Genomic DNA, 55,823 nt, shown 5'->3' with positions numbered 1-55,823 from the left:
TATCCGTCAGTGAGCCAGCCGTTAAGTTAATGGCAATCATTGTGTCTGCATGGCGTCAATGTGATTTCTTCAGGTATCTTTAAATCCTGTCTTATCGTCTGATTTTTTTGGAGTGAGCGATGGATCCCCTCAGCCAGTTGATGGCGTTCAGCGCCCCGCAGGGCTCGATTGATAAAAATTGCCTGCTCAGCTCGGGCTGGAGCCTGCCCCATGCGGCGGGATCGCTGGCGACCATTCGCTGGCACACCGTTACGCAAGGTGCCGCATGGCTGGAGCTGCCTGCCGGCGAAAAGCTGACGCTACTGCCTGGGCAGGTGGTTGTGCTGACGCAAAACTCTGCGCACCGACTGCGGCAGAAGGGGCAGGAAGAGACCTGGATCGTTTGTGGGAGCCTGCATTTATCTTCGGCTTCCCGTCATTTTTTGACGGCGCTGCCGGAGGCCCTGCTGATGGCGCCCGAACAAGACAGCCCCGAACAGACATGGCTGCTGGCGGCCGTTGCGCTGCTGCAACAGGAAGCGGAAGTGCCACAGCCTGGTATGGCGGCGGTATGTAGCCAGCAATGTGCCACGATGATTGCCCTGGGCTTGCGGCAGTGGCTACGGGTGAATATTCAGGATAAAAGTCAGTTGAACCTGCTGCTGCATCCACGACTGGGTGTGGCAATCCAAAGCATGCTGAATGCACCGCATACGCCGTGGACCGTCGCCTCGCTGGCTGAACAAGTGCATATGTCTCGCGCCAGTTTTGCGTTGCTGTTCCGCGAGGTGAGCGGCACCACCCCGCTGGCAGTGCTGACCCGAATCAGGCTGCAAATTGCCGCACAGCAACTCTCGCGTGAAGCAAGTTCGATTATCACTATCGCTGATGCCGTGGGCTACGCCAGCGAATCGTCATTCCATAAGGCTTTTATGCGGGAGTTTGGCTGTTCGCCTGGGGAATACAGAAAGCGGGTGAAGGCGTTGGCCATGGAATAAAAAAGGCCCGCGCGATGGCGAGCCTTGGTGTGTGCTGAGTACTTAGAGCGTCAGCAGGCCAATAATGGTCACCACCGTCAGAATAGCGGCCAGGCCGTAGAACACCCATTTTCCGGCCGGCACGTGGATCTTCAGGTCATGCATCGCATGGTGGATACGGTGCAGGCCACACCACAGCGGCAGCACAATCATCAGCAGCAGGAACAGGCGGCCAATCCAGCTGTGGGCGAAGGCATAAACGCGGTCAAAGCTCAGCGCATCGCCGGGGAACAGGCCGAGCGGCAGCATAATACCAACCAGCAGCACGATAACCGGCGCGAAAATCGCCCCCCACATGCCACCTGCGCCAAACAGGCCCCAGAATACCGGCTCGTCGGAACGTTTTGGATTTTGGTTAATCACCTCAGCCTCCTTACCAGAACAGTGCTACAAGCAGCACAACGACAGTCACCAGTGCAGTGACAACCCACAATCCCTTGATGACCGGCTCCGGCCCCATTTTCTCGCCCTTAACGATGACGTTAGCGGCCTTTGGTGCCAGCTCAAACCAGGTTTTGGTGTGCAGCACGGCGGCGGCAAGCGTAATGAGATTGAGGATGACAACCACCGGGTTTTGCAGAAAACCGACAAAGCCCGCCCAGCCTTCTACGCCGTGTTTCAGCGAGAAAAGACCATAAATCAGCACGATGCTGAACCAGACTGTCGGAACCGAGGTGCCTTCACGCAGCATATAAAAACGGTAGAAGCCCAGCTGCCGCCACCAGGTTGGCGCCATGGGACGGACATAAGGCTTACGTTTCGTGGTCATGGTGCACTCCTTAGCGTGGTTTCAGGGTGGCAATCAAAAAGTCTTTCGAACTTTCGACTTTGCCCTGCTGGATGGCCGCGGCCGGATCGACGTGTTTGGGACAAACTTCGGAGCAGTAGCCAACAAAGGTGCAGCTCCACACGCCGTTTTGCCCGTTGAGCTGCGGCATACGCTGTTTCTTGCCGTGGTCACGGCTGTCCAGGTTGTAACGATGGGCGAGGGTAATCGCCGCCGGGCCGATAAACTCAGGGTTCAGGCCAAACTGCGGGCAGGCGGCATAGCACAGCCCACAGTTGATGCAGCCGGAGAACTGATGGTATTTCGCCATCTGCGCGGGCGTCTGCGTGTTTGGTCCCTGATCCGGCGTGCGCGGGTTGCCGATGATATAAGGCTTAATCGACTCCAGGCTTTCGATAAAGTGGGTCATGTCGACCACCAAATCGCGCTCAATCGGGAAGTTTGCCAGCGCTTCGACCTTGATGCCGTTGGTGTATTCGCGCAGGAACGTTTTACAGGCCAGCTTCGGCACTTTGTTGACCATCATGCCGCAGGAGCCGCAAATCGCCATGCGGCATGACCAGCGGTAGCTGAGGTCCGGTGCGAGGTTATCTTTGATATAACCCAGCCCGTCCAGCAGCGAGGTTTGCTCGTCAAACGGCACCTCATAGATTGCGCTATGCGGCTGGCTGTCCGTTTCCGGGTTGTAGCGCACAATCTCAATCTTCAGGGTTTGCATCTCAGCCATTTGCCTTCTCCTTTTTCTTCTCAGCATCTTCCGCTTCAGCGCCGTATACGCGTTTTGCTGGCGGCAGCGTGGTGATCTTCACATCGCTGTAGTCGAGGCGAGTTGTGCCGTCGGCGTCGCGGAAGGCCAGAGTGTGCTTCAGGAAGTTGACGTCATCGCGTTCGGTGCAGCCTTCATCCAGACGCTGGTGGGCGCCGCGGGATTCTTTACGTGCAAGGGCGGAGTGCGCCATACATTCGGCAACGTTCAGGCCGTGGCCCAGTTCAATGGTGTACAGCAGATCGGTATTGAAGACGCTGGAGGCATCGGTGATGCGCACGCGCTTGAAGCGCTCCTGCAGCTCTGCCAGCTTGTCGACGGTTTTCTGCATCAGTTCCGGGGTACGGTAAATCCCGCAGCCTTCCTCCATAGAAAGCCCCATTTCGTCGCGGATTTTTGACCAGTTTTCGTTGCCTTCCTGGTTGACTAGCTGCTTCAGGCGGCCTTCAACATCGTCGGCCTGGGCGTTCAGCGCGGCATCGTTAGCCGGTTGCGCTTGTGCGGCGCGCTCCATTGCCTGCTCGCCCGCCAGGCGGCCAAAGACCACCAGTTCTGCCAGCGAGTTAGAGCCCAGACGGTTGGCACCGTGCAGGCCAACGGAGGAGCATTCGCCCACTGCGAACAGCCCTTTGATGCGGGTTTCGCATTGGGTATCGGTCTCGATGCCGCCCATGGTGTAGTGCGCCGTTGGGCGAACCGGGATCGGCTCTTTGACCGGGTCAACGCCCACGTAGGCTTTGGCCAGTTCGCAGATGAACGGCAGGCGCTCGAGCAGTTTTTTCTCGCCGAGGTGGCGCAGGTCGAGGTACACCACGTCGCCGCGTGGGGTGGAGATCGTGTTGCCTTTGCGCCATTCGTGCCAGAAGGCCTGAGAGACTTTGTCGCGCGGGCCGAGTTCCATGTATTTGTTCTTCGGCTCGCCGAGCGGGGTTTCCGGCCCCATGCCGTAATCCTGCAGGTAGCGATAGCCGTTTTTGTTCACCAGAATGCCGCCTTCACCGCGGCAGCCTTCGGTCATCAGGATGCCGGAACCCGGCAGCCCGGTTGGATGGTATTGCACAAACTCCATGTCGCGCAGCGGCACGCCGTGGCTCAGCGCCATGCCCATGCCGTCCCCGGTGACGATGCCGCCGTTGGTATTGTAGCGATAGACTCGCCCTGCACCGCCGGTGGCCATCACCACCGCATTGGCGCGGATCTGCACCAGCTCGCCTTCCATCATATTCATAGCGACGACGCCGCGCGCCTGGCCGTCATCGACCAGAATATCGAGCACGAAATGCTCGTCGAAGCGTTGAATTTGCGGGAACTGAAGGGAGGTCTGGAAGAGTGTGTGGAGCATATGGAAGCCGGTTTTGTCGGCGGCGAACCAGGTCCGTTCGATCTTCATCCCGCCGAAGCGCCTGACGTTGACGCTGCCGTCCGGGCGGCGGCTCCACGGGCAGCCCCACTGCTCAAGCTGGGTCATTTCGGTAGGGCAATGGTGAACGAAGTAGTCAACCACATCCTGCTCACACAGCCAGTCGCCTCCGGCAACGGTGTCGTGAAAATGGTAGTCGAAGCTGTCGTGATCCTGCGCGACGGCTGCGGAACCCCCTTCGGCAGCAACCGTGTGGCTGCGCATCGGGTAGACTTTGGAAATCAGAGCGATTTTTGCCTGTGGATTAGCCTGGGCCGCCGCAATGGCTGCTCGTAGGCCTGCTCCGCCGGCGCCTATAATGGCGAGATCGGCTTGAAAGGTTTGCACGACATTCCTCCAGATTTTAGTAATTCGCAAAGCTATACGACCAAAGGGTATTCACTGCCTGAAAGGCGGTGGCTGCGAAAGGTGTATCCCTGCTCCTTTTTAGGTAGGGAAAGTATAACCGGAGGGATTTTAGGGAAATTTGATTTGTTCGATTTTTTTGCTGTTCTACAGGGCGATTAATTACCGCTCTTAATGAATTGCGTCACAAAAATGAATGTTTAAATGGTGTAATGCGAACAAAAAGCGGCGAAAAATAGTCGTCTGTTTTTCGGTTGTTGCCAGCCCCGGCTGGAGTTCAGAATCTTTTCCATTCTATAAAAGCAGGGGATAAAAATGAGCTTCAGTCAGATGCATTATCAGAGCACGCCATTGCTGCTGGCTAACGTTTGGGATGTCAGCAGCGCTCAGGCGGCACAGGACGCGGGTTATCAGGCGCTGGGCACCTCAAGCGCGGCAATCGCCGATATGTTGGGCTACAAGGATGGCGAAGCGCTGCCATTTTCTGTACTTCTTGCCCTGGTGGCCCGCATACGTGAGCGCGTCAGCTTGCCGCTTTCCGTCGATATGGAAGCCGGATATGGGGCAGAGACCGAAATGGTTGTGAGCCAGGCCATTCAACTGGCACAGCTGGGCGTTGTCGGCATTAACCTTGAAGACAGCAAAGTTGAACAGGGAACGCGTCGTTTACTGGATGCAACACACTTTGCTGTCCGCCTGAACGCGATCAAAGCAGGGCTGGATGCCGCGAAAACGCCGCTCTTTATCAATGCCAGAACCGATGGCTTCTTGCTTGGTGAGTTGGATGCGCTGAATCAAACGATCGCCCGCGGCAGGCTATATCAACAGGCGGGGGCTGACGGCTTCTTTGTGCCCTGCGTGACCTCACCTGAAGATATTCAGGCGATTGCCGGCGCAGTTGATCTGCCGCTGAATGTGATGTGCATGCCGGGTCTGCCCGATTTTGATCAACTGGCGGCGCTGGGGGTGAAACGTATTTCAATGGGGAATTTCGTGCACGCCGCGCTGAACCGTAAGTTACAGCATCTGTTGTTTAGCCTCCGCCAACGGGGCGCATTTGACGAGATCTTTGCCGATGAAAATCCTTGATATCGAGCAGTGCAATACCTGGTACGAGGCGCTGGTGGCGCGCTCTTCCGAGCATGTCGGCGTTTTTTTCGTGGGCGTGAAAACCACCGGCGTGTTCTGCATTTCCAACTGCCGCGCCCGTAAGCCTAAGCGGGGTAACGTTGAGTTTTATGACGACTTCAAATCCGCGCTTCACGCGGGCTTTCGTCCCTGCAAGATCTGCCGCCCCACTGAAAACGCCTTCTCTGCGCCGCCCATAGTCGAGCAGGCCATTGCCCTTTTCAGGGCGAGCAGTGAGAACCGGGTCAGCGATGGTGAGCTGCGTGAGCACAACATCAGCCCTGAACGTCTCCGGCGCTGGTTTGTGCAACACCACGGGATGACTTTTCAGGCATGGCAGAGAATGCTGCGTGTGAATGTGGCGTTGCAGGAGCTCAGGCGTGGGAAAAGTGCGACGGATGCGGCGTTTAGCAGCGGTTACGACTCGCTGAGTGGGTTTGGCTATACCTGCAAAAAGCTCACTGGCGATGCCCCCAGTCGGGCGGCAGATATCATCGTTATTCACCGTTTTACCACGCCCATCGGGCCGATGTTTGTGTGCGCCTCCGAGAAGGGCGTCTGCCTGCTGGAATTTGTTGACCGACGCGCGCTGGAGCGGGAATTTGACGATCTGCAGTCGCGGCTCAATGCCCGTATCATCGCCGGGGAAAATGATCATACGCGGCAGGCGGAAAAAGAGATCGGGGAATACTTTGCTGGAAAAAGGCAGCAGTTCACCCTTGCACTGCAGACGCCGGGCAGCGCGTTTCAGCAAAAAGTCTGGCAGCAGCTTGGGACCGTGCCTTATGGCGAAACGTCCCACTATCAGGCGCTGGCGATAAAAATGGAGAATCCAGATGCCGTGCGTGCGGTGGCCGGAGCCAACGGCGCGAACCGGGTTGCCATCGTCATTCCGTGCCACAGAATCATCGGTAAAAACGGGACTATGACGGGATACGGTGGCGGCATTGCACGAAAAAAATGGCTGCTTGAGCACGAGAAAAAGTTTGCGTAACGCGGGCCATAAAACGCTCAGAACAAAATTCTCTGCACAAAATTTGTCTCCTTTCTGTGATGCGGGTAGACTTCTCGGCCTTGCATAAATACGGAGACTTTCTCATGAGCGAAACGGCCACCTGGCAGCCGAGCGCATCCATCCCCAATTTGTTAAAACGCGCCGCCATTATGGCGGAGATTCGGCGCTTCTTCGCCGACCGAGGCGTTCTGGAGGTGGAAACACCCTGCATGAGCCAGGCGACGGTAACCGATATTCATCTGGTGCCGTTTGAAACCCGTTTCGTCGGCCCAGGTCACTCTCAGGGCATGAATTTGTACCTGATGACCAGCCCGGAATACCACATGAAACGCCTGCTGGCGGCGGGCTGTGGCCCGGTGTTCCAGCTGTGTCGCAGTTTCCGTAATGAAGAGATGGGGCGCCACCACAACCCGGAATTCACCATGCTGGAGTGGTATCGCCCGCATTACGACATGTACCGCCTGATGAATGAGGTGGACGATCTCCTGCAGCAGGTGCTGGAATGCGGCGCCGCAGAAAGTTTGTCTTACCAGCAGGCCTTCCAGCGCCATCTGGATATCGACCCACTGTCTGCAGACAAAGCGCAGCTGCGTGAAGCGGCGGCGAAGCTCGATCTGAGCAACATCGCCGACAAAGAAGAAGACCGGGACACGCTGTTGCAGCTGTTGTTTGCGATGGGCGTCGAGCCACAGATTGGTAAAGACAAGCCAACCTTCGTGTATCACTTCCCGGCAAGCCAGGCCTCTCTGGCGCAGATCAGCACCGAAGATCACCGCGTGGCGGAGCGCTTTGAGGTTTACTTCAAAGGTATCGAGCTGGCGAATGGCTTCCATGAGCTGACCGATGCCCGCGAACAGCAGCAGCGTTTCGAGCAGGATAACCGCAAACGCGCGGCGCTTGGCCTGCCGCAGCAGCCGGTGGACATGAACCTGCTGGCGGCGCTGGAAGCGGGCATGCCGGACAGCTCCGGCGTAGCGCTGGGCGTTGACCGCCTGATTATGCTGGCGCTGGGGGCGGAAAGCCTTGCCGAGGTCTTAGCCTTTACGGTGGACCGCGCTTAACGCCCGAAGAAAACTGGCCCCTCTGCGGGGCCATTTTTTTTATCTGCTGGCGAACGGTTAGCGGCTCGCTTTAGCCATCAGTTGGTGGAACAAGTTTAAAACGGTCTCGTTGCCTATCGGCAGCATGTTGTCGCCTACATACCATTCCGTTTTACACCAGCCCGGTACTTCGGCCTCTTCCAGCGCATTGAACAGCCAGTATCCCTCCTGCCTGGCTATTTCATCCCTGGCGCTGAGTAATGTTTCTTTATCCGCATCGAAATAAACATGCAGCATGTTGACCTGAGGTCTGCGGGGCAGGATACGAATGCCCGGCACGGCCTCCAGGCTGGCGGCGAGACTGAGGGTGCGCTGATAGCAGCTCTCAAGGATGGCCAGCCGTTTTTCTAAGCGCATTGCCGTGGAAACCACCGCGGGACTTTGCGTCACCACGTTACCGCCTAATCGTCTGAGCCAGACGCGAGCCTGGCGGATAAAGTCTTCATCGCCAGCGAGTAACGAACCTGAAATACCCCCGAGGCCCTTGTAGACGGAAACATAGACTGAAGAAAAACCCTCAGCAATTTCAGCCCAGGTGCGCTGGTAATACGCCCGGCTCTCCCAGAGGCGAGCCCCGTCCATATGCAGCGGCGTGCCAGCTTCTGCGGCTGCGGCTTTCAGGGCTTCCAGCTCGCCCCACTCCGGGAGTTGTCCGCCAATCTCACGCGCGGGAAGTTCAACCACAAGGCAGCTTAAAGGCTCCGCTATGGCGGTAAAATCACTGGCAAGGATAGGCCGTAGTTTATGGCCTACGACGACGCCATGCATCTTCACCAGGGCCTGAAAAGTTTGCTGTTCATGAATCAGCAGGTGCGATGTCGCGTGCGCGCCAAAGCGAGGCAGGCGGTTACGTTCGCTCCAGATAATGACCGCTATCAGCTGCGCCATCACTCCGGTAGGAATAAATATTGCCGCTGGTTTACCCAGTAGCTGAGCGATTTTGGTCTCAAAACCCGCGATAAAATCCCCCACGCCGTAGCTGTCATGGGCGACTTCATTTTCCCTGGCCCAGTCGGCCATCTCCCGGAATTGCTCCGCAGGTGTCATTTCTTTAAATCCTCTCAGCTCGGTTTTACAGGCAAGCTTAAGAGCGCGTCGTTGGGCATCGATATCTGGCATCAAAGCAGAGAACCTCTATCTGGACGGGTTAAGTCAAAGGGGAACGTAGGGCATTAGCGCAATGTGAATAAGCTACCCGAAATGGCGATCGTAAAGTGTATACATTTGGTAAACTGCGCTCATGCTAACGATAAAACGAATTACCGACCGCAGCTCCCCGTATTTTGAATGCGTGGACGAGCTGTATGAAAGCGCCTTTCCGCGCCATGAGAAACGCCAGCCCGCCGCAAAAATTAGCGCGCTTTCTCACCCGAATTACAGCCTGCAGGCCTGGTTCGACGGCGAGCAGTTTGTCGGCATGATCGGCGCGTGGGATTTTGGCGACTATGCCTATATTGAGCACCTCGCCGTGAACGGCCAGCTGCGTGCGCAGGGCTACGGCAAGCGAATGCTGAGCCAGTTTTTGCGGCTTTACCCGCAAACTATCCTCGAAATCGATCCGCTCACCACTGAGATCGCTCATAAGCGGCTGCGTTTTTACCAAAGCCTCGGCTTCTGCGAAAACGACTATGTGCATCACCATCCTACTTACCATGCGGATATCCCCGATCATCAGCTGATTGTGCTGAGTTATCCGCAGCCCATCGGTGACGCTCAGTATGGCCGCTTTTTTGACGATCTCTGCCACATCGTGATGGAACGCCCGCTTTAATCTAAACGTTTTTAAAGTACCCGGCAGGCAGTCGCCGCCGGGCGCTAATCTATTTTTTACCAGGACTTAATAGATGGATATCACCACGCTGTTTCTTTACGTCATCGCCGTTAGCGCGGTTATGGTGACGCCAGGCCCGTCGATGCTTTTAGCACTCAATAACGGAGCCACCTACGGAATGCGCATTGCGGGCTACGGCTTCCTCGGTGCGGTGCTGGCGGACCTGCTGCTGATTGGCGCGGTGGGCTGCGGCCTGGGCGCGTTGTTGCAGGCTTCTGAACAGCTGTTTGCAGTGGTGAAATGGGGCGGCGCGCTTTACCTGGTCTATCTGGCTTACGTGCTGTGGCGCGCACCTGCTAAGGCGCTAAGCGTGAGCGCTTCGGCGGCAGTGGCCACGGGCAAAACGGCGTTTCTGCGATCGCTGATGGTCGGCTTATCCAACCCCAAAGGGCTGCTGTTCTTCTCGGCATTTTTACCGCAGTTCATCCGCCCGCAGGAGCCGGTGGCGATGCAGTACATGATTCTGGCGCTGGTCAGCGCGATTATTGACTGCATCATGATGACGATTTACGCCTGGGGTGGCCGCCACGCGATGCGTAAATTCTCCGCCAACGTGATGCGCTGGGTGAACCGCAGCTGTGCGGGTATGCTCGCCGTGCTGGCGGTGGGCGTGGCGCTGTATCGACGCAGTAATTTGACCTGAGAAAGGTCAGAGGAAATTGAGCGCTGGCCGGGGAGAAAACAGGCCAGCGCTAACGTCTTAGCTTTCCTGCTCTTCGGCGAGTTCGCGAAGGTAAGAGAAGATCTGACGGTAGGACTTAGGCGGCTTATTGGCCGCTTTTTCTTTTTGCGCGTTACGGATCAACACGCGCAGCTGCTGGCGGTCCGCCTGCGGATAAAGTCTCAGGACTTCGCTCATCGCGTCATCGCCTTCTTCAACCAGGCGGTCGCGCAGGGCTTCCAGCTTGTGGAACAGCGAAACCTGCTGGTTGTGGCGGTTCTTCAGCTTGTCGAGCGCCTGACGGATTGGATCCATGTCGCGGGAACGCATCATCTTGCCGATCAGCTGCACCTGGCGGCGGCGGCCTTCTTTCTTGATGCGCTGCGCCAGCTCAATGGCGGCACGTAAATCATCGTCGAGCGGGATTTTTTCCAGGGCATTTTTGCCCAGTTCCATCAGCTCAACGCCCAGGCGTTTTAGCTCTTCGGCGTCGCGCTTAATCTCACTTTTACTGACCCAGATAATTTCATCATCTTCGTCTTCATTTTCATCATCGGGCACGTCGTCGAGCCAGTCTTCGGGCTGCTTGGTCATATTAGGCTCCTTAAAAAGTTGACGCGGATATTACCAGCAATGGGCCTGCACTGCGAAATTGTTCTGATCCTGTTAGACTTGAACGACTCACCTTACATTATGGCAGTAGCGATGAAAGTAAACACGCAAGTAGCACAACAACGTCAGGTTCTGGAGCAGGCGGTTTCACAGGCGCTGGAGCTGGCAAAGGGCAAGTCAGACGGCGCGGAAGTGGCGGTCAGTAAAACCACGGGTATCAGCGTCAGCACCCGCTACGGTGAGGTGGAGAACGTCGAATTCAACAGCGATGGTGCGTTGGGCATCACCGTTTATCACCAAAACCGCAAAGGCAGCGCTTCGTCCACGGATCTGAGCCCGGACGCCATTGCCCGTACCGTACAGGCCGCGCTGGACATCGCTCGCTATACCTCGCCGGACCCTTATGCTGGCGTGGCGGATAAAGAATTGCTGGCCTTTGATGCCCCCGATCTGGATCTCTTCCACCCAACGGAAATTGACCCGGAGCGCGCCATTGAGCTTGCCGCGCGAGCGGAAAACGCGTCCCTGAACGTGGACAAACGCATTACCAATACCGAAGGCGGCAGCTTTAACAGCCATTACGGCATCAAAGTTTTCGGCAACAGCCACGGTATGCTGCAGAGCTACTGCTCCACCCGCCATTCTCTTTCGAGCTGCGTCATTGCCGAAGAAAACGGTGATATGGAGCGGGATTACGCATACACCATCGGTCGCGCGATGGAAGACCTGAAATCACCTGAATGGGTCGGGGCCGACTGCGCGCGCCGCACGCTGTCTCGCCTGTCTCCGCGTAAACTGTCCACCATGAAAGCCCCGGTGATTTTCGCTAATGAAGTGGCGACCGGGCTGTTTGGTCACCTGGTCGGCGCGATTGCGGGCGGTGCGGTGTACCGCAAATCAACTTTCCTGCTGGATTCCCTCGGCAAGCAAATTCTGCCGGACTGGCTGACCATTGAAGAGCATCCGCACCTGCTGAAAGGCCTGGCTTCCACGCCGTTTGACAGCGAAGGCGTGCGTACCGAACGCCGCGATATCATCAAGGACGGTGTGCTGCAGCAGTGGCTGCTGACCAACTATTCCGCACGTAAGCTGGGGCTGAAAAGCACCGGCCACGCGGGCGGGATCCACAACTGGCGCATTGCTGGCCGGGGCCTGGGCTTTGAGGAAATGCTGAAACAGATGGGCACCGGGCTGGTGGTGACCGAGCTGATGGGGCAGGGCGTGAGCGGCATTACCGGCGACTATTCTCGCGGTGCGGCGGGCTTCTGGGTTGAAAATGGCGAGATCCAATATCCGGTGAGCGAAATCACCATCGCCGGCAACCTGAAAGACATGTGGCGCGAGATAGTTACTATTGGCAACGATATAGAAACACGTAGCAACATTCAGTGTGGTTCAGTCTTACTTCCGGAGATGAAGATAGCCGGTCAGTAAAGCAATGTGGCGCGTCCTGCCGCGCCCGTTTCTCATATAAAAAAGATAAGGTGAGTAAATGCGTAAGCAACTGATTGCAATGTTAGCCGTATCATCCGTGTTACTGTCCGGCGCTGCGTTTGCCAAAGATGTCGGTGACGACATGGACATTATCGCGAAAAACTACAAGACCGTGCTGAGCACCAAAGATGCCGCCGAGCTGAAAACCTCACTGGGCAACATGCGTGAAGCGGCTCTGGATGCGCAGAAAGGCACCCCGCCTAAGCTGGAAAATGAGGCTGCCGACAGCGCCAACATGAAAGAGTACCGCCACGGGTTTGATATTCTCGTGGGCCAGATTGACGGTGCGCTGAAGCTGGCCAACGAAGGCAAAGTGACAGAAGCTCAGGCTGCTGCCGTAGACTTCAAAACCACTCGCGATACCTACCACAAGAAGTTTCGCTAAGATTTAACAACGGGCGGGATATTCCCGCCCGCTTTCTTTACCGCAGTGCTCCCACCGCCTGCTCCAGCGCAGCAATATCGTTATTGCTCAACAGGGGCCGAATAGCCTGAAAGTGCTCGTCGCTTAGCTGGTAAATGTGCAGCTTCAGCAGCCGCTCAATCACCTCGGGTTCGAAACGCAGGGCGATTGGTTTGGCCGGGTTACCGCCGACGACGCTGTAAGGCGCGACGTCTTTCGTCACCACGCTGCCAGCGGCAATAATTGCGCCTTCACCGATGGTTACGCCGGGCATGATGATTGCCCTCATGCCTATCCAGCATCCGTCTCCGAGCGTCGTGTCGCCTTTGGCGCGGTAGGCGTCTTTGATGGTTTCGATAAAGGGGTAAAGAGAGAACCAATTGCCTCGGTGCGTGTGGTTGCCGCCCATCAGGATCACCGCCTCGGCGGCGATACAGACGTAATCCCCTATCCACAGCTGGTCAAGCTCGCCAATGGGTTCCCACTCCCGGCTCACCGCGTCACCCTGCAGGTAGCGCACCACGCTTCGCTCAAAACCGCTATCCCAGCAGTCGCTGTAATAGCTGTGCTGGCCTTTGATATGAATATTGGGGTTGGTCACCGTTTCGTGCAGGTACTCGACCTGAGACCAGTGTTTTTCAGTCGTTGACATGTTTTTTCTCACAACAATAGAGTACCCACGGAACAAGGTTCCGTTTCAAATTGCAGACGGGAATGTGTGAGCGCGCTAAGCGATGCGCGGCTGTTTTAGCAGAGGATTGTTGAGTATGGCGACGAGCAGCATGACGTTTAAACCTGCATTTGAGACTCGACAACCTTAACATCGGGGGCAGCGGAGTACACCTTTTTCCTCCTTCATCCGCGTAGCGCACCCTGGCCATCTTCGCCTTCTACTCCGATCACAAAACGATAAACCCATTATTACTCTAAGGCTAATGATTAACGCCTGAGCTTAATTGATAGCCAACCCCGCGTGGCGCACACTTTTAACCAGACTAAAGCCAATCAAAATGATGCGCTGAATCAGGAGGTTAATAATGAGTGCTAGCCAAACGCCTGCCCGCGTCTGGAACACGCGTCGCACCGAGAAGCAACGACGTATGGCGTCCAGTAACGTACAGGGCAAGGTGATCCCGACCGGGGACCTCGTCGAAGTGATGGAAAAGCTGATTGCACCGGGCGACCGGGTAGTGCTGGAAGGAAATAACCAAAAACAGGCTGATTTTCTCTCCCGCATGCTGGCAGAAGTCAGCCCGCAAAAAGTACACGATCTGCATATGATCATGCCGAGCGTCGGCCGGAGTGAACACCTTGATATTTTTGAAAAAGGTATCGCCCGCAAGCTTGACTTCTCTTTCTCCGGCACCCAAAGCCTGCGCATTTCTCAACTGCTTGAAGACGGGCTGTTAGAAATTGGCTCGATTCACACCTACATCGAGCTTTATGCGCGCTTGTACGTCGATCTTGCGCCTAACGTCGCGCTCATCGCCGGTTATAAAGCCGACCGCAAAGGAAACCTGTACACCGGGCCGAGCACTGAAGATACGCCTGCATTGGTTGAAGCTGCCGCCTTCCATGACGGGATTGTTATCGCCCAGGTTAATGAACTGGTGGACGATGACTGCGATTTGCCGCGCGTGGACATTCCCGGATCCTGGATTGACTACGTGGTGGTTGCCGACAAACCCTTCTTTATCGAACCGCTGTTTACCCGTGACCCGCGCCTGATCAAGCAGGAACACATCCTGATGGCGATGATGGCCATCAAAGGCATTTACGCCGAACACCAGGTTCAGTCGCTGAACCATGGGATCGGCTTTAACACCGCCGCCATTGAGCTGCTGCTGCCGACTTACGGCGAACAGCTCGGTCTGAAAGGTAAAATCTGCAAACACTGGACCCTGAACCCGCACCCGACGCTGATCCCGGCGATTGAAAGCGGCTGGGTCGAGAGCGTGCACTGCTTCGGCGGCGAGCTGGGCATGGAAGAGTACATTCGCGCCCGCCCGGATATCTTCTTTACCGGTGCCGACGGCTCTATGCGCTCCAACCGAGCGATGTGCCAACTGGCCGGGCAATACGCTGTGGATATGTTTATTGGTTCCACCCTGCAGGTTGATGGCCTGGCTAACTCTTCAACCGTGACGCGTGGCCGCTTATCGGGCTTCGGCGGCGCGCCAAATATGGGGCACGATCCGCACGGTCGTCGCCACGCCACGCCGGCTTGGCTGAATATGATCACCGAGCCCGATCCGATGCAGCGCGGTAAAAAGCTGGTGGTGCAGATGGTCGAAACCTTCCAGGCGGGCGTGAAGCCCACCTTTGTGGAAACCCTGGATGCCGTAGAGGTGGCCAAAACCTCCGGGATGCCGCTGGCCCCGGTAATGATTTACGGCGACGACGTCACCCACGTGCTCACCGAGGAAGGCATTGCGTATCTCTACCGTGCGGAGAGTCTGGAAGAACGCCGTGCGATGGTAGCGGCGGTCGCCGGCATCACCGACATCGGCCTGGGCGTGGACGCTAAACGTGTCGCCGCACTTCGCCAGAGCGGCAAAGTGGCTTACCCGGAAGATATGGGGATCCGCCGCAGCGAGGCGACCCGTTCTCTCCTGGCGGCAAGCAGCGTGGCCGATCTCGTCGAATGGTCCGGCGGTCTTTACAACCCGCCAGCGAAATTCCGGAGCTGGTAATGAAATTACATCCACAGAAAGGCGTCGAGGCCGAAGCGGGCTGGCTGGCAAGGGCTGCGACCCAAAGCCTGATCGAAGAAGCCCGCCTGAGCCCGAAACCCGGTCTGGTGGACAGCCGGGGGAATGGCGCCCATCACGACCTCAGCCTGGCGCTGATGGAGCGATCGGCCCTCAGCCTGACCCCGACATTTCATGCTCTGGCATTACAAAGCTGGGAACGTCCGGCAGACATCGCGCTGCGCCAGCTGATAGGGCGTCTGGGTCGCGAAGGTGAGCAACAGATGATGGCGGCGACCGGGGGAGTGAATACCCACCGGGGAGCCATCTGGGCGCTCGGCCTGCTGATTTCCGCCGCCGCTATGCACGGTATGAATGGCAGCAGCGTGGAGATCGCCGCTACGGCAGCGCGACTTGCCGCACTTCCTGATGAAGCCGCGCCAAAAAGCTTCAGCAAAGGGTTAAGAGCCACAAGACGCTATCGCGTGCCGGGTGCACGAGAAGAGGCCCAGCAGGGTTTCCCTCACGTGATGCGCCTTGCGCTGCCCCAGCTTCGCCGTAGCCGCCAGTCCGGGGCAACGGAAGGCGAGGCCAGGATTGACGCTTTGATGGCGATTATGACTTCACTTTCAGATACCTGTGTACTTTCTCGTGCCGGTTTACCTGGCCTGGAAACAATGCAGAACGGTGCCCGCAGCGTACTGATGAACGGGGGGATTTCGCGCAAAGAAGGCCGTGATGCACTGGATTTGCTCGACCGCAATATGCTGGCGCTGAATGCCTCTCCGGGCGGCGCGGCTGATTTGCTCGCCGCCACGCTCCTGCTGGACCGCATCGATAACGATGCCACTCCGCTTCACTCACTTAATTAACGAGGGCGTTATGGAACACATTACGTTGTCATTTCCGGCAACCCGCACGGCCACAGGCAAAGCTCTGGCTGGCGTGGTGGGCTCCGGCGATATGGAAGTCCTGTTTACTGCCGCACAGGGGCAGATTCTGACCATCGACATTACCACCTCCGTCGATAACAGTGAAAAACGCTGGAAAGCGCTTTTCGAGCGCCTGGCCGCGCTGAGTCAACTGCCTGCCGGGCAAATGCACATTCATGATTTTGGCGCGACGCCGGGCGTGGCGCGTATCCGCATTGAACAGGTTTTTGAGGAGGTGGCTCATGCGTGACGACAGCAGTTTTATTGAATTAAAAGCACGCGAGCGTGCCCGTCTGCTGCTTGATGAAGGCAGCTACCGCGAACTGCTCGATCCTTTTGAGGGCATTATTTCGCCATGGCTGGGGCCTCAGGGCATTGTGCCTCAGTCCGACGACGGTATGGTCGTGGCCAAAGGTACGATCAACGGTGGTCCGGCGGTAGTGATTGCCATCGAAGGCGCATTCCAGGGCGGCAGTATGGGTGAAGTCTCCGGGGCGAAAATGGCTGCCGCGCTTGAGCTGGCGGCGGAAGACAACCGCAACGGTATTCCGACGCAGGCGGTGCTTTGCCTGGAAACCGGCGGCGTGCGCCTGCAGGAGGCTAACCTCGGCCTGGCGGCGATTGCCGATATTCACGCGGCGATTGTCGATCTGCGTCGCTATACCCCGGTGATTGGCGTTGTCGCTGGAACCGTGGGTTGCTTTGGGGGGATGTCGATTGCCGCTGCACTTTGCAGCTATCTGATTGTAACTCGCGAAGCGCGCCTGGGCCTCAATGGTCCTCAGGTTATTGAGCAAGAAGCGGGCATTGAGGAATACGATTCCCGGGATCGGCCGTTTATCTGGAGCATGACCGGTGGCGAAGTTCGCTACCAGAGCGGGCTGGTGGACGCGCTGGTTGGGGACGGCGTTCACGCAGTCAAGCAGGCGGTCAACAAAGCCATCGCCAAAGGCGTTCCGGCACTGCATCGCACCGATAACTACGCGTGGTATCTGGATCGCCTGACCCATTTCGACACCAGTCAACAGGCTGATGCCGAACAAATCAAACAGCTTTTTGGGGAGAAACGCTAATGAGCCAGAAACTGAATCGTGCCGCTGTTTGGCTGGGCACTCTGGTCCCGGATGCACCACGTATGGCGGGACTGTGCGCCTCCGTACAGGTCGCCGACGGTAACGTTGACGGAAAACCTGCACGCTTTATCGCTGTGGTGCCCGATGCCAATAACCATTACCCCCGGGCTGCTGGCGGCGAAGTCGGGCTGTTAGAAGGCTGGACGCTGGCAAAAGTGGTCAGCGAAACCATCGCTGAAGATGCCGACAAAGCTGAAAAGCGAGCCATCATCGCCGTTATTGATGTCCCTAGTCAGGCCTATGGTCGCCGCGAAGAGGCATTCGGTATTCACCAGGCGCTGGCAGGTGCCGCAGGCGCTTACGCCAACGCTCGTCTGGCCGGGCACCCTGTTGTGGGCCTGATTGTCGGCAAGGCGATGTCCGGGGCATTTCTCGCTCACGGCTACCAGGCTAACCGACTGATCGCTTTTAACGACCAGGGCGTAATGATTCACGCGATGGGGAAAGAGTCCGCCGCGCGGATCACCTTACGCACCGTCGAGGCGCTGGAAAAACTGGCCGCGACCATTCCTCCAATGGCCTATGACATCAGCAATTACGAAACCCTGGGTCTGCTCTCGATGCTGCTGGATATCCATAATCCGGATGAGCCGAAGAGTGACGATGTGACAAAAGTACAGGCTGCCCTGAGTACGGCAGTGAAAGAGGCTCGGAGCGATACTTCGCTGAAATGTCGTCTGTTGGCGAAAAATCGCCACAGTTCGGCGCTGGTTCGTGAACGCATGCGCGCCAGCTGGTAAGAAAAAAGACAGACCTGCCGGATGCTATAACCAGACACGGCGCGCCGTGTCTGAATAAAAAGACGTCCGAAAAAATAATAAATATCGCGACCGTGCTAACTCTCTTTATTGACTCAAGGTGAAGTTATGACTTACGTGATCGTTCATGCTCTGGCCCCTATTTTTGTCATCATGCTGCTGGGATTTTTCGCCGGCAAAGCGAAAATGGTCGATAACAAAAATGTCTCGCTGCTTAATATTTTTGTCATGGACTTTGCTCTACCCGCCGCGCTGTTTAGCGCGACAGTACAAACGCCGTGGCTTGGCATTGTTCAGCAGTCACCGCTAATCGTGGTACTGGTGCTTTCGATGTGGATTACCTATGCGGCGATTTACTTCCTGGCGACCAGCGTATTTAAAAAGTCGCCGCAGGATGCCGCCGTGTTGACGCTTACCGTGGCGCTGCCTAACTATGCCGCGCTTGGCCTGCCGATTTTAGGCAGCGTGCTCGGGGAAGGCTCCTCGACTTCGCTTTCCGTCGCGGTGTCGATTGCCTGCGGCTCCGTCCTGATGACGCCGTTCTGCCTGCTGATCCTTGAACGTGAAAAAGCACGTGCGGCAGGGGAAAACACTGGCTCAACGCTGACAATGTTGCCTGTACTGATGTGGCGTTCGGTGAAAAAACCTATCGTGTGGGGACCGTTGCTGGGGGTTGTACTGTCGGCTGTCGGTGTCCGGATGCCTGACTTGCTGCTGGCTTCTATTAAACCGCTGGGCCTGGCCGCTACCGCAGCCGCATTGTTCCTGACCGGCGTGATCCTGTCTGCGCGTAAGCTGCAGATCAACACTATGGTTATCACCGCGACCGTTACCAAACTGCTTATCCAGCCGTTTATCGCCTGGGGCATCGTGCTGGCGCTCGGCCTGACTGGCCCGGTGGCCATTACCTCCATTCTGATGATTGCCCTGGCCGCCGGCTTCTTTGGCGTAGTTTTTGGCAACCGGTTTGGTGTGCAATCGCCGGATGCGGAAGCCGTGTTGTTGCTGAGCTCGGTACTCTCTATCCTGTCGCTACCGCTGTTTATTACGCTGACTTCAGGAATTTAACCTATGCCGACATTGCGCCCCCACGATCTCCTTTGGCTCACCGACCGCGAAGCACTGGAGGGGGTTCGCGAGGAGTGGATAGCCAGCCAGTGGCGTCCTGCGCTGCCGGTAGTGGTACGGCGTGATGTCGAACGTGACGGACGTGTGCCGGTAGGCGTGCGGGGGATGCGACGCGATCAGCGAGCAGCGGGCTGGGTAAGTACGGCGAGCGTTAAACGCGTTGTTAGCCCTGAAGCGTTATCCAGCCGTGAGCTGCTGCTCAATTCCCCGTTTGTTTCCATGCCGCCGGTGCAGGGCGCTATTCAGCTGGCGAGCCGCCCGTGGGCATGGTGCTGGGGTATTACCGGGAGCGTAGGTTACGCGCTGGCAACAGAAATGCCGGTGATGCATGCCGCGAGCGATCTGGATGTGCTTATTCGCAGCCCACTGCCGATATCAAAAGAGGCGCTGACAGAGTGGCAGAGCCTGACCGGGCGACTGCTGTGCAGGGTTGATACGCAAATCGAAACGCCTTACGGCGCTTTTGCGCTGGCGGAATGGCTAAGAGAAAAACGCGTGTTGCTGAAAACGAATCAGGGGCCGCTGCTTGTGATCGACCCCTGGTTGCCGGAGAAAAACGGATGAAAATACTTTTTACTTTTCCCGGGCAGGGAACCCAGCGTGTGGGCATGCTACAGGATCTACCCGAGCGCGACGCCATCCTGACGCAGGTCAGGGCAGTCTTAGGGGACGAAGCAGGCCAGTTAGATAGTGCTGCTGCGCTGAGGCATACTCGTGCCGTACAGCTTTGCCTGCTAATCGCAGGTGTCGCCTGGGCGCAGGAGCTTGAGCGTAGCGGCGTAAAACCAGACATGGTCAGCGGACTGTCTATTGGCGCGTTTCCGGCAGCCGTAGTCGCCGGCGTTATTTCCTTTTCAGATGCGCTGCGGCTGGTGGCGCTTCGCGGCGATCTGATGGAGCAGGCTTATCCTGAAGGCTACGGCTTAACGGCTATCGTCGGGCTGCGTCTGGAACAGGTGGAACTCCTGGTGGCGGGCAGCGGCACTTACATCGCGAATATTAATGCTGAACAGCAAATCGTCATCGCCGGTAGCGAGGAGGCTATGGCGAGGGTTGCGGGTAGGGCGCTTGAGCAGGGGGCTCAAAAAGCCCGGCAGCTGGCGGTTAGCGTGCCCTCTCACTGTGCCTTGCTGAATGCGCCTGCGCAGAAGTTAAAACAAGCATTTGCTGATGTGGAGCTAAGTCGTCCCAACTGCGCTTATCTCAGCGGCAGTACGGGCCGGGTACTTTGGCAACCAGAGCTAATTGCGGAAGATCTGGCGCTGAATATGGCCCGCACGGTGCGGTGGCGAGAGGCGATGATTGCCGCCAACGAGCGCGACGTGCGGCTGGCGATTGAAATGCCGCCGGGTAGCGTGCTTTCAGGCCTGACGCGGCAGGCGTTTCGTGAGGGGATCACCGTTTGTCGCGAACAAAACAGCGTGGCGGCCATTGTCCACCTTGTGGAAAAAACTAGGGCGGCGCGTTAGGCGTATCGATGAACGTGCGGGCGTACATTCGCCCCTCGGCGGCCAGCGCCAGTAGGTTCGGGTCATGTTCACGGTTGCGGGCAAAGACGATAGCGATGGTTTGTTTCATCTGATATTGCTCGGCCAGCCTCAGCAGCTGCACTGAATTTTCATACACCTTCTTCATTCTTCCGGGCATCAAGGTTAGCCCTACACCCGCCTGTACCAGGCTGACCATTGAGAAAATGTCGTTTACCCGAGTAACGATTTCCGGCTCGAAACCGGCGACGTTAAAGGCTTCCTGAAATCCCGCATAGGTGGCAAAGCCTTCCGCCAGAGAAACGAATTTCTCCGCGTGGAACTCACGCAGATCTGCCGGGTGTGAGGTGTCCAGCGGGAAGCTGGCCGGTGCTGCCAGGAAAATATCGTCTCTAAACATGGGCAGGACTTCCAGCCTCGAGCGATCCACTTCACCTTCAGAAATGGAAATCAAAATAGCGTCCAGTACGCCGTCTTCCAGCATATTTAGCAGCACCTGGTTTGAGCCCATGGTGAGATCCATTTCCAGCTCCGGCCGCCTGAGCTTCATGCCCATGATAAGTTTCGGAACGGTTTCGAGCGTCAGGGAATAGAGGGTGCCGATACGCAGTCGCCCCTGGCCTACGCCTGCCGTCTGGCGGGTTTCATCGATGCCGCGCGCCATCAGCGCAACCACTTCTTTGCTGTGCTCCAGCAGGGTAAATGCCGATTCGAGCGGTACCAGGTTGCGCCCTTTATGAATAAACAGCGGGCAGCGCACACCTTCCTCCAGGGTATGCAACGCGCGGTGCACGCTAACCCCGCTAATACCCAGCGCTTCGGCGGTGCGCGCAATGTTCCCTTTCTCCATAAACTCCATGAATATCTCAAGCTTGCGGAAAGTGATTTCAGCGTCGATTTTCATTACCCGGCGATAACCCCAGTCGGAAAAATTATGCCATTAAGGTATAGCAAACGAGACCAGACGGCACTGATGAGCCGCAATAAGCAGCAGGATTTACCGTTGCGCCACGAACGTATCCATCATAAGCAACGCCAATGATGGCGCTAAAACGGTCCTTTCATCACACTTTCAAACAAAAAGCGCCGCTGGAAAAACGGCCTTTTATCACCCGGTTATGTGAGCCAATTCACGGTAAGCCAGCGGAAAAGCGCTATTCCGGCTCTTTATGTGGAACAGATCACTATTGCCGCCGCGATTTCCACTTCGAAGTGGAAAACAACTCGCTACAAACCTTTCCCCCCGCCAGGTAGCTTAAAAAACAGATTAGTTAACGAGGTACCCAGGGTGAATAACGGAGCGGTAATGGTTAATGAAGCCGAGGAGTTAACGGCGCGTATTCAGGGTTTTATTGACGCGCTGTTCAAAAGTAAGCACATCACGCCTAACGGGGTACAGGAACAAATGCTGGCCTCTCACGTGAAGGCGATGATTCATCGCTCTCTGACCGGAGAGCCGTTACCAGAAGTGGAAGAGAGCTTGTTCGAGGAGATCTCCGCGGAGTCGATGGAAATGGCGCAGGCGGTGGTCGATCAGTTCGGAAATCTGCCGGTAGAAGAAGCGTGGTTGCTGTCAGTGCATTTCGAAGTGGCGAAAGACAATCTTTGAATAATCAGGAGAAAACAATGGAACAAATTACCGTAGTCATTGGTGACCGTCTGGGCAAAGGCCAGAAAGTTGCAGCAGGGATCGAAAAAGCGGGCGGTCGCGCCGTGGTTATTCCAGGCGTCGCCGCCGACATGAAGCTGGGCGACGTGATGAAAGCGGAGAATGCCACCTTTGGTATCTCCTTCTGCGGCAGCGGCGGCGCAGGTGCTATCACCGCACAAACCAAACACGGCTACAAAGCTAAGTACGGCATGCGCTCCGTTGATGAAGGCGTGACGGCGATTAACGAAGGCAACAACGTGCTTGGCTTTGGCTTTATGGACAAAGAAGAGCTGGGTGAGCGCCTGGTACAGGCGTGGAACAAGAAGTACGGCAGTTAAGTATGAAAGAAAAATTCGCTACCACGGTGCGAGTTAGCGGGCGCGGCGATACCAAAGCCAAAGCCTTTTCCGACGCCCTGAATCACGTTCAGGGCACGGTGCTTAAATCCACCAACCACATTCTTCTGCGCATTGAGCCACAGGACGTGCAGGTTGTTCAGGCGCAGGTCAGGGTGCGCAAAGAAGCTTTTCTGTTCTTCTTCCTGCGCCGGGAAAGGCGGAGCTACAGCGTGGAGCTGGATGTTTCCGTCAACGTGACGGCTCTTAACCTCGATGAGGTGGATTTCGTCGCACAATAAAATAACACTAACAAGGGCAGACTCATGTTCTTAATCATATTATTCAAATCACTCATTATCGGCGGCCTCGTCGGTGTGGGCGTTGGTGCCGGGGCCGCGCGTATGTTCCATGCGCCGACCTCTCAGGGCATGGGCGCATTTCGTACACTCGGCGAGCTGAACTCCTGTGAAGGGGATCCGGCTTCTCACTTCTCCTTTGGGCTTGGCTTCTTCTTTAACGCCTGGGCATCTTCCGTCGCGGCGGGGGCATTCACCCAGGACGTTGACCACCGCATTATCCCTAACTGGGGCGCGGCTGCTCTGATGGTGAAGAACCGTAACGTGGCGGAAACCCTCCACGACCCGAAAAAAATGGCTATCGCCTGCGGCATCATCGGCATGATCGTGGTGGCGTTCCTGAACTCTACGGCCTCTGCGGTGCCGGCGGCACTTCAGGTCACGGCAGTCAAAGTGCTGGTGCCTGCGGCTAACCTGCTGGTGAACACCGTGATGCCGGTTATTTTCTGGCTGGCGGCTATCGACGCGGGCAAAAAATCCGGCTTCTGGGCAACCATTTTCGGCGGCGCAGCGCAGCTGATCATGGGCAACGCCGTGCCGGGCCTGGTGCTCGGTATCCTGATCGGTAAAGGCGTTGAAGAAAGCGGCTGGCACCGTGTCACCAAAGTGATGATGACGGCTATCGTGGCCCTGTTTGTGCTGAGCGCCTTCTTCCGCGGGTTCGACATGAAGATGATTGAGTCTTTCCACATGACCGTGCCGAACTGGCTGGATCTGCTGCATAACTCGCTGAGCGGCAAATAAGGGGATAACGCATGGAACAGAATAAAGGCTTTTGGTACGCGGACTGGTCATTCCCGATCTTTGTCGGCCTGCTCTCCTCCGGCGTGTTTGCCGGGACACACATGTACTACCTGTACGGCATCGGCGCGTTTAACGAAGTCGCCTTCGTGGCGATGCTGAAGTCCGGGATTGATACCGGCGTTTACGGCGCGGTGGCGGCGTTTGGCGCCAGCTTCCTGTTTGCCCGCATCATCGAAGGCTCTCTGGTCGGGATCCTGGATATCGGTGGGGCGATTCAAACCGGCGTAGGCCTCGGCGTTCCGGCGCTGCTGCTGGGCGCGGGCTTTGTCTTCCCGGTGGCAAACTTTGCCGCATCGCTGGTGACTGGCCTGGTGATTGGTCTTGCCATTGGCTACATCATCATCCTGGCACGTAAGTTCACCATCAATCAGAGCGACTCGACCTACGGGGCGGACGTCATGATGGGCGCGGGTAACGCCTCCGGCCGCTTCCTTGGGCCGTTGATTATCCTCAGCGCCATGACGGCTTCGATTCCCATCGGCATCGGCTCGTTGATCGGCTCTCTGCTGTTTTACCTCTGGGGCAAACCGATTACCGGCGGGGCGATCCTGGGCGCAATGATTTTAGGTTCCATTTTCCCGGTAGCGTTGTAAGCAGTATTTCCAGGGCGGACGGGCTGTGGCTCGCCCGCCAGTTAAGGAGAAAGATATGTTTGACCTGATCCTGCGCCAGGCGCGGCTGGTGGACGATACCGTAATCGATATCGCCCTGAAGGACGGCAAAATTGCCGCCTTAGGCAAAATAACCGGCGAGGCAACTGAAGAGCGCCAGCTGAACGGCGAATACTACGTCAGCGCCGGCTGGATTGACTCCCACGTTCACTGTTACCCCAAGTCCCCTATTTACCATGACGAACCTGACAGCGTAGGGATTCATACCGGCGTGACAACCGTCGTTGATGCCGGCAGCACCGGGGCCGATGACGTCGACGATTTCTATCAAATCACCCGCAGCGCAGCGACCGAAGTTTATGCGCTACTGAACATCTCCCGCGTGGGCCTGATTGCCCAAAACGAACTGTCCAATATGGCGAATATTGACGCTGACGCCGTGCGCGGCGCGGTGAAGCGCCACCCGGACTTTATCGTGGGCTTAAAAGCGCGCATGAGCAGCAGCGTGGTAGGTGACAACGGCATTACGCCGCTGGTGCGCGCCAAGGCTATCCAGAAAGAAAACGGTGATTTGCCGCTGATGGTGCATATCGGCAATAACCCGCCGGATCTCGATGAAGTGGCTGAGCTGCTGACCAGCGGCGATATCATCACCCACTGCTACAACGGCAAGCCGAACCGCATTCTCAATCCGGCCGGGCAACTGCGAGCCTCCGTGGCGCAGGCTATCCAACGTGGGGTGCGCCTGGATGTCGGGCACGGCACCGCCAGCTTTAGTTTTGACGTGGCGCGTGTCGCTATCCAGCAGGGCATTCTGCCGCACAGCATCAGCTCGGACATCTACTGCCGCAACCGCATCAGCGGCCCGGTGCATTCACTCGGCGCAGTGATGTCGAAATTCCTCTCCATTGGCCTGTCATTGCCTCAGGTGATCGACTGTGTGACCGCGCACGCTGCGGATGGATTACGTCTGAAAAATAAAGGCCGCCTGGCCGTGGGTCTGGATGGCGATCTGACCGTCTTTGAACTGCGCCGCCAGCCAACGGTATTTACCGACGCAGAGCAGCAAACGCTGACGGGTGACCAGGCGCTGGTGGCGCTGGCCGCAGTGCGCGCCGGGAAATGGTTTACTACCGAACAAAGGAAAGCTGAACATGTCTTCGATCTATGAAAAATACAATTTAAAACAGGTGATTAACGCATCTGGCCGCATGACCGCTCTTGGTGTGTCTACGCCTCGCCCGGAAGTGGTGGATGCGGTCACCACCGGCATGAATCACTACTTCGAAATGAAGGATCTGGTCAACAAGACCGGCGCCTACATTGCCGGACTGCTCGATGTTGAAGCGGCGACCGTGGTGTCCTGCGCTTCTGCCGGTATTGCCCAGTCCGTAGCTGCGGTGCTGGTTAAAGACAATCAATGGCTGATCGAGAACCTACATGCGGCCCCACTGGAGAACAACGAGATCGTGCTGCCGAAGGGCCACAACGTTAACTTCGGCGCGCCGGTCGGCACGATGGTGAACCTGGGCGGCGGCAAAATCGTTGAAGCGGGCTACGCCAACGAATGTTCGGCGGACCAGCTGGCCGCAGCTATTTCTCCGCGCACGGCGGCCATTCTGTACATCAAATCCCACCATTCGGTGCAAAAAAGCATGCTCAGCGTTGAGCAGGCCGTTGTCGTGGCGCGTAAGCACAATCTGCCGCTGATTGTTGACGCTGCGGCGGAAGAAGATTTGCAGTGCTACTACCGCGCCGGGGCAGACCTGGTGATTTACAGCGGGGCTAAAGCTATTGAAGGCCCAACCAGCGGGCTGGTGATCGGCAAAGAGCAGTACGTCGAGTGGGTTAAGCTGCAAACTGGCGGTATCGGACGTGCGATGAAAGTTGGCAAAGAAGGCATTCTCGGTCTGACCTGCGCGATTGAACATTACCTGAGCGCAGCCAAAGAGAGTGGGGCCGAAATGGTCGCCAAAATGACGCCGTTTATCGACAGCCTGAACACGCTGAATGGCGTTACTGCGCGCGTGGTGTGGGACGCCGCTGGCCGCGATATCGCCCGCAGCGAAATCAAGTTCGATGAAGCGACCGTTGGCATCAGCACCGGCGAGCTTGTCGGTAAGCTGAAGCAGGGCGAATACGCCATCTACTTCCGTGGCTACAAGGCCAACGAAGGCATTATTGAAGCGGATGTGCGCAGCGTAAGCGCGGCACAGCTGGAGATTATTTACCGCTGCATCAAAGCGCTGGTAAGCAAGGAGAAATAAGCATGAAACTGACCCCGAATTTTTACCGCGATCGCGTGTGCCTGAACGTCCTGGCTGGCTCCAAAGAAAACGCCAAAGAGATTTACCAGGCGGCGGAAGGCCAAGTGCTGGTTGGCGTGTTATCCAAAAACTACCCGGATGTAGCAAGCGCGGTAGCCGACATGCGTGATTACGCGGCGCTGATCGACAACGCGCTGTCCGTTGGCCTTGGCGCAGGCGATCCCAATCAATCTGCCATGGTGAGCGAAATCTCCGGCCAGATTCAGCCCCAGCACGTCAATCAGGTGTTTACCGGCGTGGGCACCAGCCGCGCGCTGCTGGGCCAGACTGACAGCGTAGTTAACGGCCTGGTTTCGCCGACCGGCACCGTCGGGAGGGTAAAAATCTCCACCGGCCCGTTAAGCTCTGGCGCGCCGGACGGCATCGTACCCGTCGAAACAGCGATTGCGCTGCTGAAGGATATGGGCGGCAGCTCAATCAAATATTTCCCGATGGGCGGGCTGGACTGCCGCGAAGAGTACCAGGCGGTAGCGGAAGCCTGTGCGAAGCATGACTTCTGGCTGGAGCCGACCGGCGGTATCGATCTTGATAACTACGAGGAGATCCTGAAGATTGCGCTGGATGCCGGCGTAAGCAAAGTGATCCCGCATATTTACAGCTCAATTATCGACAAGGCCAGCGGCAATACGCGCCCGGTGGATGTTGCCACTCTGTTGGCGATGACGAAGAAGCTGGTGGGGTAAAGTGCTCGCTGTTTCCCCCTCTCCCCAAAGGGGAGAGGGGGAAAAGAAAGGCCGGTTCTCCTTCGAGGGAGAGAGAAGGACTGATGTGAAAAAGAAAGATCCCCTCTCCCTTTTAGGGAGAGGGTTAGGGTGAGGGTATAATCCTCATCAACCACACTTCGAGGACAAACGCATGTCTGCACGCACTCTGCTTGTTGCTTCATTTGCCTTACTCGCCGCCGGCAACAGCGCGGCGCAAAGCCACTATGCCTGGGTTGGCACCTACAACCCCAACGGCGAAGGGCTTTACCGCTTCCAGGTTGACGCCAAAACCGGCGCGCTTAGCGAGAAAACGCTGGTCAGCTCGCTGCCGAATGTCGCACAGCTCACCGCGTCGCCGGATGGAAAAACGCTATATGTCGCCAGCGAAGCCGAGAAAGGCGTGGTATCGGCATTGCGTGTGGGTGATAACGGAAGTGTGACCGAACTGAATCAGGTCTCTTCCGGGGGCGCAGGACCGGTCTATCTGTCCCTGACGCCGCAGGGTAAGCACCTGCTGGTGGCTAACTATGTGAGCGGTTCAATCGCCGTATTGCCGATTAATGCAGACGGTAGCCTGCAGGAAGCCAGCGACAAGCATCAGGACAGCGGTGAGCCGGGCGCGGCAAAACCAGAAGCTGCGGTAGAAGGTAGCTTTGCCGCCAGCGACCATAACGGCCCGCATGCCCATATGATTGCCGCCGATCCGAGCGGCAAGTTTGTCTTCTCCACCGATCTTGGCCTGGATCGGATCTACCAGTATCGCTTCGATCAAAGCAAAGGCGTGCTGGAGCCAAACGATCCGCCGTTTATCGCCGCCTCTTCAAAAGGCGCGGGGCCACGCCATTTTGTCTTTGCCGCAGACGGCGCGAGCCTGTGGTTGATTAACGAAGAAGCTTCTACGCTTACCCATTACAAGCTCGACCGTGAGAAAGGCACGCTGACCGAAGGAAAGACGATTTCTTCCCTGCCAAAAGGCTATAAGGGCACAAGCTTTGCCGCGGGCCTGGTACTCAGCCACGACGGCAAGCAACTGTATGTGGCCAACCGCCTGCATAACAGCATCGCGCATTTTAGCGTGGGCGCTAACGGCGAACTTACGCATCAGGACGACATCTGGACCAGAGGCGACTATCCACGAGGCCTGACGCTGGATAATACCGGCAAACATCTTTATGCCCTGAACCAGCGCAGCGACAACATTACTCGTTTTAGCGTGGCCCCGGGCAGCGGTAAATTAACTTTTATCGAGGATTATACGGCGGTGGGAAGCCCGTCACAGATGGTCTTCACCCCGTTTAAGTAAAGCAGGACGGGGCGCTTAAACGCCCCGATAACCAAAGGAAGCGGTAGTGAGATTCCCCAATCAACGGCTGGCTCAGCTTTTTGAGATGCTGCAAAACGAAACGCTGCCCCAGGATGAACTGGCGCGGCGTTTGTCCGTTTCTACTCGTACGGTTCGGGCCGATATCACGGCGCTTAATGCGCTGATGTCAGGCTTCGGGGCTCAGTTTACGCTTACCCGCGGTGCGGGATATCAACTGAATATCGAGGATACTGAGCGTTACGGCGAGCTGGTGCAGCATCGTCCGCGTCAGCTTCGTATTCCTCGTACTTCGCCAGAACGCGTGCATTACCTTGTGGTGCGTTTTTTGACGGCGGCGTTTTCACTGAAGCTGGAAGATCTGGCCGAAGAGTGGTTTGTCAGCCGGGCCACGCTGCAAAGCGATATGGCCGAAGTACGGGAGTGGTTTAACCGCTATCATCTGACCATTGAGACACGCCCGCGCCACGGCATGAAGCTGTTCGGCAGCGAAACGGCTATACGCGCCTGCCTGACTGACCTGCTGTGGCAGTTAACCTTAGAGGACAGCGAAAATCCGTTATTGACGGAAGAAGCGCTGAACGCGGGTGTCCCGGAGTTGCTCGCCGGTTCGCTGCACGATTGTTTTACCCGCTGCCACATCCGCCTGACCGATGAAGGCGAGCAGTTTATTCGCCTCTATTGTTCGGTGGCGGTTCGTCGCATCAGCGAAGGCTATCCGCTACCGGAATTTACGGCGGATAGCGTTGATGTCCAGGTGAAAGAGGCAGCCAGACAGATTGCCGCTCTTCTTCAGCAACTGGCGGGGAAGCCGCTTTCCGAAGCTGAAGAGCAGTGGCTGCAGGTGCACATCGCCTCGCGGCAGGTGCAGGAAGTGGCGCCGAGCGCGATCAGCGCCGACGATGATGAGGCGCTGGTTAACTACATTCTGCGCTACATCAATACCCACTATAACTACAATCTTCTCAGCGACGAGCAGCTGCACGCCGACCTGCTGACCCATATCAAGACAATGATCACCCGGGTACGCTACCAGATAAACATCCCGAATCCTCTGCTGGCTAACATCAAACAGCATTACCCGTTGGCTTACGACATGACGCTGGCGGCGGTCTCAAGCTGGGGAAAATATACCCCTTACGCTATCAGTGAAAACGAAATTGGTTTTCTGGTGTTGCACATCGGTGTGGGTCTGGAGCGTCATTACAACATTGGCTACCAGCGCCATCCTCGCGTGCTGCTGGTTTGCGATACAGGGAATTCGACGGTGCGTATGCTGCAGGCCATGCTGCTGCGTAAATATCCGCAGGTGGAAGTGACCAACATTATCTCTCTGCGCGATTATGAGCAGCTTGAAACCGTGGATGAGGACTTTGTAATCAGCACGGCGCGCATAAATGAGAAAGAAAAGCCGGTGGTGGTGATGGCGCCGTTCCCGACGGATTATCAGCTCGAGCAGCTTGGTAAGCTGGTGCTGGTGGACAGAACAAGGCCTTACATGCTGGAGAAATTCTTCGATGCCAGCCATTTCCGCATTATCGATCAACCTATGACTCAGCAGCAGTTGTTCCTGACGCTCTGCGAGCAGCTGGAGCGGGAAGGCGTGGTTGATGCAGACTTTCACCCGTCGGTGGTGGAGCGCGAGGCCATTGTCAGCACCATGCTGGGCGAAGGCATTGCGCTGCCGCACTCGCTGGGCCTGCTGGCGAAAAAAACGGTGGTTTACACCGTGCTGGCGCCGCACGGTATTAGCTGGGGGGATGAGACGGCGTACGTGATCTTCCTGCTGGCGATTAGCAAAAGCGAATACGAAGAGGCGATGGCGATTTACGACCTGTTTGTGACCTTCCTGCGTGAGCGAGCGATGGTTCGGCTGCGCGAGAGTAAGGATTTTGACAGTTTTAAAGCCGTGGCGATGGAGTGCCTGAGTAAGCTGTAATCACAGTTGACCCTCATCCAGGAAGGGAGAGGGAGAATTCTGTGGGCAACCTTTACTTCGCCAGAATGAAAACTGGCGGAAATTCAATCGACTGGCTGGTGTTATCCCCTCTCCCTTGTGGGGAGAGGGTTAGGGTGAGGGGCCGTTATTTCAGGATCGTGAACGCGGTGGTGACGTGCTTCACGCCGCTAACCCGGCTGGCAATATCCGCCGCGGCTTTACCTTCACGTTCGGTTACCAGGCCGAGCAGAAATACCTCGCCATTCTCGGTGGTGACTTTCACGTTAGACGATTTTACCTGGTCGCTGGTGAGCAACTGAGATCGAACTTTTGTGGTGATCCACGTATCGCTCGATGCGACACCCAGGCCGACCGGAGCCATAATTCGAATCTCGTTATAGACTTCGGTTGCGCCGTCTACGCCCAACGCAATTTGCTTCGCACGAGAGGCGAGGTCTGGGTTAGGAGACTGACCAGCCAGCAGCACTTTGCCCTGGTAAGCCGTCACGTTAATACGCGCTTCTTTCTTGATCTGCTCATCCTTGTTGAGCGCGCTGTTCACGCGTAATTCAAGCGTGCCGTCATCAACCTGCGTCCCGACTGTGCGTGGGTCTGTCGCAGTTTTTGTCGCTACGGCGGCGCTTCCCACAACAACGGCACCGACGCAGCCCTGCAGCAACAGCGCGGAAATAAGAACTGCGACTGGCGTAATGGCCTTCATGTTCATTCCTTCTCCTTTCTCAAAATTAGCTATTAGCCATCCTGGTGGGGAAATAGCGTATTGTCGATCAGATCGCATAAACAGTTCACCGTCAGCATATGCATCTCCTGGATGCGGGCGCTGCGATGAGAAGGGATTCGGATTTCAACATCCTGTGGCCCCAACAGTCCTGCCAGTTCGCCGCCGTCATAGCCCGTCAGCGCGACGATGGTCATGTCGCGGGTGACAGCGGCCTCAACCGCTTTGACAATATCACGGCTATTGCCTCGGGTGGAAATCGCCAGCAAAACGTCCCCGGCGTGGCCCAGCGCACGAACCTGTTTGGCATAAACTTCTTCATGCAGACGGTCGTTAGCGATCGCGGTTAAGACCACATTATCTGCATTAAGTGCAATGGCCGGTAAACTAGGGCGCTCTGTTTCAAAACGGTTGATCATGCTGGCAGCAAAATGCTGTGCGTTGGCGGCGGAGGTGCCATTGCCACAACAGAGGATTTTGTTGCCGTTCAGTAAAGACTGAACCAGCGTCATCGCTGCACGGGAGATGGCGTCCGGCAGGGCTTCCGCTGCGGCAATCTGAGTTTGAATACTTTCCGTGAAGCAGACTTTGATTCTTTCGAGCACGTTGATTCTACCTGGAGTTTTTTAGATATCGGCGGCAAACGCGTTGGTCAGCCACGCTATTTCATTGCCGGTGAAAGCTAACACATCGAAACGGCAATCTACAGTATCAAAACTTTGACCTTTGCCGCTAAGCCAAACCTGAGCGGCATGCAGCAGGCGCAGCTGCTTGCTGCGCGTCACGCTGGCGGCGGCTCCGCCGAACTTATCGTTACGCCTAAAACGCACTTCCACAAAAACGATAACCTGCTGCTGTTGCATAATAAGGTCGATTTCGCCGCCGCGAACATGCACGTTCGCGGCCACAAAGCGCATTCCCTCGCGCTCAAGATAGCGACGCGCCTGCTGTTCGTAGCGCGCGCCGCGTTGCTTGCGGTTCAGGATACCGGAACGATCTGGCCCTGACTGAATTGCAGCCAATTTAACTTCCTGTTAATGACGCAGTCCTGGCTGGCGGTCAGCTGCCCGGTGTTGCCGTTTACCTGATAACCCGGCACCTGGCGTATCTGCGAGAAGTGGCTTGCCAGCGTCCAGGCATCAACGCCCATGGCATACAGACGCGCCAGCGAGTAGTCATTATTGACGCTGCTTAACGCCTGCTGCATCAGCTGTGGATTACCGCCGGAAAGCATCGGGATTTCGCTAAACTGCAGGCCTTCCATTTCCAGTCGGTAGTCCGGGCCGTTCACGCCCTGCGAGCTGCGCGAGCTGGCATACAGCTGAGCGCTGCCGCGGCTGCCGGTGCGCATCGCAATCATCGGTTTGATCAGCGCCACTTCTTCGGAGGTCGCAATGATGTAGACCGCGTCTACGTTGCCGCTGCTGCCTGCGGTAATTTGCGCATCCGTAGGTGCTGCCGGAATAGTCAGTCCGCCAATGGTAACGCCTGGCGGCGTATTGGACGGCGTACTTACCGGGGTGCCGGTCAGGGCGATGCCGGAGCCGCTGTTAATCCCGCGTTTCAGGTCGCTCACTGAACCAAATTTCTGCTGCAGAACCAGACCGCCGCCGAGTTTCTGCCATTCGGTGGCAAAGGCTTTCGCCACACGGTCGCCCAGAGCGTTAGAAGGGATCAGCATCAGCGGATTGCGGTGGCTTTGCTGCCAGATGTGATCCGCGGCGTCACGGGCTTCGTCTTCTGGAGAAAGTGCGAAATAGCAGATGTTAGGGCGATTCTGCACGTTTTCAGGCTGGTTAAGCGCCAGAATATTTAACGGGCTGTTGGTGCTGGCCAACTGGTCAACATTGTTTTTTAGCAGCGGACCAACGACAAGCGTGGCGCCGTCCTGCTGCGCCTGAGCCAGAACCTGAGAGAGCGGCTGGCTGCTGGTGTCGTAAATCTTAATGTCTGCCGAAGGGTTCGCGGCAAGAGATGGCGCGGTTTGTGCGTCTGGCTGGGCAGACGGCGTTGCTGGGGCTGCGGTTTGCGGCGTTGCGGCCTGTGCCTTCTGGTCTGTTAAATCGCTGACGGACGCACTTGCCGGGCTCACTGCAGCATTAGGATCTGCGGGGGCCTGGGACGCTTGCGGTTGAGGCACTTCTTGAGGCGGCGCAGCCTGTGGTTGCGCATTAGGATCTCCGGGCTGGGCGGCAGGCTGAACGGCTGCAACCGGCGCGACGCCGTTGTTTTTCGCCGCTTCAAACCCTTGCTCAATCGCGCGGCCAAACACCGCAGCCTGGCCGTTGAGCGGCAGCAGGAGAGCGATTTTACCGGTTGAGGCCGGTTTGAAGTTTTGAACATTCGCCAACTGAGTCGGCAGCGTTTTTGAACCCGGATTATTCGGGTAGCGCGTTTGCCAGTCCTGAATCCCGGCTTTCAGCATGTTAGGATCGTTACGGTTATCGCTCCAGACGTGCTGCAGGTCCAGCCAACCCTGCAGGGTATTTTCGTCGGCGTTAATCACCAGGCTGTTCATTTGCTCTGGGGAGAACTGCGACAGAACCTGCCAGGTGCCATCAATGTTCTTTTGATGTGCATCGCCTTTCAGCAGCGGTTCCTGAGCAATGTACGCGCGCAGCAGCGCTAAAGACGGGCGTCCCTGAGAAGCGTCAATCACAGCCTGGTAATAACGGCTCTGTTGGCCCTTGTCGAGTGCGCTCGGGTCAATCTTTTCCAGCAGGGCAGAGGCGGCGCTGAAATCTTTCTGCGCAATCTTCACTTCCGGCACCAGCAGCTGTTGTTCACGCACTTGAGCATCGTTGAGCTGCTGCGGCAGTTGGTTATACAACGCCACAGCCTGCTGAGGTTTGCCTTCCTTTAGCAGGGAACGAATGGCGAGTAATTGCCAGTTGGTCTTGCTATCATCTGCACTTTGCTGCATTTGCTGCAGATAATAAGCGGACCCGGCGGTGGTGTCGCCCTGCAGCAGCGTGGCGGACTGATCTGGCGCCTGGGTTGAACAGCCGGCAAAAATCAGCGCCGCGAGCAACACAGGCAGGCAGCGCCCGGCTTTTGAACGATTCAAGGTTGAGGGTAGCATTCTGTATCCAGTGGTTTTATTTCCCAATGTACAATATTAAATCGGCAATACGGATGAAACAATGAAACAACACGAAACGGCGGCGATTTCAGCCAGTACGCTTTACATCGTCCCGACGCCTATCGGCAACCTCGGGGATATCACCCAGCGGGCCCTCTCAGTGTTGCAAAGCGTTGATCTGATTGCCGCAGAAGATACCCGTCATACCGGACTTTTGCTGCAGCATTTTGCGATTAATGCGCGACTCTTCGCACTTCACGATCACAATGAGCAACAAAAATCTGAAACGCTACTGGCGAAGCTGCAGGAAGGCCAAAGCATTGCGCTGGTGTCCGATGCCGGTACGCCGCTGATTAACGACCCTGGCTACCACCTCGTGCGTACCTGCCGCGAAGCGGGGATTCGCGTCGTGCCGTTGCCTGGCCCTTGCGCCGCTATTGCTGCACTCAGCGCAGCTGGCTTGCCGTCTGACCGCTTTTGCTATGAAGGTTTTCTGCCTGCAAAATCCAAAGGCCGTCGCGACGCGCTGAAGGCGATTGAACAGGAACCGAGAACGCTGATTTTCTATGAATCCACCCACCGCCTGCTCGACAGTCTCGATGATATCTGCACGGTGCTGGGCGAATCCCGCTACGTAGTGCTGGCGCGCGAGTTGACCAAAACCTGGGAGTCGATTCACGGCGCGCCCGTAGGCGAGCTGCTGGCATGGGTGAAGGAAGATGAAAACCGCCGCAAAGGCGAAATGGTGCTGATTGTTGAGGGCTTTAAAGTCCAAAGCGATGATGAACTCCCCGCCGAAGCGCTGCGTACGCTGGCGTTGCTGCAGACGGAGTTACCGCTGAAAAAGGCTGCAGCGCTTGCCGCTGAAATTCACGGGGTGAAAAAGAATGCCTTGTACAAATATGCGTTAGAAAACAGCGAGAAATAGTTTTCTCGAGCCGGCTCCTGGTTTTCATATCGCAACGCGGTTAGCGTTTAAAAAACGAACTCCCTGGTGTTAATTTATGCATGACTGAATGACTTTAAGGGAGTTAAAGTTTATGCCGGTATTGATACCAGGAGATTCGAATATGGTTGTGATGCCTTTTTCCTATAGCACGGCGTCGATAAAACGCTCGTTCGAGGTGATTGAAGAACTGACGTTTGCAGGTCAGCATTTCCTTATCATTTTTGACAGGTCGACCCCGAGGGCTGCAATCATTAAGGCCGAGCCTGAAGGAAATGAAAAAGATCGCCGGCACGCTGTCGTCGCCATGCTTGAGCTCAAAAATCAAAAAACGATTGGTGACAACGTTATTTCAGTAGATCGTTTTTGGGAGGATCAAAGCGTTCTGCAGGTTGAAGGCGTTTGCGTCGAGAAGCCGCTCCAGGAAGCTGGCTTAGCCACACAGCTATATGAGGCGCTGGTGCTCAAGTGTGGCGTGATTTTAATGAGCGATAATATTCACTATGCCGGGGGCAAGGCGCTTTGGCAGAAAATAGCCAGAAACTCCACTCAACTTGCGGTTTTTATTCTGGATTCAGATGATGGACGATTCTATCCCTTTGACGGTACGAAGGCCGCATACGATGGTGTCAGCATTCCGGAAGAAAAAATCTGGAGCACGCACCCTGATAAAGAGCATTTTGGCATTATCCTGATTGCCGAAGATAAAAGGCGGGTTGCTGCGCTAACATCAGGTAGGTGAAACGCTGTTAAGAAGCGTAGAAAGAACGAGCCTTCTACGCTCCATCCTCGTTTAGCTGACCGGCGTGGCCTCAATCACCAGCGTTTCCAGCGGTTTCAGCGTCACAACCAGCGGCTTACTGTAGTCGTTGGTTACGGTCTCGTTCTTGCCGTAAATTTGCTTCAGCGTAAAGCGCGTGGCCTCGCCGTTCGGCACTTCAAAGCTTTTGCTCAGGTCGAGATAGTAGCTTTGTGATTTATCCGACGGGTTACGCAGGCCCAATATTGCTTTCTCTTTACTCCACGATGCCCAGCCGTAAACCTCAAGCAGCGTCGGGTCGCCGCCAACCCAGTGGCTATCGACCAGCACGTTGCTGTTCGCCCGTGACCATTTCGCCGCGTCGGCAAGCGTGTCCCATTTGGCGTTGTTCAGCATTGACGGCGTGATGTACAGCTCCTGCAATTGCGTGCCGGTGGCGAAGTAGCTCCAGGCCTGATCGGCAAAATCCTGGTCCGTTTGGACTTTCTCCAGCCCAAAGTAGGCATGTTCCGCGCTGACAATGCCGTGGTACATCAGTGAGTTAATCGGGAAAAGTGGGCCTTTACGCACGATGGAGCGATAGGTTTCCGCGTCGCGATAGGTTATCCACTGTTGCACCGGCGAACCTTTGCCATAAACGTTGATGTCATCGCCCTGGCGCCAGATGGAGTCGGCATAGAACAGCCAGGACGGGCTGGCGTTGGTACCGGTCGTCAGGTTGATAAACAGATCTTTGTTGGCGGCCCGCATGTTTTTGATTAACTCAATGGAGGCATCAAAGTCAGAGGCGTAGGGGCTGCCTTTGATGTACGAGTTGGCGTTGCCCATACCGTCGAGCTTAAACGAGGTGATATGTTCGTTTTTGATAAGCCCGATAATTTGCTGATTAAAATTGTGGAAGTAGTTGGGGCCTGAGAGGGCAAATTTGCCATCCACGGTTTCAAAGCCGTTCTCTTTGGCGTGTGAAACGCGCACGTCGCGTGGTTTGTTGTAGCCACCCCACGGTGAGAGCCACAGCCCCACGGAAGTATGCAAACTGTCCGCTTTTTCTTTGATAACACCAAAGCCATGCTTAAACGCCGGGCTAAACAGCCATTTCCCGGTCAAATCGTCCCAGCCGTCATCCAGCAGGAAGCCGTCGAGCTTCACGCCCCGCTTGCTTATCAGTTCGCTGGCGTATTCATCCATGCGGATCAGCACGTCCTTCTCGGTGTAGGGCGTAAAGAAACCGATGTCCATCCAGCTGTTGTAGTGCAGGTAAGGCTGGTAAGGGCGCGGGCGCATGGCGTTGATAAATTCATTAAAGCTACGGCGAAGCTGGTCTGTTGCTTCAAACGTGCCGAAGTAGACCGTATAGGTCACCGGGGCGTCGGTTTTAATCGGTGTTTTGAGCTCAACGTTCAGGTTGGTGGTGGTTTCGTAGGCGTAGGTATTCACGATCGGTTTTTGCGGCAGCATATAGAAACTGTCCGCCACGATGGGGGAACTGTTGATGGCGCCGTTGACATAAGGTGCCTGAGCCTGGCCTTTGGTCGGGAAGAAGGTGATCTTTGTGACATCACGAGGCTGGCCTTTTGCCTGCAGCGTATAGTCCACCGCCGCATACTTGCCCTTCAGCAGCTTCAGGGTAACATTGACCGAGAAGTCGTCTCGCTCGTAATCAATCTGAATGGCGTCTGCGGTTTTGCTGACGTTTTTGAGTTTAAAGTCGGCGGTATGGATAACTTTTTCGTCCGGCAGCGTCAGGAAAAACAGCTCGATGGGCGCCAGTTTGTGGTCGGATAGCCGGTCTTGCACTACCACCGCCGAGCCGGAATCGTCGAAAGAGACGGCAAGGTTGGTGTTTTCCAACTGGTACTGAGCCGCCAGCGCTGCGTTGCTCATGAACATAATAAGCAGGGAGCTTTTTATTATTGTCTTCATCAGATCTCCTTACACCAGAGAGTTAAAGCGCCGCTTCTGATTCCGGCAGCAACTTATTCGCCGAGCCGCATACAGCGACTTTGCTACGCACCACTTCTTTCATCGCGTCCATGCCGACGCGCATGTAAAAGCGTGGGTCGTTGCCTTCCGGGTTAGCGCCAAACCATTCTTTCACCGCGGCGGCGAAGGCGATTTTTAATTCCGTCGCGACATTCACTTTGCAGACCCCAAGCTCGATGGCGCGGCGTACAAACTCGTCAGGCACGTCACTCGCGCCGTGCAGCACCAGCGGGACGCTGACGACGTCGCGGATCTCACCCAGCCGTTTGAAGTCTATTTTCGGGCGTTTGGTATACAGGCCGTGTGCGGTGCCAATGGCAACCGCCAGGCTATCGACGCCGGTGAGCTCAACAAAGCGGCGGGCTTCCTGCGGATCGGTCAGAAAAGCGCTTTCTTCATCCACATCCATGTCGTCTTCCACGCCGCCGAGCCGGCCTAGTTCGGCCTCGACGCTGCAGTCGTTGCGGTGGCAAAACTCGACCACCGATCTCACCAGCTTCACGTTGTCAGCAAAGGGGAAATGGCTGCCGTCAATCATGGCGCTGCGCACGCCTGCGTTAACTTTGCGGCTGATGTCCGCCAGGCTTTCGTGATGATCGAGGTGCAGCGCTAGCGGTATGCCGTAGCTTTCGGAATAGGCGTGACACAGTGCGTAAATCTCTTCGAAAGCGATATGTTTAAAGGTGCCCGGCGTGCCGGCAAGGATCACCGGGGAATGCATCTCTTTGCACACTTCAAGAATCGCCTGGATGGTTTCGGCATTGTGGATATTAAAAGCCGGTACCGCATAGCCTCTGGCCTGCGCGTCCTGAAGCAGATACTTCGTGGAGATAATGCTCATGATGAACCTCTCAGCCTTTCCAGGGATGAATAACGACGCCTTTAACTACGCGATTAACCGTGCCGCTGGCGGAGGGCGTGTCCGGCGTAATGCCTGCTTTAACGGAGGAGGTGAGGGCGAAAACCTGGGCATACATCAGGAAGCAAAACGCCTGCTCAACGTCGAGGAACGTCCGATCTGCCGCAGGCAGGAGGATATGCGGGCCTGATGCGATCTCGGGGCTGGAGGAGGCTGAAATGGCGATCGTTTGCATAGCCAGACTGTCCCGGCGCAGCTCCGCCAGCAGATCCAGATCGTACTGGCGAGTGTAAGGATCGCTGGAGACCAGCACGATCGCCAGCGTCTTACTATTGACCAGGGATTTTGGGCCATGCCTGAAGCCGGTTGGTGTGTCATAAAACGCCGCCAGCTTGCCAGCCGTGAGTTCAAGCACCTTCAGAGAGGCTTCTCGTGCCACGCCCTGCAAGCCACCGCTGCCCAGGTAGACCACGCGTTCGTAGGGAAGATCGCCAAACGGAATCTCTCTGAAATCGCCCTGTGAATGAATGATTTGGGCACAGCGGTGAGCGACATCCTGAAATGACTGCGTATTGATGACGTCCGGGGCGAAAACCGCAAGGCAGCTTGCCATCATGGTCGTGATGCTGCTCGTCATGGCAAAACCGCGATCGTGCGTTTCCGCAGGCATCAGCAGCGGCAGTGAGCGGTTGTCCTCCAGCGCGCTGCGGTAGAGGCTACCGCCCTCGTTACAGGTGATGGTGATGTGATAGCAGGATTTCACGAGCTGGTTGGCAAGTTCCACCGCAGCGACGCTCTCGGGGCTGTTACCGGAGCGAGCGAAGGAAACCAGCAGTGTGGGCTGTTCAGGGGAGAGATAGTCCAGCGGATTGGTCACCAGATCCGTGGTGGGCACGGCAACAAACTGTTTGCCGGTGTGGCGAGACAGCCACGGTGCAATGATGTCGCCGATAAACGCCGAGGTTCCAGCGCCAGTAAGGATAATTTTTAACTTGTCGTTCGCAAGTAGTGGATTCAGGAAGGCGGAGATCTCATCGCGCGCGCGGTCTATCTGTTGCAGGGAACGGATCCAGCTCACGGGCTGCTGACGGATCTCTTTTTCAGTCCAGGTCGTGTGGCTGCGATCTGTGGCCGTGGAAGTTTCACTCATGACTCAGTCCTTAGCATTACAGCGTCAGATGTCGGCTTTTTATCGCCCATAATCTTTCGTTTTGTTTCATTTGATGGTTTTTAGTGCTTTGTGAAAATTTATAGAAAGGAATCGACAAGATCAATATGAAAAGTGAAATAAAACGAAAATCATGATGTGGATCTTTGTTTGCGCATAACACTTTGTTTTATTTGGTTTTCATTGAAAATAAAACAATTAAGAAAAGAAAAAGAAAGGCCCATGGCGGATCTCGCCACAGGCCAAAGTGATGCATAATGAAAGCAGCAGGAGCCGCCGCCTGCATTAAACGGGGTTCGAAACTGGAGATAAGCAATCCGGTCTTTTACTTCAGATGCCTTCTTCGCTGGCTTCCGTTGCCCGGTGACGCGCCATTTCGTCGACCAGGCTGGTAAGGCCGCGATGCCCGCATTCCAGCGCCATCTGGCGAAACTCGCTGCCGTTTAGCCCTTCGCGCTCGAGTACCATCTCCAGCAGTAACTGCAGATTGACGCCAGTAACGACTTCGCGTCCCGGCTTCTCAAGCGCCAGCGTGGAGGCGACACGGAAAGGCGTACCGCCCAGCAAATCCGTCAGAAACACTAAACCTTCGCATTCATCCAACTGGCCGATAGCGGCTTGAAATTGTTCCGTCAGCCGTGCCGTGGAGGAGGTTTCTGGAAAGTCGATGGCAATAATCTGCGGCTGCTCGCCGAGGATCTGTTTCATTGCCTGCTCCATCCCGCTGGCAAAACCTCCGTGGCCGCTCAAAATGATGCTCAACATCTGCTTTTCTCCTTAGAGGAAGTGAAGGAACTTCCCAACAACGGCTAAAACGACGGTGATGCAAATCAGGCGCAAGGGGCTCCAGCCACGGCGGACCAGGGCGAACATTGTCAGGGTATAGACCAGCGGCAAAAACGCAGGCATCAATTTATCGATGACGTCAGCCTGAAGCTTAACCACCGCATCCCCGGCCGTAATTTCAAGCGTAGTGGACAGGCGAACATAGGTGGCAACGAGAGCGCCGATAACGGTCATCCCGACGATGGAAGCGGCATGCCCTACTTTACGTGTATTAGCCTTAATTAACGGAATAGCGGCCACGCCCATGCGGTAAGCGTAGTGCGCCAGGCCGAAACGCAGGCCCAGATGCACCACGTTAAATAGCACGATAAACACGATGGCACCGAGTATCGACCCCTGAAGCGCCAGGCTGGCGCCGATACCGCCGCAGATTGGCAGCAGCGTCAGCCAGAACATCGCATCCCCGATGCCACCGAGTGGGGCACCAACGGCAATTTTTGTGCTCTGGATACTGTTTACATCCTGCTTCGAACGTTCCATCGCCAGAATAATGCCGATCACAAAGGTGACCAGGAAAGGATGGGTATTGAAGAACCCCATGTGCCCCTGCATTGCCCGCGCCAAATCGCGTTTGTTGGTGTGGATCTTTTTCAGGGCGGGTAGCAGGCCGTACAGCCAGCCGCAGGCCTGCATACGCTCGTAGTTAAATGAGGCCTGCAGCAACATCGAACGCCATGCTACGCGGTTGATATCTTTTCGGGTTAGCTCTGCGCCAATGGTCTGATCTTCATAAATCGTATCATTGGCAATGATGTTCTCAGACTCAATGGCCTGTGAAAGCGTTTGGGTATCAGATGCCATCTTCGAATTCCTCTTTCTGGACGCGAGCGGGCTGCGGTGGAGTAGGGTCTTTACGCATCAAATCCATCAGGGCCAGCGCTAGCGCGGCGGCAGCAATTGCCAGTACCGGTAATTTCAACCAGGCTGCGCCAACAAAGCCGATGATGAAGTAGGGGATATAAACGTTTTTCATCATGATTTTCAGCAGTACGGCGAAACCGATAGCTGGCATGATGCCCCCGGCGACGCCCAGCCCGTCAATCAGTCGCGCGGGTAACATATCGATGGCTGTTTTGGCATGTTCGGCCCCAAAATAAATGGGTAAGAAGGCGCAGAGAAAATAGAAGGTGCCGAGTGCGAGCATCGCCAGATAGTTAATGCGCTCAATGCCATTGGTGTCGGCGTTCGCCGCCATGCGGTCGGCACGTGCCATGACGCCGGACATCACGGAGAACAAGAAGGTGATGCCCATCTGTACCGCAACCGCAAAAGGCACTGCGACGCCGACGGCGACTTCGGGCTTCACGCCGGTGGTAATGGCAAAAGTCGTGCCGACGATGGTGCCGATAATGACGTTAGGCGGCTGCGCGCCGGCGAGCGGAGCCAGGCCCATCCAAACCAGTTCCAGCGTGCCGCCGGTGAGAATACCGGTGTGTAAATCGCCAAGAATAAGGCCAACCAGCGGGCCAAGGACGACGGGGCGGTGCATATGGGTCAGGCCGTTGAACATATCCAGACCGGCGATAAAAGCCAGCAGGCCCAGGGCTATCGCTTGCAGTAAGCTGATTTCCATAGCAAATACCTCAGAGAAGTTTATAGAGATCCTGAGCTGATTCCGTCGGTACACCTTGCACAAAACATTCGACGCCGGCCTGTTTCAGGCCGGAGAAGGCGGCAATGTCTTGTTCATCAACCGACACGGTTTTAGCCACCTGCTTTTTGCCTTCGACGTAGTGCATGTTGCCCACGTTGATGCGCGTTACCGGCACGTTGCCGTTCACCAGGATGAGGAAATCCCGCGGGTTTTTACAGACCAGCAGGATCTTCTGGCGATCCGCCGCGCGGTGAATGTTGTCGATGACTTTTTGCAGCGGCCAGAAGCGCACCGCAATTCCTTCTGCCAGCACCATCTCCATCAGGTTCTGTTGGATGGGATCTTCCGCCACCTCATCATTGGCGACCAGAACCAGGTTTGCGCCGGAAAACCCGACCCACTGCACGCCAACCTGACCGTGGATCAGGCGCTCATCAATGCGGCTTAAGACAATATTTGGCATGGTATTTCCCTTATTATCATTGTGTTAATGAGGAGATGACTCACCGTGACAGGCCGCGTGATACTGGCGCAGCACATCCTGAATATGGTCGATAATCAGCTCATGAGGTTTGGCTGCTAGCTGTGCTTCCCGCACTTTGGCGTACTGAAGCGGCAGGTACTGGCTGATTAACGGCAGCGGAATAGGTTCGTGGGCAAGGTTCCTGACCAGCACATCGTAAGCCTCATCGATATCGCGATCCGGCCAGTAGTAGCGCACCCGGTCAGAGTAGCTATAGCCGCGTGCCAGACGTAGCGCATCGCCGTTGCCGTGATAGTGCTGCTGCCAGTGCTCCGGGTGGTCAAGCATCACGCTTTCCAGGACGTCCCTCAGGCCGGAGCATTTGTGTGCCGGGAGCAGTTCTTGCTCAATGGCTGAGAGGGAAAAAAGGGCCTCACGCAGGGCAAAAGTCAGGGCCGGGCCGACTTTTAGTATCGCAAAGTGATCTTCCACTAACTGATGCAGCGCCTGCGTTGTCTGGTAATCCGTTGAATGTGCTTCAAAAACCATCGTCGGCGAATCTGAAATGAGTTTGCTTAGCGCCCGGGCTTTTTCTGGCTGGTAGTCAATCACCTGGGTGTGGTCGAACTCGACGCCGGGTTGAACAACAAGGCCAATAATGCGCGGCCAGATTTCACTTAGCCCCTGTTCTGCAAAGGCCCGGCGGTGAGCTTCCAGCGTAGTGTTTGCGGCCTGCGGCGTGGTGACGGCGAGTTCGGCGAGAGTTTCATGGGCACCGCCAGGGACCGGTACTTCGGTGCCGATGATGTACACCAGATCGGCATGGCCAAAGTGGTCGATACAGGTTTGCTCAGCAATCAGCGCCAGCCTGGCTGCTCGCCCGGCAACGACGTGATCCGTGAGCGGCACGGGATCGTCCACACAAGACATACTGCAGTCGAGGTGTATTTTCTTGAAGCCTGCGGCGACATAGCTACGGATCAGCTCTTCGGCATGGGACATCGCCTCTTCGGCTGGTCGGGTTTGCCAGCGGTTTGGCCCAAGATGATCGCCGCCGAGTATCAGATTGGCATAAGGAAAGCGGTGTTGTTCCGCGAGTTGATAAACGAAACCGCAGAAATCCGCAGGCGTCATTCCGGTATAGCCGCCGTACTGGTCCACCTGGTTAGAGGTCGCTTCAATAAGCAAGCTGATGCCAGCTTCGCGAGCGTGGCGCATGGCGGCCTCAAGCACCAGCGGATGCGCGGAGCACACGGCAAAGATCCCGTGCTGGTTGTTCCGTTTGTGGTTAGCGACAAATTCGATCAACTGTTTCACTTTCCTCTCCACGGCGATGGGTTAAAACATTTTCTTTCGATTCATTTCATTTAATCGTGCCTGAATGGCGTTTGAGAATAAAAAGAAAGATACTGGAATTGAGATCTGTTTCGCAAAAGAAACATAATGAAAGGCATTGGTGTGCTTACCGCGCCTTTTGAACGAAGATGCCTGGGGCTTGCTTTCTGCTAAAAGAAAGGTGTTAATAGGCAAATAGAAATGAAACGAAAGATATATTGAAAGGTTACCCTATGAGCAACAGCGATACCGCAACGGACAAACGTATTCCGGGTACCAGCGAAAGGCGCGAGCAGATTATTCAGCGTCTTCGCCAGCAGGGAAGCGTACAGGTTAATGATTTATCTTCTTTTTTCGGTGTTTCTACCGTCACCATCCGCAACGATCTCGCGTTTCTTGAAAAGCAGGGCATTGCGGTTCGTGCCTACGGCGGAGCGCTGATTTGTGAGCCCGGCAGCGTGGTAGCAGAGCCTTCGGTGGAGGATAAAAGCTCGCTGAATACTTCACTGAAGCGCAGCATCGCGCGTGTGGCTGCGGACTTGATCCAGTCCGGGGACAAGGTGATTCTGGACTCCGGCACCACAACGTATGAAATCGCCCGGCTAATGCGCCAGCATAAAGAAGTGATCGCCATGACCAACGGCATCAACGTGGCTAATGCGTTGTTAGAAGCAGAAGGGGTCGAGGTGCTGATGACCGGCGGGCATTTGCGTCGTCAGTCGCTATCGTTTTACGGCGACAGCGCGGAACAGTCGCTGCAAAATTATCATTTCGACATGCTGTTCCTCGGGGTGGATGCTATCGATCCGGAACGAGGTGTGAGCACCCATAACGAGGATGAAGCGCGTCTCAACCGCAAAATGTGCGAAGTCGCCGAGCGCATTATCGTGGTGACAGATTCCAGTAAATTTAACCGCTCCAGCCTGCATAAAATCATCGATATCCAGCGCATTCACCGGGTAATCACCGATAAAGGTATTCCGGCAGATAGCCTGAGCGCGCTGCGTAAGAGCGGGATTGAGGTTGTGCTGGTGGGCGACTAGCTTTTCGTTTCTGGCGGGCCCGCGTGACAGGGGAGATGAAACCCTCTATACTGCGCGCCGAAGCTGACCAGACAGTCGCCGCTTCGTCGTCGTCCTCTTCGGGGGAGACGGGCGAGGGGGAGGAAAGTCCGGGCTCCATAGGGCAGGGTGCCAGGTAACGCCTGGGGGGGAAACCCACGACCAGTGCAACAGAGAGCAAACCGCCGATGGCCCGCGCAAGCGGGATCAGGTAAGGGTGAAAGGGTGCGGTAAGAGCGCACCGCGCGGCTGGTAACAGTCCGTGGCACGGTAAACTCCACCCGGAGCAAGGCCAAATAGGGGTTCACATGGTACGGCCCGTACTGAACCCGGGTAGGCTGCTTGAGCCAGTGAGCGATTGCTGGCCTAGATGAATGACTGTCCACGACAGAACCCGGCTTATCGGTCAGCTTCAACTTCTTAATAAACGCCCTGCAGGTGCAAGCTTGTGGGGCGTTTTGCATTCAGAGACAGCAAGATGAATGACTGTCCACGACACTCTTCATGAAAAGAAAGCGGCTTATCGCTCAGCTTCAACTTCTTAATAAACGCCCCGCAGGTGCAAGTTTGCGGGGCGTTTTGCATTCAACACATACTATTTCAGCGTTTTAAGCATGCAGATCTCGCAGCTGTTGTGGCCGGTATTGCCCAGGCTGCCATCCAGGTGTTTGAAACCGAATGCTTCGTAGAGTGAGACCGCCGAGCTAAGCTCATCGAGCGTCTCCAGGTAGCAGTAACGATAGCCGAATGCTTCGGCCTGTTGTATTGCCAGCGCCATCAGGCGTCTTCCCAGGCCTATGCCCGTCACACTGCTGTCCAGATAGAGTTTCTGTAATTCACAATATTCTTCACCTGCGCCCTGCAGCGGGGCGATGCCAACGCCGCCTAAAATCTTGCCTTCGTGTTCAACTACCCAGTAGCCAGACCCGGGTTTTTGGTAGGCGCTGGTCAGGTCATTCAGCGCCGGATCGTGCAGGCTCACGCCTTCGAGATGATCGATTTTATTATCGCGGAAGCTTTGGCGGATCACGTCGGCAATAGCGAGATTGTCCTCTGGGCGAATAGGCCGGATCTGAACCTGAAGATCCCGCTGGCTACGGGCATTTACCAGCGCCCGGGTCAGCGATTTGACTGACTGATAGATCTGCTGCTTTTCGCTGTCTGATGCCAGAGAAAGGGCCTGGGCCGTGAAGTCGTTGGCGTGTTCGGTGAGATCTTTAAGCGCGACAACGCCCTCGTGGCTCAGGTTGAACACAGTGGCTCTCCCGTCGCTTTCATCCTGCGTTCTTGCCAGCAGATTGGCACTTTCAAGGCCGCGAAGCGTTCTGCTAATGCTGGATTTTTCCACGCACAGGCGGCGGGCAAGCTCCGTTACCCCGGCGGGCTCGCGATCGAGTTCGATCAAAATATGGCTTTGTAACGGCGACAGATCGGTCCCGCTGCTTTTCCTGTTCAGCATGCCCAGCTCGCGCACCATCTCGCGCAGCGCGGCGCGGAATGCTTCAATTTCGTTGGTCTGCATAGCAACTCACATCAATGAGGGAAATGTATTTAGTTAACACTGTTAACTAGTTTGTGTATCATACCGAAATTAAACAGGCAGGCAAGTGACCAGGAGGGCAGGATGCAAAACAGAGAACCGGATACAACGGACAGAAGGATTGTGATCGGCACGATCGTTGCCGTGCTGTGCTTTTACATTGTGATTGCAGTGGGATCGCTTTGAGCCTCTGGAGGCAAATAAGTGCGCTTTGGCGAGTATTTGCCATAATGGCCCACAAGTTTCACTGTGGCGAAAAATCATGATCAAATCCCTCTACATCGACAACTACCGTTCCGTGCGCAAGCTTTCCATTGATTTGGGCAGGCTGAACGTGGTGTTTGGGCCCAACGGGTGCGGTAAGTCTAATATTTATAAGGCGATCCATCTGATCCACGGTGCGGGGAGTGGGCAACTGTCTCACTGGCTTTCTGATGAAGGTGGGATCCAGAAAGCAATGTGGGCGGGCGATCGCGCCCGCGGCTACGCCAGCGCGCCGCGCAGGCTGACGCTGGCGGTAGAAACGGATACGTTTGAATATGAGCTGCAGGTGGGCTTTCCCGAGCCGCTGCCGTACCCGACGATGTTTGGCCTCGATCCCATTGTTAAAGAGGAGCAAATCTGGCTCAGCGGCTACCGGCGGCGCCCTTCGTCGTCGGTCATGCAGCGGCGTAATCAGACGGTTTTCCTTAATAACGTCAACGGCGAAAAGGTGACTCACGCCGCCACGCTGTACGAAAATGAATCCCTCTTTGGCCAGCTTGGCGAGCCGCATTTGTACCCGGAAGTCTCCAGCGCCAGGGAGACGCTTCGTAACTGGCGTTTCTACCACGAGTTCGATATTTCTAAAGGCGCTGGCCTGAGGCTGCCGCAGGTGGGCTACCGCTCCCCGGTGCTGTCCGGCGATGGCCTGAACCTGGCCGCCGCGTTTCAGACCATCGTCGAAATTGGCGACAGCGAGCTGATGTTTACCGTGCTGGAGCAGGCTTTCCCTGAATGCACGTTTTTCTGCGATAACAGCGGCGGGCGCTTCCAGATGATGATGAACCGACTGGGGATTAATCGCCCGCTGGAGTCCGCGGAGTTTTCAGATGGCACGCTGCGTTTTCTCTGCCTGACGGTGGCGCTGCTCAGCCCGAGACCGCCGCAGTTTATCGCCCTCAATGAGCCTGAAAATAGCCTGCATCCGCAAATGCTCCCGGCGCTTGCCCGCCTGATTGCTGAGGCAAGCCGCTACACGCAGATTTGGCTCACCAGTCACTCGCCTGAACTGGCTACCCTTATCGAAAAATATACGGCGTTTACGCTGTACGAGTTAGGTATTGAGAAAGGGGAAACCACGATGACTCAGCTGGCCTGACGCCGTTTTCCCTTCCCCGCAAGGAGAAGGGAAACGTAAGGTTACAGGCTACCGGCAATGGTGATGTAGTCGGTATAAAGCTGTGGGGCGCCGGAGAACGAAGCCAGTTCGCGCCATTCGTCGTACATCCTTTCGCTTTCCTGATGATCCTTCACGAACTGCAGCGATTTCTCCGTGGAGACATCCAGCTCCGGGTGGAAAGAGTTTAGCGAGGCCAGGCTTTCTATCTCGAGCATCACCAGATATTGCTCAACTCGATTGCCGCCGGTGCCTTTCAACATATGGAATTTCCAGCCCGGGTAGTCGTCGATACGGTGAACGTTGTCGCGGATAAACGTATCGAAAGTCTGCGGGGAAACACCTGAACGCAATGCCAGATTATGCAGCCCGACCACGCGTTTAATCGGTTCTTGTCCGTCGCGTAGCTGGTAGTTTGGCCCTTCTGCCAAAGAGCTATGTTCGTTTTCAGCGAGCTGCTGGTAGGTGGAGAAAATCGTTGGCAGTTCGCCAAACGTCGCGAAGGTTTTCCAGGTGTTGATAAGCTCAATGCCTGCAGGATGATCGCGCCAAAAAGCACGTGCCTGTTCCGTTTGTTCCCCCTGACTATCAATATAGCGCGCGTAGCTGTCGGCATTTTCTGCTTCGTACAGCATCAGATATTGGTTCTGACGCTCGCCGCGCAGGCCTTTCAGCAAGGTCCAGCGCCAGCCCGGATAAGCCGGGATGTGCACGCCTTTGGCCTGCACAAAGGCTTCGAACGTCTCTTCGGTGACGCCCTTTTTCAGGTTAAGACCTACATAGTGAAGGCTGAATACTGCCGGTGATGAGTGACTCATACAAACTCCTGTTTCATTAACGCTGGCGAGAAATAAACGGCGAACCTGAAGCCACACACAAAAGCAGCAACAGGGCACCACTGAAGGTCAAACTGAGCCCAATGTGATGGGCGATAAAGCCAATCAGCGCAGGTCCCGCGAGCAGGCCGCTGTAGCCAAAAAGCGTGACGGCAGGGATCGCGAAATCCGCTGAAACCCCCGGCTGGTTACCGGCGGAGGTGAAGAGAATGGGAATAATGTTGGCGAGCCCGGCTCCGGCCAGGATAAACCCCGGCAAGGTGCCCCAATGGGTGAAGACGAGCAGGATAATCCCGATGCCAGCAATAGCGCAGCCCAGGAGCAGCACGAGTTTGCCGCCCAGGGCACTGACCAGACGATCGCCGCTGAGCCGCCCAAGGGTGACGGTGATGGAATATAAGGTGTAGCCGAAGCCCGCGAGCGAAGCGCTCATGCCGCGTTCCGAGGTCATAAATACCGCCGACCAGTCCAGCATGGCGCCTTCAAGCATGAAGACGAAAAAGCAAAGTATCGCGATGGCCAGCACGGGCGGATGGCTCAGCACGCGTAACGTCTCGCCTTTGCTGCTCGTGGCTTTATTTTGTTTGGGCAAAATGTTCCGGGCAGAGGCGGCGAGCAGTAAAGTCAGAAAAACAGTGATGGTGCACACGGCAAGCAACGGTGTAGCCCCCAGCCACAGAAAGAAGCTGACGAAGCCTGCGCCGGCAATGCTGCCGATACTGTAAAAGCCGTGAAAGCCGGACATTTTTGCCTGCTCGCTCTCCTGTTCGACGACCACTGCGTGAGCATTCATGGCGACGTCGAGCATGCCGTTGAAGGTGCCGAACAGCAGCAAAGCCAGCGCCATGGCTTCACGCTGGTCAAACAGCATTAGCAGCGGTAAATCCGCGGCAAGCCCCAGCACGCTGAGGATCATCAGGCGACGGCAACCAAAGCGAGCGATCAGCCGGCCGGTAAACGGCATGACGAGCATCGAGCCTGCGGCGATGCAAAAGAGCAGCAGCCCTAAAGCGCCGTCGTTAATAGCCAGCCGCGCTTTAGCTAAAGGAATTAGCGGGGCCCAGGACGACATGGCTAAACCGGCCATAAAAAATATGGCGCGTGTGGCATGCTGTTCCCGCGACTGTACGTCCGCCAGGGTTGGTGTTGAGTTAATCGTCATAGTAATTTTGTGACTCAATGTGTGAATTCACTCGCGTGAATGCGTCGTGCCCGGTCCTTCGGGCACGCGCGGCGGTAAGCGTTAATTGAGGCTTTCTGCTACCGAGAGGTAATCGGTATAGATTTGTGGCGACCCGGAAAACGAGGCGAGTTTTTTCCATTCCTCGTACATTTGTTTGGTATCGCGGTGCGCCTGGGCGAATTTGGCCGCTTCATCGGTAGCGATATCCGGTTCGGGGTAAAAGACATCCAGCGCCTCCAGGCTGGCGATTTCCATCAGCACCACATACTGATCGAGCCGGTTACCTCGCTCCCCTTTCAACAGCCGGAATTTCCAGTCCGGGTAATCTTCAATCCGGTGATGGTTGCCCTCGATAAAACGTTCAAACTGTTCGGCGCTGACGTTGGGGCGCAGCGCGAGGTTGTGAATACCAATCACCCGAGCAACAGGGGGCTGCTGCTGGTAGCGGGGACCCGGCTGGACGGTGCTTTTCTGATTTTCGGCCAGCAGGCGATAATCGGTGAACAGCGTTGGCAGTTCGCTGAAAGTGCCGTAGCTGCGCCATTCGGCCAGCAGCGCTTCCGCTTCAGGATGCTGCCGCCAGAACTCGCGGGCCTCTTCGGTCTGGTTGCCGTCTGCGGCCATATAGCGATCCCGCATTGCCGCATTTTCGATTTCAAACAGCATCAAATATTGCCCGGCACGTTCGCCGCGTAGCCCGCGAAGCAGCGTCCAGCGCCAGCCCGGATAGCAGGGAATATGTACGCCTTTACTTTGCACAAAGGTTTCAAACGCCTGCTGGGTGATGCCCGCTTCGGTGTCGATGGCGATGTAAAACAGGCTGAAAACCGGCGTGGTTGAAGAGTGGCTCATCAGTTACTCCTGTTCTGCGTCGGCTGAGATGAATTGGGTGTTAATGATGGCTTCAACCAGCGTGACGCCGATGGGCGTCAGCGTGACCACGCCTTGATCAATCACCACGAGTTCTTTTGCCTGCAGCTTTTCCAGCGTTGGTTTGATGATGCGGTTTTCAAAAAAGCTGTTGCCGTTGAAGCGTGTCGCGAACACGGTATCGTCAACCGGAATGAGCGTGGAGAGGGCCATTTTGAAGGCGTTAACTTCGCGCTGTTCCGGTGAAATACCGTGGCTTTCTTCGATAGGCAGGCGGCCTTCATCGAGGAACTGCTTGTATTGCTTATAGCCGGTGATGTTGATGGCTTCGGCGCGGGTGCATTTCGAACTGCCGCCCAGGCCGATGGCGACCTCGGGATACTGCTTGTCCAGATCGGTGATCAGCCCTTTCCACTTTTCCGCTTCCAGGTGATTCTGGTGGAAATACATCGTGGGGTGTTCGCGATAGCCCTCGGTGAGGTATTTCTCGACCAGCTCGCGCATTTGATATTGCTTGCCCAGCCCAGGGAACGTCATGTTGTTCATGTTGATCAGCCCTTTTTTCTGCCACAGGCTTTCACGTTCGCCGGATACGCCGGTGCGCGTTTTCATGAACTCTTCCATGTGCAGCTTGGTGCAGACGACGTGGGAGAGATCCAGCGCCAGGGTGCGCTCCATGTCGTACTTCACGTCATCCACGGTTTGACCCAGCATGCCGTAGATAAGATCGACGCTGACCCAGTCAATGCCCTGTTCCCGCGCGCTGCGTATGGTTTCTTCACACTCGTCGGCGGTGTGCTGTCGGCCACAGGCGGCAATAATGGCGTCGTTAAAAGATTGGGTGCCGAAGCTGATTTTGCTGAAGCCCAGCTCTTTCAGAATGCCGATGTATTCGCGGTTTAATGTCCCAGGTTCGCCTTCAAAGCGAAGCGTTGCCGCCGAGAAATTAAAGTGGGTGTAATAGAAGTCCATCAACCGACGCAGTTCCGGCTCCGGGAGCAGGGAAGGCGTGCCGCCAAAGATATTGAATTCTCCAATTTCCGCTTTTGACAGGCTCGGTACTTTTTCCAGCCACATCTTCGCTTCTTTGATGTTGTAGTCCACCAGATCCCGAAAGACGCCTTCCGCCGAAGGCGATTTCGGGTTGAGAATCACCGTTGGATACTGGCAGAAGTGGCAGCGGTAGCGGCAGGTGGGGATATAGGCCCACAGATGGATCTGTTTCGCAGCCCGAATGTCGTGCTCCATATCGGCAAAGAACGACGCCAGCGGGTAGTGCTCAATGTCACCGGGAAAAACATGGCAGCCAAAAGGATCTTTATGGACGTAGTCCAGAAAAGCCTCGTTCTCCGGCTGAGAGAGGAAACCGTAAACTGCCGGAACCGGATAGGCCGGGTCGAGATCTTTTAATGACGCGAGAGCTTCGGTATTCATCAGAAAACACCTCCGTTGGCAAAGTAGTTGTGGGCTTCACCGGACTCGCGATCTTCACAGAAGTACCAGACAAAGCGTTCGAAATCTTTTTCCGCGACGTTGTCAAAACAGGCCGGAAGCGGCGGTGCAAAACCAATGTCCTCCCCGACGGCGTTGCGCAGTGCGGTGAATATCTCGTGGCGGAACTCGAAATAGAGCCGGTAGGCTGGCGTTTTGTAGCTATGGATCGGCTTAAAGTCGATGATGCTCATTTCATGCTTAATGGCGTGAATGCGCTGGTAAAGCCGCTCTGCAACCTGCGGTGAGAAAAAAGCACGTACCCGCTCGTTCTCCAGCAAGATGTGCGGATTCAGCAAGGCTGGAAGAACGATGTTTTTCGGGATGTAGTCTTTGATGGAGTATTCCCAACCCTGCCGGGCCTGCTCTTCGGTGAGGTCAATCAGCGTGTTTTTTGGGATTGAGACGTCCGGGCGCACATCTTTCATGATGATAATGCCGTCGCTGCCGTAGGCGATGCCGCTGATCACATCGTCAATAATGGTGTCCACGCGGCGGCTGTTGATTTCCACAAAGGATTCTTTGGCGTAAACCGGCTTGCCGCCGCAGGCGATGATCTTGATGCCGAAATCCCAGTCGTCGGAAAGGTGTTCTACGAAGCGGCCTTTTTCCAGCTGGTAGAAGATCTCGATACCACCAATTTTTTCGTACAGGCCTCGCTCAACAGCGAAGCCTTTGCCATCCGGGAAGCCGCCAAACAGCGAGAACGACACGTCGCGGCAGCGCAGGGTTTTTTGGATTTCACGGAAGAGGTTGGGGCGCTGCTGGAATGCTTCGCGGTCGTAATAGTAATTGCAGGTCCCGAGATCGCCGTCGTCGGCAATCATTTTTTCTATCAGGGTATGCAGCCAGTAAGGATCCACGGTGCAGTCGGCATCGGCGGAGACAATATAGTGTTTATTGCTTTTGCCCAGCCGGGCATCACGCGCCCTTGAGCGCAGGGCGGCGTAATCCATACCGCATTTACGGGCCGATGAGACACCCTGAATCTTCTCTTGAATAATGTGCACATCCATCGCCGGATGTTTTTCTTTGAAGAGGTTTATCTTTGCCACGGAATCGTCGCGGGAATTGTTATCCACGATGATCACTTCATAAGCGTCATGGGTTACCAATCGGCCATGCGTTTGTTGGCCAAATAATGAGGCTAAAACTTCATCAATTCGGTCGCTTTCATTGTAAACAGGCAGCACTACCGAGACGAAAATGTTATCGCGCATATCTACTCCTGGGGCGGTGATATTCAGAATGTCCATCACGTTGTTAGAAAGGATGTTTTTGCCGATGGCGAAGTTCTTCGCGGCTATACGATCCATTTCAGGTTTATTGGTAAGCAGTAAAAAAACTTCGTTGATGAAGGCTTCGTCAGGCAGGCCGTCTTGTCCGTCTGAAATAGGCATCACTGGGGCTTCAAAACCGTGCTGGCCGTAGACTTCCGGGTAATATTCGTAGCGGGTGGTGATGTAGCAGCGCTGGCTGCTGATCGCCTCCCCAATGGGATTACCGTAGCTGTCGTAGTCCCATGAGGTCAGGAACGACACCAGGTCACAGGAATGGTAGAGATCCTCGATGGTGATTTTTCCCTGGCTTTTGGGCATGAAGTTATGGTGCAGCGGGCCAAGAAACTTCACATAGGGCTTAATGTCCAGCTCCTGTGCCAGTTGCTCCAGCTCGCCTGCATGCGTGGCGTGCTCACGGGTATCGCCGGCGATCAAAAGCCAGACGGTTTTATCAATATTGTGCTTTCTGAACAGGTGGTTAAGGCGTTGTACCAGCAGCACGTCACGGTCCAGGCGCTTCTGCGGAATGATGCGCGTCGTTCGGGCAATGACTATGTCATCGGCGGAAATATCCAGGGATGACCGAATGTTTTTCAGCGCCTGTTGGCCGGTAAAGCTGTAGGTATTTTTTACTACGTGAATATCGACTTCCCGCTGGCACCAGTGTTCCAGCTTTTCTTTGAGATCGTTATTCAGCGTTACGTAGCTAATAAAAGGGGATTTGATCGGTTTAATGGCATGGTTGTACGGCGGTAAACCATACTTCATGATATTTTTCTCGCTGTTCCACATGAGGTCGTGATCGCGCCAGATAACAAAATTTCCTAACTGGTGACGGTGGCCGTATTGTTCTATAGCGAGATAAAGTGCGCGGGTATAAATTATATTCTCTGGCAGCGTGCCGTTTTCGACAATCACGGTGCAAATTCGAAGCTGTTCCCATTGAAGTAAAATTCTTTCGGCCAGACTTTGGGCGGAATATTCAACGGCGCGGATTATTTCTGCTTTTTCTTCAAATGAAACAGAAAGCCTTTCACTGATAAGTACGGCGTGTGCTTTTTCAATAAACTCTGGGGAGTAATGAGGTACAGATGTAATCCCACTGATGCGCGTTAAGGTAAAAGCATCGCGATAAATTTCGAGCTCATGATCGTAAGGTTTATTAAAATTGCCTTTGTCAACTTTAATGTCATACCCAAGATCGAGATAAGAGTTGATACCTTTTTGCTTAAGGCTTTGAGAGACTTTTAATGCTTCCACCGTAATACCTGAGACGGCAACAGCATCAAAAGAGATAAACATGGCATATCTTTGACCATAAACGTCCATGGCAACTACCCCTTTGAAGCGAAACTGCTACGCTTATTTGTTGTAAGCAATTGATACATCCTGAATGACTGCGCTTTCGATAACGCCCGAAGTCATTCGGAACCGGCAAAATCAGAAAACATCGCCAGCAGCCGTGCCGGTGCTGACTTTCAAGTGCTGTATGTATCAAAGTGCCTGCAAGAATTAGCTTGCGGGATAGCTAAACGCAGTGGCGGTAATGACTCCAACTTATTGATAGTGTTTTATGTTCAGATAATGCCCGATGACTTTATCATGCAGCTCCACCGATTTTGAGAACGACAGCGACTTCCGTCCCAGCCGTG

General features: G+C 55.7%; 57 protein-coding genes and 1 other RNA gene. 31 read left to right on the top strand and 27 right to left on the bottom strand.

Features of this window, described 5'->3' with window-relative positions:
• The first annotated feature begins 119 nt into the window (after window positions 1-119).
• On the top strand, window positions 120-977 hold the full coding sequence (rclR, locus tag WFN87_RS21310; RefSeq protein ID WP_336983665.1) for a reactive chlorine-specific transcriptional regulator RclR: 858 nt from the start codon (window positions 120-122) through the stop codon (window positions 975-977).
• 42 nt (window positions 978-1,019) lie between these two features.
• On the opposite strand, the gene frdD is transcribed toward rclR, so the two are convergent.
• From frdD to frdA, 4 genes are read right to left on the bottom strand one after another with little or no spacing between them, the layout of a single operon-like run.
• On the bottom strand, window positions 1,020-1,379 hold the full coding sequence (gene frdD, locus WFN87_RS21305) for a fumarate reductase subunit FrdD (RefSeq protein ID WP_008453743.1): 360 nt from the start codon (window positions 1,377-1,379) through the stop codon (window positions 1,020-1,022).
• Window positions 1,380-1,389: 10 nt separating this feature from the next.
• Window positions 1,390-1,785: a fumarate reductase subunit FrdC gene (gene frdC, locus WFN87_RS21300; protein ID WP_008453742.1), complete on the bottom strand. Its 396-nt coding sequence runs from the start codon at window positions 1,783-1,785 to the stop codon at window positions 1,390-1,392.
• Window positions 1,786-1,795: 10 nt separating this feature from the next.
• Window positions 1,796-2,530, bottom strand: a complete 735-nt coding sequence (locus WFN87_RS21295; RefSeq protein WP_008453741.1) for a succinate dehydrogenase/fumarate reductase iron-sulfur subunit — start codon at window positions 2,528-2,530, stop codon at window positions 1,796-1,798.
• Window positions 2,523-4,316, bottom strand: coding sequence for a fumarate reductase (quinol) flavoprotein subunit (gene frdA, locus WFN87_RS21290; RefSeq protein WP_336983666.1), 1,794 nt, complete (start codon window positions 4,314-4,316; stop codon window positions 2,523-2,525). Before frdA ends, WFN87_RS21295 begins: the two co-directional genes overlap by 8 nt.
• 333 nt (window positions 4,317-4,649) lie before the next feature.
• On the opposite strand from frdA, the gene WFN87_RS21285 reads away from it, so the two are divergent.
• The 3 genes from WFN87_RS21285 to epmA all read left to right on the top strand — a co-directional run bounded on the left by WFN87_RS21285 (window position 4,650) and on the right by epmA (window position 7,538).
• Window positions 4,650-5,423, top strand: coding sequence for an isocitrate lyase/PEP mutase family protein (locus tag WFN87_RS21285; protein WP_336983667.1), 774 nt, complete (start codon window positions 4,650-4,652; stop codon window positions 5,421-5,423).
• Window positions 5,410-6,456 (top strand): bifunctional transcriptional activator/DNA repair enzyme AdaA, encoded by a 1,047-nt coding sequence (locus WFN87_RS21280; protein ID WP_336708761.1) that lies wholly within the window; start codon window positions 5,410-5,412, stop codon window positions 6,454-6,456. The genes WFN87_RS21285 and WFN87_RS21280 overlap by 14 nt, the downstream gene beginning before the upstream one ends.
• A 104-nt stretch (window positions 6,457-6,560) precedes the next feature.
• Window positions 6,561-7,538 (top strand): elongation factor P--(R)-beta-lysine ligase, encoded by a 978-nt coding sequence (epmA, locus tag WFN87_RS21275; RefSeq protein ID WP_045781084.1) that lies wholly within the window; start codon window positions 6,561-6,563, stop codon window positions 7,536-7,538.
• 57 nt (window positions 7,539-7,595) lie between these two features.
• On the opposite strand, the gene WFN87_RS21270 is transcribed toward epmA, so the two are convergent.
• Window positions 7,596-8,624, bottom strand: a complete 1,029-nt coding sequence (locus WFN87_RS21270; RefSeq protein ID WP_336983668.1) for a threonine aldolase family protein — start codon at window positions 8,622-8,624, stop codon at window positions 7,596-7,598.
• Window positions 8,625-8,817: 193 nt separating this feature from the next.
• On the opposite strand from WFN87_RS21270, the gene WFN87_RS21265 reads away from it, so the two are divergent.
• Entirely contained in the window at window positions 8,818-9,348 is a 531-nt protein-coding gene (locus WFN87_RS21265) for a GNAT family N-acetyltransferase (protein ID WP_336708766.1), read from the top strand.
• A 73-nt stretch (window positions 9,349-9,421) separates the two neighbouring features.
• Window positions 9,422-10,051, top strand: a complete 630-nt coding sequence (locus tag WFN87_RS21260; RefSeq protein ID WP_008453726.1) for a LysE family translocator — start codon at window positions 9,422-9,424, stop codon at window positions 10,049-10,051.
• 57 nt (window positions 10,052-10,108) lie between these two features.
• Here WFN87_RS21260 and yjgA read toward each other — a convergent pair whose 3' ends face one another.
• Window positions 10,109-10,663 (bottom strand): ribosome biogenesis factor YjgA, encoded by a 555-nt coding sequence (gene yjgA, locus WFN87_RS21255; protein ID WP_008453724.1) that lies wholly within the window; start codon window positions 10,661-10,663, stop codon window positions 10,109-10,111.
• Between the two features lie 99 nt (window positions 10,664-10,762).
• Here yjgA and pmbA point away from each other — a divergent pair, with 99 nt between their 5' ends.
• Both pmbA and cybC read left to right on the top strand, forming a co-directional pair.
• Window positions 10,763-12,115 (top strand): metalloprotease PmbA, encoded by a 1,353-nt coding sequence (gene pmbA, locus WFN87_RS21250; protein ID WP_166993629.1) that lies wholly within the window; start codon window positions 10,763-10,765, stop codon window positions 12,113-12,115.
• A gap of 58 nt (window positions 12,116-12,173) precedes the next feature.
• Window positions 12,174-12,560 carry a cytochrome b562 gene (gene cybC, locus WFN87_RS21245; RefSeq protein ID WP_336983669.1) on the top strand — a complete coding sequence of 129 codons (387 nt, stop codon included), beginning with the start codon at window positions 12,174-12,176 and terminating at the stop codon, window positions 12,558-12,560.
• 37 nt (window positions 12,561-12,597) lie between these two features.
• Here cybC and WFN87_RS21240 read toward each other — a convergent pair whose 3' ends face one another.
• Window positions 12,598-13,230, bottom strand: a complete 633-nt coding sequence (locus WFN87_RS21240) for a CatB-related O-acetyltransferase (RefSeq protein WP_336983670.1) — start codon at window positions 13,228-13,230, stop codon at window positions 12,598-12,600.
• A gap of 385 nt (window positions 13,231-13,615) precedes the next feature.
• Here WFN87_RS21240 and mdcA point away from each other — a divergent pair, with 385 nt between their 5' ends.
• The 8 genes from mdcA (at window position 13,616) to mdcH (ending at window position 20,688) form a co-directional block, all read left to right on the top strand.
• Window positions 13,616-15,271, top strand: coding sequence for a malonate decarboxylase subunit alpha (mdcA, locus tag WFN87_RS21235; protein ID WP_166877383.1), 1,656 nt, complete (start codon window positions 13,616-13,618; stop codon window positions 15,269-15,271).
• Window positions 15,271-16,140, top strand: coding sequence for a triphosphoribosyl-dephospho-CoA synthase (locus WFN87_RS21230; protein WP_166993218.1), 870 nt, complete (start codon window positions 15,271-15,273; stop codon window positions 16,138-16,140). The genes mdcA and WFN87_RS21230 overlap by 1 nt, the downstream gene beginning before the upstream one ends.
• A gap of 10 nt (window positions 16,141-16,150) precedes the next feature.
• Window positions 16,151-16,450: a malonate decarboxylase acyl carrier protein gene (mdcC, locus tag WFN87_RS21225; RefSeq protein ID WP_008453713.1), complete on the top strand. Its 300-nt coding sequence runs from the start codon at window positions 16,151-16,153 to the stop codon at window positions 16,448-16,450.
• A complete protein-coding gene (locus tag WFN87_RS21220) occupies window positions 16,443-17,273 on the top strand; it encodes a biotin-independent malonate decarboxylase subunit beta (RefSeq protein WP_336983671.1) in 831 nt (276 codons plus the stop codon). Before mdcC ends, WFN87_RS21220 begins: the two co-directional genes overlap by 8 nt.
• Window positions 17,273-18,073: a biotin-independent malonate decarboxylase subunit gamma gene (mdcE, locus tag WFN87_RS21215; protein ID WP_336708778.1), complete on the top strand. Its 801-nt coding sequence runs from the start codon at window positions 17,273-17,275 to the stop codon at window positions 18,071-18,073. The genes WFN87_RS21220 and mdcE overlap by 1 nt, the downstream gene beginning before the upstream one ends.
• A 126-nt stretch (window positions 18,074-18,199) precedes the next feature.
• Entirely contained in the window at window positions 18,200-19,159 is a 960-nt protein-coding gene (locus WFN87_RS21210) for an AEC family transporter (RefSeq protein WP_166877368.1), read from the top strand.
• A 3-nt stretch (window positions 19,160-19,162) separates the two neighbouring features.
• Entirely contained in the window at window positions 19,163-19,783 is a 621-nt protein-coding gene (locus tag WFN87_RS21205) for a malonate decarboxylase holo-ACP synthase (protein WP_336708780.1), read from the top strand.
• Complete coding sequence (mdcH, locus tag WFN87_RS21200) at window positions 19,780-20,688, top strand: malonate decarboxylase subunit epsilon (RefSeq protein WP_336708782.1); 909 nt, start codon at window positions 19,780-19,782, stop codon at window positions 20,686-20,688. Before WFN87_RS21205 ends, mdcH begins: the two co-directional genes overlap by 4 nt.
• Here mdcH and WFN87_RS21195 read toward each other — a convergent pair.
• The gene (locus tag WFN87_RS21195; RefSeq protein ID WP_336818284.1) at window positions 20,672-21,610 is read right to left on the bottom strand and encodes a LysR family transcriptional regulator; all 939 of its coding nucleotides are present in this window, start codon (window positions 21,608-21,610) and stop codon (window positions 20,672-20,674) included. The two genes, mdcH and WFN87_RS21195, sit on opposite strands and share 17 nt — an antisense overlap.
• Before the next feature lie 402 nt (window positions 21,611-22,012).
• Between WFN87_RS21195 and WFN87_RS21190 the strand changes: the two genes are divergently transcribed.
• The 10 genes from WFN87_RS21190 to WFN87_RS21145 all read left to right on the top strand — a co-directional run bounded on the left by WFN87_RS21190 (window position 22,013) and on the right by WFN87_RS21145 (window position 30,757).
• Window positions 22,013-22,315 (top strand): glycine dehydrogenase, encoded by a 303-nt coding sequence (locus WFN87_RS21190; protein ID WP_166877355.1) that lies wholly within the window; start codon window positions 22,013-22,015, stop codon window positions 22,313-22,315.
• A gap of 17 nt (window positions 22,316-22,332) precedes the next feature.
• Complete coding sequence (locus tag WFN87_RS21185) at window positions 22,333-22,695, top strand: SFCGS family glycine-rich protein (protein ID WP_008453696.1); 363 nt, start codon at window positions 22,333-22,335, stop codon at window positions 22,693-22,695.
• 2 nt (window positions 22,696-22,697) lie between these two features.
• A complete protein-coding gene (locus WFN87_RS21180; protein ID WP_008453694.1) occupies window positions 22,698-22,994 on the top strand; it encodes a DUF4312 family protein in 297 nt (98 codons plus the stop codon).
• A gap of 24 nt (window positions 22,995-23,018) precedes the next feature.
• Window positions 23,019-23,795, top strand: a complete 777-nt coding sequence (locus WFN87_RS21175) for a DUF4311 domain-containing protein (RefSeq protein WP_008453692.1) — start codon at window positions 23,019-23,021, stop codon at window positions 23,793-23,795.
• 11 nt (window positions 23,796-23,806) lie between these two features.
• A complete protein-coding gene (locus tag WFN87_RS21170; RefSeq protein ID WP_008453690.1) occupies window positions 23,807-24,448 on the top strand; it encodes a DUF4310 family protein in 642 nt (213 codons plus the stop codon).
• A 55-nt stretch (window positions 24,449-24,503) separates the two neighbouring features.
• Window positions 24,504-25,637: an amidohydrolase/deacetylase family metallohydrolase gene (locus tag WFN87_RS21165; protein ID WP_336983672.1), complete on the top strand. Its 1,134-nt coding sequence runs from the start codon at window positions 24,504-24,506 to the stop codon at window positions 25,635-25,637.
• On the top strand, window positions 25,621-26,733 hold the full coding sequence (locus WFN87_RS21160; RefSeq protein WP_166877349.1) for a DgaE family pyridoxal phosphate-dependent ammonia lyase: 1,113 nt from the start codon (window positions 25,621-25,623) through the stop codon (window positions 26,731-26,733). The genes WFN87_RS21165 and WFN87_RS21160 overlap by 17 nt, the downstream gene beginning before the upstream one ends.
• Window positions 26,734-26,735: 2 nt before the next feature.
• Window positions 26,736-27,476 carry a 2-dehydro-3-deoxy-phosphogluconate aldolase gene (dagF, locus tag WFN87_RS21155; RefSeq protein ID WP_336983673.1) on the top strand — a complete coding sequence of 247 codons (741 nt, stop codon included), beginning with the start codon at window positions 26,736-26,738 and terminating at the stop codon, window positions 27,474-27,476.
• Between the two features lie 172 nt (window positions 27,477-27,648).
• Complete coding sequence (locus WFN87_RS21150) at window positions 27,649-28,800, top strand: beta-propeller fold lactonase family protein (RefSeq protein WP_166993238.1); 1,152 nt, start codon at window positions 27,649-27,651, stop codon at window positions 28,798-28,800.
• Between the two features lie 46 nt (window positions 28,801-28,846).
• Window positions 28,847-30,757, top strand: coding sequence for a PRD domain-containing protein (locus tag WFN87_RS21145; protein ID WP_166993241.1), 1,911 nt, complete (start codon window positions 28,847-28,849; stop codon window positions 30,755-30,757).
• A gap of 145 nt (window positions 30,758-30,902) precedes the next feature.
• Here WFN87_RS21145 and dolP read toward each other — a convergent pair whose 3' ends face one another.
• From dolP to WFN87_RS21125, 4 genes are read right to left on the bottom strand one after another with little or no spacing between them, the layout of a single operon-like run.
• The gene (dolP, locus tag WFN87_RS21140; RefSeq protein WP_008453679.1) at window positions 30,903-31,478 is read right to left on the bottom strand and encodes a division/outer membrane stress-associated lipid-binding lipoprotein; all 576 of its coding nucleotides are present in this window, start codon (window positions 31,476-31,478) and stop codon (window positions 30,903-30,905) included.
• A gap of 32 nt (window positions 31,479-31,510) precedes the next feature.
• On the bottom strand, window positions 31,511-32,101 hold the full coding sequence (diaA, locus tag WFN87_RS21135) for a DnaA initiator-associating protein DiaA (protein WP_008453676.1): 591 nt from the start codon (window positions 32,099-32,101) through the stop codon (window positions 31,511-31,513).
• A gap of 21 nt (window positions 32,102-32,122) precedes the next feature.
• Window positions 32,123-32,518: a YraN family protein gene (locus WFN87_RS21130; RefSeq protein ID WP_008453674.1), complete on the bottom strand. Its 396-nt coding sequence runs from the start codon at window positions 32,516-32,518 to the stop codon at window positions 32,123-32,125.
• On the bottom strand, window positions 32,476-34,578 hold the full coding sequence (locus tag WFN87_RS21125; RefSeq protein ID WP_336983674.1) for a penicillin-binding protein activator: 2,103 nt from the start codon (window positions 34,576-34,578) through the stop codon (window positions 32,476-32,478). The genes WFN87_RS21130 and WFN87_RS21125 overlap by 43 nt, the downstream gene beginning before the upstream one ends.
• A gap of 61 nt (window positions 34,579-34,639) precedes the next feature.
• Here WFN87_RS21125 and rsmI point away from each other — a divergent pair, with 61 nt between their 5' ends.
• Both rsmI and WFN87_RS21115 read left to right on the top strand, forming a co-directional pair.
• Window positions 34,640-35,506, top strand: coding sequence for a 16S rRNA (cytidine(1402)-2'-O)-methyltransferase (gene rsmI / locus WFN87_RS21120; protein WP_008453669.1), 867 nt, complete (start codon window positions 34,640-34,642; stop codon window positions 35,504-35,506).
• 142 nt (window positions 35,507-35,648) lie between these two features.
• A complete protein-coding gene (locus WFN87_RS21115) occupies window positions 35,649-36,266 on the top strand; it encodes a hypothetical protein (RefSeq protein WP_008453667.1) in 618 nt (205 codons plus the stop codon).
• Between the two features lie 51 nt (window positions 36,267-36,317).
• Here WFN87_RS21115 and WFN87_RS21110 read toward each other — a convergent pair whose 3' ends face one another.
• The 8 genes from WFN87_RS21110 to kbaZ all read right to left on the bottom strand — a co-directional run bounded on the left by WFN87_RS21110 (window position 36,318) and on the right by kbaZ (window position 44,514).
• A complete protein-coding gene (locus WFN87_RS21110) occupies window positions 36,318-38,207 on the bottom strand; it encodes an enterotoxin (protein ID WP_336983675.1) in 1,890 nt (629 codons plus the stop codon).
• Between the two features lie 22 nt (window positions 38,208-38,229).
• Window positions 38,230-39,108, bottom strand: a complete 879-nt coding sequence (gene kbaY / locus WFN87_RS21105; RefSeq protein WP_008453662.1) for a tagatose-bisphosphate aldolase subunit KbaY — start codon at window positions 39,106-39,108, stop codon at window positions 38,230-38,232.
• Window positions 39,109-39,118: 10 nt separating this feature from the next.
• The gene (locus WFN87_RS21100) at window positions 39,119-40,276 is read right to left on the bottom strand and encodes an SIS domain-containing protein (protein ID WP_336818290.1); all 1,158 of its coding nucleotides are present in this window, start codon (window positions 40,274-40,276) and stop codon (window positions 39,119-39,121) included.
• Between the two features lie 348 nt (window positions 40,277-40,624).
• Entirely contained in the window at window positions 40,625-41,059 is a 435-nt protein-coding gene (gene agaF, locus WFN87_RS21095; RefSeq protein ID WP_008453658.1) for a PTS galactosamine/N-acetylgalactosamine transporter subunit IIA, read from the bottom strand.
• Between the two features lie 12 nt (window positions 41,060-41,071).
• The gene (agaE, locus tag WFN87_RS21090) at window positions 41,072-41,941 is read right to left on the bottom strand and encodes a PTS N-acetylgalactosamine transporter subunit IID (protein ID WP_008453656.1); all 870 of its coding nucleotides are present in this window, start codon (window positions 41,939-41,941) and stop codon (window positions 41,072-41,074) included.
• Window positions 41,931-42,713 carry a PTS N-acetylgalactosamine transporter subunit IIC gene (agaW, locus tag WFN87_RS21085; RefSeq protein ID WP_166993258.1) on the bottom strand — a complete coding sequence of 261 codons (783 nt, stop codon included), beginning with the start codon at window positions 42,711-42,713 and terminating at the stop codon, window positions 41,931-41,933. The genes agaE and agaW overlap by 11 nt, the downstream gene beginning before the upstream one ends.
• A 10-nt stretch (window positions 42,714-42,723) precedes the next feature.
• On the bottom strand, window positions 42,724-43,197 hold the full coding sequence (gene agaV / locus WFN87_RS21080) for a PTS N-acetylgalactosamine transporter subunit IIB (protein ID WP_336983676.1): 474 nt from the start codon (window positions 43,195-43,197) through the stop codon (window positions 42,724-42,726).
• 24 nt (window positions 43,198-43,221) lie between these two features.
• Window positions 43,222-44,514, bottom strand: a complete 1,293-nt coding sequence (kbaZ, locus tag WFN87_RS21075; RefSeq protein WP_336983677.1) for a tagatose-bisphosphate aldolase subunit KbaZ — start codon at window positions 44,512-44,514, stop codon at window positions 43,222-43,224.
• Between the two features lie 251 nt (window positions 44,515-44,765).
• On the opposite strand from kbaZ, the gene WFN87_RS21070 reads away from it, so the two are divergent.
• Entirely contained in the window at window positions 44,766-45,575 is an 810-nt protein-coding gene (locus tag WFN87_RS21070; RefSeq protein ID WP_336983678.1) for a DeoR family transcriptional regulator, read from the top strand.
• Between the two features lie 59 nt (window positions 45,576-45,634).
• Window positions 45,635-46,011, top strand: an RNA gene (gene rnpB, locus WFN87_RS21065) — RNase P RNA component class A.
• A gap of 177 nt (window positions 46,012-46,188) precedes the next feature.
• Here rnpB and WFN87_RS21060 read toward each other — a convergent pair.
• Window positions 46,189-47,115 carry a bifunctional helix-turn-helix transcriptional regulator/GNAT family N-acetyltransferase gene (locus WFN87_RS21060; RefSeq protein WP_336983679.1) on the bottom strand — a complete coding sequence of 309 codons (927 nt, stop codon included), beginning with the start codon at window positions 47,113-47,115 and terminating at the stop codon, window positions 46,189-46,191.
• A 280-nt stretch (window positions 47,116-47,395) separates the two neighbouring features.
• On the opposite strand from WFN87_RS21060, the gene WFN87_RS21055 reads away from it, so the two are divergent.
• Window positions 47,396-48,493, top strand: a complete 1,098-nt coding sequence (locus tag WFN87_RS21055; RefSeq protein WP_008453642.1) for an AAA family ATPase — start codon at window positions 47,396-47,398, stop codon at window positions 48,491-48,493.
• Between the two features lie 41 nt (window positions 48,494-48,534).
• Here the strand turns inward: WFN87_RS21055 and WFN87_RS21050 are convergent, their stop codons facing one another.
• The 6 genes from WFN87_RS21050 to WFN87_RS21025 all read right to left on the bottom strand — a co-directional run.
• Window positions 48,535-49,329: a hypothetical protein gene (locus WFN87_RS21050; RefSeq protein WP_166993271.1), complete on the bottom strand. Its 795-nt coding sequence runs from the start codon at window positions 49,327-49,329 to the stop codon at window positions 48,535-48,537.
• A 16-nt stretch (window positions 49,330-49,345) separates the two neighbouring features.
• A complete protein-coding gene (locus WFN87_RS21045) occupies window positions 49,346-50,509 on the bottom strand; it encodes an MFS transporter (RefSeq protein WP_336983680.1) in 1,164 nt (387 codons plus the stop codon).
• Window positions 50,510-50,590: 81 nt separating this feature from the next.
• On the bottom strand, window positions 50,591-51,382 hold the full coding sequence (locus WFN87_RS21040; RefSeq protein WP_336983681.1) for a hypothetical protein: 792 nt from the start codon (window positions 51,380-51,382) through the stop codon (window positions 50,591-50,593).
• A gap of 3 nt (window positions 51,383-51,385) precedes the next feature.
• On the bottom strand, window positions 51,386-52,834 hold the full coding sequence (locus WFN87_RS21035) for a radical SAM protein (protein ID WP_008453637.1): 1,449 nt from the start codon (window positions 52,832-52,834) through the stop codon (window positions 51,386-51,388).
• Window positions 52,834-55,500 carry a glycosyltransferase gene (locus WFN87_RS21030; RefSeq protein ID WP_336989468.1) on the bottom strand — a complete coding sequence of 889 codons (2,667 nt, stop codon included), beginning with the start codon at window positions 55,498-55,500 and terminating at the stop codon, window positions 52,834-52,836. The genes WFN87_RS21035 and WFN87_RS21030 overlap by 1 nt, the downstream gene beginning before the upstream one ends.
• 228 nt (window positions 55,501-55,728) lie before the next feature.
• Window positions 55,729-55,823 (bottom strand): IS1 family transposase (locus tag WFN87_RS21025; RefSeq protein WP_000306640.1); only part of this gene is annotated, 95 nt, incomplete at its 5' end.

The organism is Cedecea sp. AS113 (assembly GCF_037152415.1).
In the GTDB taxonomy this organism is placed as follows: domain Bacteria; phylum Pseudomonadota; class Gammaproteobacteria; order Enterobacterales; family Enterobacteriaceae; genus Cedecea.
The sequence above is the reverse complement of the archived record's forward strand: the minus strand, read 5'-3'. Positions and strand labels throughout refer to the sequence as shown.

Excerpts from the sequence above, each read along its gene's own strand:
- WFN87_RS21070 (WP_336983678.1), top strand. The coding sequence starts at position 44,766 with ATGAGCAACAGCGATACCGCAACGGACAAACGTATTCCGGGTACCAGC.
- mdcE (WP_336708778.1), top strand. The coding sequence starts at position 17,273 with ATGAGCCAGAAACTGAATCGTGCCGCTGTTTGGCTGGGCACTCTGGTC.
- dagF (WP_336983673.1), top strand. The coding sequence starts at position 26,736 with ATGAAACTGACCCCGAATTTTTACCGCGATCGCGTGTGCCTGAACGTC.
- WFN87_RS21270 (WP_336983668.1), bottom strand. The coding sequence starts at position 8,624 with ATGACACCTGCGGAGCAATTCCGGGAGATGGCCGACTGGGCCAGGGAA.
- yjgA (WP_008453724.1), bottom strand. The coding sequence starts at position 10,663 with ATGACCAAGCAGCCCGAAGACTGGCTCGACGACGTGCCCGATGATGAA.
- rclR (WP_336983665.1), top strand. The coding sequence starts at position 120 with ATGGATCCCCTCAGCCAGTTGATGGCGTTCAGCGCCCCGCAGGGCTCG.
- dolP (WP_008453679.1), bottom strand. The coding sequence starts at position 31,478 with ATGAAGGCCATTACGCCAGTCGCAGTTCTTATTTCCGCGCTGTTGCTG.
- WFN87_RS21060 (WP_336983679.1), bottom strand. The coding sequence starts at position 47,115 with ATGCAGACCAACGAAATTGAAGCATTCCGCGCCGCGCTGCGCGAGATG.
- WFN87_RS21160 (WP_166877349.1), top strand. The coding sequence starts at position 25,621 with ATGTCTTCGATCTATGAAAAATACAATTTAAAACAGGTGATTAACGCA.
- cybC (WP_336983669.1), top strand. The coding sequence starts at position 12,174 with ATGCGTAAGCAACTGATTGCAATGTTAGCCGTATCATCCGTGTTACTG.
- mdcH (WP_336708782.1), top strand. The coding sequence starts at position 19,780 with ATGAAAATACTTTTTACTTTTCCCGGGCAGGGAACCCAGCGTGTGGGC.
- agaF (WP_008453658.1), bottom strand. The coding sequence starts at position 41,059 with ATGTTGAGCATCATTTTGAGCGGCCACGGAGGTTTTGCCAGCGGGATG.
- agaE (WP_008453656.1), bottom strand. The coding sequence starts at position 41,941 with ATGGCATCTGATACCCAAACGCTTTCACAGGCCATTGAGTCTGAGAAC.
- mdcA (WP_166877383.1), top strand. The coding sequence starts at position 13,616 with ATGAGTGCTAGCCAAACGCCTGCCCGCGTCTGGAACACGCGTCGCACC.
- WFN87_RS21190 (WP_166877355.1), top strand. The coding sequence starts at position 22,013 with ATGGTTAATGAAGCCGAGGAGTTAACGGCGCGTATTCAGGGTTTTATT.
- kbaY (WP_008453662.1), bottom strand. The coding sequence starts at position 39,108 with ATGAGCATTATCTCCACGAAGTATCTGCTTCAGGACGCGCAGGCCAGA.
- WFN87_RS21230 (WP_166993218.1), top strand. The coding sequence starts at position 15,271 with ATGAAATTACATCCACAGAAAGGCGTCGAGGCCGAAGCGGGCTGGCTG.
- WFN87_RS21280 (WP_336708761.1), top strand. The coding sequence starts at position 5,410 with ATGAAAATCCTTGATATCGAGCAGTGCAATACCTGGTACGAGGCGCTG.
- WFN87_RS21150 (WP_166993238.1), top strand. The coding sequence starts at position 27,649 with ATGTCTGCACGCACTCTGCTTGTTGCTTCATTTGCCTTACTCGCCGCC.
- WFN87_RS21260 (WP_008453726.1), top strand. The coding sequence starts at position 9,422 with ATGGATATCACCACGCTGTTTCTTTACGTCATCGCCGTTAGCGCGGTT.
- WFN87_RS21195 (WP_336818284.1), bottom strand. The coding sequence starts at position 21,610 with ATGAAAATCGACGCTGAAATCACTTTCCGCAAGCTTGAGATATTCATG.
- WFN87_RS21125 (WP_336983674.1), bottom strand. The coding sequence starts at position 34,578 with ATGCTACCCTCAACCTTGAATCGTTCAAAAGCCGGGCGCTGCCTGCCT.
- WFN87_RS21035 (WP_008453637.1), bottom strand. The coding sequence starts at position 52,834 with ATGAATACCGAAGCTCTCGCGTCATTAAAAGATCTCGACCCGGCCTAT.
- WFN87_RS21210 (WP_166877368.1), top strand. The coding sequence starts at position 18,200 with ATGACTTACGTGATCGTTCATGCTCTGGCCCCTATTTTTGTCATCATG.
- WFN87_RS21030 (WP_336989468.1), bottom strand. The coding sequence starts at position 55,500 with ATGGACGTTTATGGTCAAAGATATGCCATGTTTATCTCTTTTGATGCT.
- agaV (WP_336983676.1), bottom strand. The coding sequence starts at position 43,197 with ATGCCAAATATTGTCTTAAGCCGCATTGATGAGCGCCTGATCCACGGT.
- WFN87_RS21220 (WP_336983671.1), top strand. The coding sequence starts at position 16,443 with ATGCGTGACGACAGCAGTTTTATTGAATTAAAAGCACGCGAGCGTGCC.
- pmbA (WP_166993629.1), top strand. The coding sequence starts at position 10,763 with ATGGCAGTAGCGATGAAAGTAAACACGCAAGTAGCACAACAACGTCAG.
- WFN87_RS21055 (WP_008453642.1), top strand. The coding sequence starts at position 47,396 with ATGATCAAATCCCTCTACATCGACAACTACCGTTCCGTGCGCAAGCTT.
- WFN87_RS21295 (WP_008453741.1), bottom strand. The coding sequence starts at position 2,530 with ATGGCTGAGATGCAAACCCTGAAGATTGAGATTGTGCGCTACAACCCG.
- WFN87_RS21175 (WP_008453692.1), top strand. The coding sequence starts at position 23,019 with ATGTTCTTAATCATATTATTCAAATCACTCATTATCGGCGGCCTCGTC.
- WFN87_RS21040 (WP_336983681.1), bottom strand. The coding sequence starts at position 51,382 with ATGAGCCACTCTTCAACCACGCCGGTTTTCAGCCTGTTTTACATCGCC.
- WFN87_RS21115 (WP_008453667.1), top strand. The coding sequence starts at position 35,649 with ATGGTTGTGATGCCTTTTTCCTATAGCACGGCGTCGATAAAACGCTCG.
- agaW (WP_166993258.1), bottom strand. The coding sequence starts at position 42,713 with ATGGAAATCAGCTTACTGCAAGCGATAGCCCTGGGCCTGCTGGCTTTT.
- WFN87_RS21110 (WP_336983675.1), bottom strand. The coding sequence starts at position 38,207 with ATGAAGACAATAATAAAAAGCTCCCTGCTTATTATGTTCATGAGCAAC.
- WFN87_RS21240 (WP_336983670.1), bottom strand. The coding sequence starts at position 13,230 with ATGTCAACGACTGAAAAACACTGGTCTCAGGTCGAGTACCTGCACGAA.
- WFN87_RS21045 (WP_336983680.1), bottom strand. The coding sequence starts at position 50,509 with ATGACGATTAACTCAACACCAACCCTGGCGGACGTACAGTCGCGGGAA.
- WFN87_RS21170 (WP_008453690.1), top strand. The coding sequence starts at position 23,807 with ATGGAACAGAATAAAGGCTTTTGGTACGCGGACTGGTCATTCCCGATC.
- WFN87_RS21100 (WP_336818290.1), bottom strand. The coding sequence starts at position 40,276 with ATGAGTGAAACTTCCACGGCCACAGATCGCAGCCACACGACCTGGACT.
- WFN87_RS21050 (WP_166993271.1), bottom strand. The coding sequence starts at position 49,329 with ATGAGTCACTCATCACCGGCAGTATTCAGCCTTCACTATGTAGGTCTT.
- WFN87_RS21265 (WP_336708766.1), top strand. The coding sequence starts at position 8,818 with ATGCTAACGATAAAACGAATTACCGACCGCAGCTCCCCGTATTTTGAA.
- frdC (WP_008453742.1), bottom strand. The coding sequence starts at position 1,785 with ATGACCACGAAACGTAAGCCTTATGTCCGTCCCATGGCGCCAACCTGG.
- mdcC (WP_008453713.1), top strand. The coding sequence starts at position 16,151 with ATGGAACACATTACGTTGTCATTTCCGGCAACCCGCACGGCCACAGGC.
- WFN87_RS21185 (WP_008453696.1), top strand. The coding sequence starts at position 22,333 with ATGGAACAAATTACCGTAGTCATTGGTGACCGTCTGGGCAAAGGCCAG.
- WFN87_RS21165 (WP_336983672.1), top strand. The coding sequence starts at position 24,504 with ATGTTTGACCTGATCCTGCGCCAGGCGCGGCTGGTGGACGATACCGTA.
- WFN87_RS21205 (WP_336708780.1), top strand. The coding sequence starts at position 19,163 with ATGCCGACATTGCGCCCCCACGATCTCCTTTGGCTCACCGACCGCGAA.
- rsmI (WP_008453669.1), top strand. The coding sequence starts at position 34,640 with ATGAAACAACACGAAACGGCGGCGATTTCAGCCAGTACGCTTTACATC.
- WFN87_RS21180 (WP_008453694.1), top strand. The coding sequence starts at position 22,698 with ATGAAAGAAAAATTCGCTACCACGGTGCGAGTTAGCGGGCGCGGCGAT.
- epmA (WP_045781084.1), top strand. The coding sequence starts at position 6,561 with ATGAGCGAAACGGCCACCTGGCAGCCGAGCGCATCCATCCCCAATTTG.
- WFN87_RS21285 (WP_336983667.1), top strand. The coding sequence starts at position 4,650 with ATGAGCTTCAGTCAGATGCATTATCAGAGCACGCCATTGCTGCTGGCT.